Source organism: Legionella maioricensis (assembly GCF_023618015.1).
Classification (GTDB): domain Bacteria; phylum Pseudomonadota; class Gammaproteobacteria; order Legionellales; family Legionellaceae; genus Legionella; species Legionella maioricensis.
Genome location: NZ_JAJKBJ010000002.1, coordinates 230686 through 288356, shown reverse-complemented (window position 1 = coordinate 288356; position 57671 = coordinate 230686). Strand labels below are relative to the sequence as shown.

The following is a 57671-nucleotide window of genomic DNA, read 5'->3' as shown; positions in this document are numbered from 1 at the left end:
TCTTTTTCCTTATTGCGCAATTGTTTAGCCACGACATAGCCTGAAGTATCCTCCAGACCAATATCCATCAAAACCAAATCATATTTTCCAGGATCAAATAACTTTAAGGCTTTATCACCAGTTTCCGCTATATCAACATGACAATTTAAGCCAGTTAAAAGAGCCTTTTCTACATTTTGAGCCACCAGATTATCTTCTATCATTAAGATGCTGGGCAAACGTCCGTCTTTAAATAAATCGATGTTTTCTCTCTTTTCCTGAGGAACAGGCTCAAGACGTTTTTCCAATTTTTTAATGGCGCTCACATCCGTTAAAATCACCACCATACCGGCTACATTTCTATTTTCATCATACATAGGAACACGATTGGATCTAAAATACAGCGTGTCGCCCTGCTCATTAACTACTGGAAGTTCCTCCACATTATTACGAGCCTCTCCAGAGAAAATCACTTTCATATCGTCCAGCTTAAATGACTCGACGCGTTTTTCCGACCAGTGACCGAATTTCGTCATTTGTTGATAAGGAGTCCCTTTGAAATCGCGTAACTCTTGTATTCCTAATAAAGAAACGAAATTGTTATTACACCCCAGTAAATTGCAATCGACATCAATCCAATAAACGATATCAGGAAGGGCATTAATGATATCCATATAATGTTGATGGATCACATCAATATTCTCCGGACTCCCCTTTTCATGCTTCGAGGACATGATCAATCTCCATTTTTGGTTTTCATCAAAATTATAGTACATATTACGCCTCTTTGAGGGACGAAATCCGTAATCAGTACATCAATCTGAAGGCTGTTAATAAAAAGTTAATATATCTTTGTTAGAATTAAGTTATAAGCAAGACATCAGAGGGCAAAAAATATGGCTAATTTCACTTTGTTTGCTTATGGCACCGGGGAAAGTCATGAAAAAACCCACAATATAGTATCGCAATTTGCTAAAAGCTGTGTCAGTAAGAGTATTCATTTAAACGGTCCGGATTGGCTGGGGCGTAAGGTACAACCTAACGCTGAAGAAGGAGCCAGAGAAATCATCAAATGGCTCAAAGCGCAATCAGATGATAAAAACAGCATTAATATGACCGGATTTAGTCGCGGCTCAGTAACCTGTATTCGTATTGCTAATATATTACAAAGCAAAAAAGATGAGTTAGAGAAGAAAGAAAATCAAGACCCTGAATCTCTGAATACTGAAGATAAAAAACTATTAGTACGCTTAAAGCAGCTCGATTTAAATCTGTTTCTTATGGATCCTGTAGCAGGTCTAATGGATAAAAGCGTTAAGGAAAGCAGGGTAATTCCAGAGATAGTAACGAACTATGTAGCGGTGCTCCAAAAAGATGAGCGACGACGGGATTTTAAACCCCAAGATATGACCCGCATCATTGTTGCCAATCCCCAAAAAACCAACGTGACTCTGTTACCAATGTATGGGAATCATTCGGATACTACCAAAATTAAAAGTAAAGAGATGGATAGTGGCCCTATCTTAGCGTGGTATGCCCTACATCAATTTTTAACCCAGAATGGTACGAAATTCGCCGAAGATAAGATGCCTCAAATAGCATTCAGTGATTCTTACCTGGATGAAACAGGTAATAAAAGACCTTCTGTGGACTTACCACCAAATCCTAGTCCCAGAGAGCTCTTGAAGTTATTTACTGAGCATCACCAAAACCGACCGGCCTATCTGAAATCAGGCCTTGTTTCCAAATTAAATGATGGAATTCCAGCACCCAGAACGGAACGAACTTTAAATGACCATGCTGAATTTTATGTTAAAAATTCAGAATTTTTTGTTAATCAATTAGAGCGTGAACTGTTTAAAATAGCCTACCCTAAATCCTTTAACTATCTCTTTGAAAATAATATGAAGGATCGCCGCTTTCCTACTGATAGCGGCAGTGAAAAAGCAGAAGTGATCCAAGAATTAGAAGAGCTGCGAAAAACGGATCCGGTGTTATTCCGAAGCTTGGGCGTGCGTGGAGTCAAAGGGCTTGAAGGAGACATTTCTGTAGGGGATCCGCGAGGCTATAATTATTTGGAACCTTGTACCAGTATGCAACAAATATTTCCAGATCTGGTACCTGATTCGGTAAAAGAAAATGCGGCGCAAATGAATAAATTAGACGCTCTTGAAAAGGAAGTCTATCGAGTTACTTTTCAATATGAGCGAGAAAAATCAGAGCTTAATTTTGCTGATGATCGAAGTAAAACACATCGCACACAACAAATACGTAAAGAAATCAATTATCTGATCAAGCATGACACGAAATCCGTAGACCAGAAATACGAACTAATCCTTGATCAACTGGAACAACATCACCAGGAATTAATCCTAAGTAATAGTCCATCTGAATTAACCCATATGTTAGGCAAAGTATTAGCCGAGCACGGTCGCGTCTATGAGGTTCAACAATCTGTAACTAATGCTGTAATGGTAGATCTAATCCACAGCACGCTCTCTTTGGCCAAGGAAACAGTTCGTCTGGTAGGTAATCTGGGATATGTTGGAGGATATACTTTATATGCAGTTGGGTCGGCCCTGGAAGCTATTGGGAAACGAACTAATGAATTAATTGGAGACATTGGCTATAACCCGTTAAAACTGCTAGGGGCAATAGGTGCAACCCTGCTTGAAGGAGTTGGTTTTATGATCAAAAATAGTTTTGGTTTAAAACCTTTAACCCAGTTGTTAACAGAGGGGATAAAAGAACTCAGGGATGCACTAACTCAAGCAATTAACACCACTACTATTAAAAAAATAGATCCAAAGACTATTGAAAATTTAGAAGGGGTGCTCGCAGATCCCTCTGCGCCATTAATTCATCCACATGATGCAACGGTGGAATCAACGAATACCCTTCCTCAACCAACTACCGGTTATAGAGCTCAAATGCAACACCTGAGAGAAGAAGAAGACCAAGCACCGAGCCTGGATTCTGGTACTGGCCTGAGTATTCTTACTCAGTAATCAATATTTACTAATAAATCCCAGGCTTCTACTCATGGGTAAAAACCTGGGCTGATGTTCAAAGAAGCCCATAGAATAATTTTTTATTCACGTAATAATCACTGCTATCTTCATGATTTAATTCAATTTATAGGGGGGTCTTTCTTAATTGGGATCAAATAAGGCTATTGATGACTTCAAACTCGGTCTTAATCCAGTTAACATAGATTCCTGAATCTCTTTCCAGAATAACTATGCGAACAATAAGCTTTCTTGATACTTTAATAACCGAAGTGGATAGCGCTCTTCGCACCCTGGTTCCGCCGCTCAAAAGAATACCGGTGCGCCACTCGCCAGCACATGAACTTGCGGACTATCCGCTTTCTTCATCGGCTAAAAAGCACATTGCCGGATTAATGAGAGTCAATCATGCCGGGGAAGTATGCGCTCAGGCGCTCTATCAAGGACAAGCATTAACGGCACAGTTAAGCCATGTTAAACAGCAAATGGCACAAGCGGCAGCAGAAGAAATAGATCACCTGGCCTGGTGCGAGGAACGTTTAGCTGAGTTAGGCAGTAAACCGAGCGTGTTAAACCCCATTTGGTATAGTGGCTCGCTGATATTGGGAGCACTGGCTGGTTTAGCAGGAGACAAGATCAGTCTGGGCTTTGTTGCCGAAACAGAACGCCAGGTGACCGCTCATTTGCAACGTCATTTACAGGGCATACCTGTTGACGATAAAAAAACCAAAGCCATTCTCGAAAGGATGCAAGAGGATGAAGAGCATCATGCGGCTTTAGCCATAAAAGCAGGAGCCGCAGAGCTTCCTCACCTCATAAAGCAATTAATGAATGTAGTATCGAAATTAATGACCAAGAGCAGTTATCATTTATAACCAGGAAGGTTAAAATTGGACAACAACACCCTGTTCATCCTTTGTGTTATTTTCGTAGCCTTCATTTTTGAATTCATCAATGGATTTCATGACGCAGCCAATTCCATAGCAACTATTGTAACTACTGGAGTTTTAACGCCTAGGCAAGCCGTATTATGGGCAGCCTTTTTTAATTTTATTGCTTTTCTCATTTTTAATTTAATGGTTGCAAAAACCATTGGCAGTGGTCTTATTGATACCAGTCTCGTCGACGCTCAATTAATCCTGGCAGCTCTGATCGGCGCCATATTCTGGAATTTGGTTACCTGGTATTATGGATTACCCTCAAGCTCTTCTCATGCATTGATTGGAGGCCTGGCGGGAGCAGCCATAGCGAAAGGAGGCTTTTCATCACTGAAACTGACGGGCTTTGCCAAAGTCGCTATTGGGATTGTTTTATCACCGACCATTGGATTACTGGTTGGCTTACTGTTTACCTTTTTGTTAAGCAAATTGCTCAAGCGCTATAGCGAAGAGCATCTGAATAGGCTATTTAAAGGTTTACAACTCGCCTCTTCAGCATTACTTAGCCTAACTCATGGGGGAAATGATGCTCAAAAAACCATGGGAATCATTGCTGTCCTGCTTTTTTCTGCGTCATGGTTAGATGGCGAGTTTTATGTGCCTTTTTGGGTAGTTATTTCGTGTCATGCCGTGATCAGTCTTGGTACCTTGGCAGGAGGCTGGCGCATCGTCAAAACGCTGGGAATCAAAATAACCAAATTAAATACCTTAAAAGGTTGTGCCGCTGAAACAGGAGCAGCCCTTACTATTTTTGTCGCTACGGACTGGGGGATACCTGTTTCAACAACCCATACAGTAACTGGGGCTGTTGCTGGAGTGGGTTTGTTCAGTGGTCTTGACGGCGCTCATTGGCTCATTCTAAGAAAAATATTCCTTTCCTGGCTGCTTACCATTCCTGCATCAGCAATGGTTGCTGCGGCGATAATCCTGTTTTTGAATAGGGGCTGTTGACCTTTCACTTTTAAAAGCCCGTCACCGATAAATATAGGCTGGGTGCAGAGTAGAAATTATTTTTTCACCCCAGACTCTCTTTCCAAGACGCTATTCTTTTGGCTATAAGCAAAATAAATAACAAAACCCACGAGCATCCAAATCACAAAGCGGACCATAGTAATCCAGGGTAAATTAATAATTAAATAGAAGCAGCTGATTATTCCCAGAATGGGCACATAAGGCATGCCTGGCGTTTTAAATGGGCGGTGCATCTCAGGTTGAGTTCGACGTAAATATAAAACGCCAGAACACACTACAATAAAGGCAAAAAGAGTGCCTATATTAACTAACTCAGCCAAATCACTGATGGGAACCATTGCCGATAAGGAGGCCATCAAAAAGCCACAAAGTAAAATGATACGCACCGGAGTTTTGGTGGAATTATTAGTTTTAGCAAACACTTTGGGTAACAAACCATCTCGAGCCATTGCTAAAAACACCCGGGTTAGACCATAAAATAATACCAACATGACTGTAGTCAGTCCTGCTATAGCGCCCACGCCAACCAAGCCCGCTGCTACTCTATGCCCCAACACCAGCAGGGAGTGACTGATAGGGGATGAAACATTCAAAGTGGGATAGTACGCTATGGCGGTAAGTAATCCAGAAACTGTTATATATAAAATCGTACAAATCAGTAATGAACCAATGATTCCTCTGGGTAAATCACGTTGGGGATTAATTGCCTCTTCTGCTGCAGTAGAAACGGCATCAAAACCGATGTAAGCAAAAAATATTAACGAAGCACCTTTCATGACGCCGCCCCAACCAAAAGGCATAAATGAAGACCAGTTCTCCGCACGAACTTCTGTAGAAGCAATAGCGATGAAAATAAAAATCACCAGTAGCTTGATTAGAACCATGAGGTTATTAAAACGGGTACTGGACTTAACACCTGCGATCAATAATCCGGTCAAAGCAGCTATAATAGAAAATGCCAATAAATTTAAAACGCCACCATCTAATGGTCCATGTAAAAAAAGTTTAGGTATATTTATTTTCATGGAGAGCAGAAAATCATTAGCATAACCACTCCAGCCAACAGAGACTGCTGAAACAGATATGGAATATTCCAAGATCAAGTCCCAACCAACTATCCAGGCAATTAACTCACCGAACCCTGCATAAGCATAACCGTAGGCACTACCGCATCCGCCGATAGCGGCGGCAAGCTCTGCATAAGACAAGGCGGCAAAAGCACAGGCAATACCAGCAACCACATAAGAAAAGATTACTGCAGGCCCCGCATAGGTCGCAGCAACTATGCCAGTAAGAATGAAAATACCGGCACCTATGATGGCTCCTACGCCCAGGAAGGTCAGATCAAAAGCAGTCAGACATTGAGCTAAGTGAGATTCATTATCTAATGACCCAGCAATATCTTTTTTGCGAAACAAGTCCATGATAGTATGCTCTCAGGTTTGCGACTTTTATTTCAATACGTTTCATTAGCTATTTAAAATAAAAAGTCTGGTTAACATCCGTCTAACTAAAACCTTTCATGATTAAACTCTAGCATTAAATGACTGCCAGTAGAAACCCCGGAAAGGTTAAAATTTGAATGAAAAAATTAATTACCAGCTTACTCATGTGTATTTCCTTAAATGCTTTTACTGCAGAAGATCAAAGCAGCTGCAGTCATTGGCTCTCTTTGTTCAAACCCATGTGTCAACGTCTTCATCAAGTATGGACTGAAGGAAATACCGACCTTTATTTGTCCGGCTATGCATGGCACAACAGATATATTTACTCGCGGGAAAAAATCAAAACCTATAATGAAAATGCCTGGGGGGGAGGTCTTGGTAAAAGTTTATTTGATGAAAAAGGCAATTGGCATGCACTCTATGCCATTGCTTTTCTTGATTCTCATAGCCACGTAGAGCCCGCGGTAGGATATGCTTATTCAAAAATGTTTCAAATTACCAAAGACCTTAAAGCAGGGATAGGATATTCAGTGCTGGTCACCTCACGAGTTGATATTAATCATAACATTCCTTTCCCCGGAGCCGTTCCATGGGCTTCCGTATTTTTTAAAAAAGTGTCCATAGGTGCTGCTTATATCCCGGGTAATTCAAGAAATGGAAACGTGTTGTACATCGTCAGTAAGTATACTTTTTAAATTACCAACTTCTGTAAACCAGTTGCCATGGCCTAAATCCTTTTGCCAGTTATCGCAATAATGTGCTATGTTTTCTAAAGGGATTAATATTCAGGACGTTAAAATGCAATCATTTGTGGAGCAGGCTCAAACGTATGCCGAGTATCATCAAAATGTAATCACTCGCTATACCCATTTGGCGGGGGTGCCCATCATTATACTCTCTGTAATGATTTTGTTAGGTTTTATTAAAATCATTATGCCCGGAGTTTTTGAAGTCAGTCTTGCCTGCCTGGTTACCCTGGCGGCTCTAATTTATTATTATCGCCTGAATTGGCAACTAGCCCTGGCACTCACCCCCATTTTGCTCATTTTATTATGGTTTTCCACTTTGTTCAGTCGTCATGGCCCCACTAAACTTGGGCTATGGGCATTTATCATTACATTTATCGTGGGGTGGGGTTTCCAGCTTTATGGTCATTTTATAGAAGGCAAAAAACCAGCCTTTATGACCAATTTATCTCAGGCACTTATCGCACCGCTCTTCCTGACTGCAGAGCTTTTTTTCATGGCCGGTTTCATGAAGCCATTAAAAGAGCAAATTTATGGCCCTGGGGTAGAAGAAGTTAAACCATAAATGAGATTGCCATGTCGAAGTCTGGTCTCCCTCTCCAGGCTTCGAGACAGCGCTCGGGCGCTTCCTCGGCTCGAACAGAACATGATTCATATTCCGAACGGGGGTTAACTTAATGACAGTAACCTACCCTATTCAACGTATAGATTAGTGGTCAAGTAGACAAGCCTTCTTGCTCGCCCTGCAGCCACTGGATTGCGTCAACGATCAACTGAATATTCGATTGTTTCAACTCTTCAAGCTCAGTAGAACAGAGTGTAAACGTCCCTTTGATCAGGACATAGGCACAGGCCATTGACGTCAATAGATTGATGTTTTGCAAATCTGGTGGCTTGATATTATTTTGCAGTACACGATGAAACGCTTGAGAATGTAAGTCGGCACCTCCCGCTGAGTCAGAAAGATAGATCTCGGATAAGAGGGGTGAAATGATTTTTTTATGCTGAGTTTCTAAAGTCGTATCTATAAGCTCTAACGCATAACTTTTCTCATCCTCAGTTGCTTTTTCCAGACCATTCCTGGCTTTAACCATGATGTCCTTATCGTAATAAAGGGATAAAGCCAACAAAAGCCTTTCCGTCGAAAGCTGAACTTTTCGCTTTAACACATCCCGCAATAATGCCGTAAGCTCCAGATCCGGGGTGCATAATAAATATTGATATTGCTCATTAAGATATTTTGCCTCACGAAGAATTTCGTGAAACAATTTCTTTAGGAAATAGGGCTCGGTGGAGGGGGGAAAATGACTTAAAGCTTGTAGTGCAACCAGGCTTAATGAGTCGTCTTTCTTTAAAATGACTTCCTCTATGAATTCCTGAGCATTTTTATCTTTAATTTGACTGGCTATATGGATAGCTTTTATTTTAACCTCATGAGAATAGCTGTCGAAATTTTTGCGTATCATCGATAAAATAACTTGGTTTCCTTTAAAGAAATCATCGGAGATATTAGTTCCCATACCCAAAAAGGGCAAATTCTTAATCAACTCGTCATACAATGACTGCTCCCGGGTTTTCATTACCGCTTCAAATGCTGAACGTCTGACTAATTTACTGCTGTCTGCCGTTAATTTCTGAAGTAAATTATTTATTTTTTCATCGGCAAGTTCACCAATAATATAGGCGCTCTCAGCTCGTTTTTCTTTATCTGCTGAGCCAATCATCTCGTGGAGTTTTTCCATAGCTAATGCTTTAGTGGCAGAGTCTTCGCTATGTTTAAACAGAATAATCAGTGCAGCACTGCTAAGGGGTAAAAAATCATCATTCACCAAAAGGCGAATAAACTTCTCTGATTTTTCATAATCAAGGTGGGCAGCAGTAACCAACGCTTTTACCTTGAGTGCGCCTTGGTTCTTTTGTTGTAGTAAGGCAATAATCTCGGCGAAGTAACTGACTAAACTATATTGTTTTATTTTATCCAGGGCATAGCCACTAACCGCTAAATCCGCTGATTTCATAACCAGACCAAGCACCGGATAAAGTTCGGATGAATCAATACGCTCAATAGCAGTCAATGCATAAATAACTTCATCAGGATATTGACTGGATAAGCAATTTTTTAAGAGCAAGAGATCTTCTTTGGTTGGATAGGGCAAATTACTGCCATCAAAATATCGGCTCGCGATGGCTTTGATTAAAGCCTTTATATAATCCGACTCAAGAGTCCATAAAATAAAGAGGGTAATGATAAAACAAAGGAGTGCAAAAGCCGTTAAAAACGCAATTGACACGCCAATTAGGCTAACCATTAGGATCAATAAAATACTTATTAAGGCGGTGGCAACTCCAACAACAATCACCTCGCTTTTAGATTGTAAAAACGAACGCACCCTTGGCGGAAACGGTTGCAACAATAATAAATTGCTCATATGGGTTAGAGAGGCTCTGATGCTGTCTTCAGCTAATTTCAAACCAACAATCAACCAAAAGACAATACCAAAAAAAGACGGCATGGCATTAAGGATTAAAATGGGTAGCGTTAATATAATGCCAAGAACCGGTAAGACAAATAACGTCGCCACTAAGCCAAAACGCCTCAATAACCAATTATATAAAAAGATGCTGCAAAACAAATCAGCTCCGTCAACGAGTCCGAAAAAAACGCCTAAAAAGGCCGCCAAAGTTGCTTCAGAAGGATATTTCGCCTCGGAAGCCGTATTAAACAATAAAGCAATGACATAGACCGAAAAGATGCCCAAGAAGATCAGACTGAATATTTTTAAAACATATTTATCCTGTAATAAAGTGCTCATTTTTATTTTTTCAATAGGCTCATCCACGACCACCGTAACCATTTCTTGAATGGGCTCAGAAGCCGTTGCATTACGTAACAATGCAGCGATGACGATAATTAAAAGAAAGCTGCATACACCAAGGCAAACAATAAGGTATCTAAGTCCAACTAAGCTAAGTAATAAAGGAGAGAGTAAACCAGCAACTACACCGCCTATACTTTGACATCCTTTTATAAGCCCAAAGGAGTTTTTCGCTTGTTGCAAGCTAAAAATTCGATTCAATACGGACCAAACAGCCAGCCCTAATAAATCAAAAGCCAAAATAGCCCAAATGAGAAGGGCCACAATAATTAAATTATTACCAATACCAATCAGTGCCGTACCCAAGAAGATCCATATGATGCCAATAGTCATGGTGAGACCAATAATGAGTTTGTTAAACGAAAGGCGGTATTCAAAAAACGTATAAACGACACCAAAAACAACGGTTAATCCTGCAACGGCAAGATAAATCTTTGGTAAAGTAGCGCTGCCATAATGAGTCAAAAACAAAGCAATAGGAAACGAACTAAAATAGCATTGCAAGGCTCCAGCGATAAATACCATTAGGGCCGACCATAATAACTTGCTTTGATCGGCATGCTTTATGCCCAGGTTCCGCAGAAATTTGTTATAAATTTTATTAAGCAACATATCCGTCCTTAATTAAGCTACTTAGTTTATCCCTGCAGTAACCCCTGAACCTGGATTGACATAGATTGCGTTCTTTTACAAAGCGCCTGGATGATTCCTTTAGAAATTCCCTCATCAAAACTCATCAACTCGTATAGTGCCGCGCTACTGATTGTTAATAATAAGCAGTCGGTTATTGCCGAGACTGAAGTCACGGGAGGATCTTTTGTCAATGCGGATAACTCACCAAAAATTTCACGTTCTGCCAATTCAGTGATCAGCCGCACGCCATCATGGACTTTCACTCGTCCTGAAACCACAATATACATGGTCGAATTGACGCCCCCTTTCTCCAACAGAAGCTCACCGGCATTAACTCTCTTTTCCTTGACAATAGAAGTCACGATATGAAGTAATAAATCGTCTGGTGTTTGTTTAAATAAGGTGACTGTTTTAAGCAATAATAATTTTTCCAAGGCTATCACGTTAAAACTCCTTTAAGGCCTCGCATCCAGCATTTACATAAAAGTATAGTAGAGACTTTATTTTGTAGTCATACAAAAAACCATTTTATTGTTACTTATTCCGCCTAAACTGAGTAACGTGGGCTAATATTGCACCTCCCCCCAAAGACAGTCGCACCAAAAGATAATTTATTTTCTGCTTTATTAAAGATCTTATAGTATAATTACAATACATATACGTACAAGGATGGGTTTATGAAAACTATAATTATCACTGTCTTCGTGTTGTTACCGGTTGTATTTCTTACTGGTTGCACCGCCAAAACCTACTATGGTCCTAACTACAGTAAGACTTATGTTTATTCAGGGACCGACGATTTATACTCCAAACGGGTAGATTATTTAGGTTATGGATTAGGCGGCCAAGGCCTTGGCGGTTATGGAATGGGGGGGTATGGACTTGTGGGTTATGGGGGCGAAGCGCCAGGCATGTAAAACAAACCAATTAGTCCTTGGAATTATCTGTAATCTTCTTAAACATGGCGTACCTATAGAAGAGATAAATCAGCACGTAGGTTGGGTCATTTTGACCCAACAAAAGTCTAATTCTCTTCCTACTCAATGGTCGATCATTGAGCACTTTGGCCCAATTGTGTATAATGCCGCTACAATCACTATAAAGAGCACTCCATGCCATCTAAAAGCGAAATTTTAAACGAAAACTCCGTATTAGACGAGAAGTTATTCAAAGATTCCCCCAAAACTGAAGACACGACATCACACATTATTTCATTTTTATCCGAAAAAGCGATTGAACAAAATAAGCTGCAAAAAGCACTAAGTTTATTTGCTTTCAATAAGAACTGTTATCACGCCAATCAGCCACAACGTATTAAGGATGCATTTGTCCGTTATGTGTCTAAAAACAATCAGAAGGCCGTACAAGAGATGCTGAATACGCATCCAGAATTCAAGATACACCAATTATTGGGGTACATTGCTTCGGGCAATCAGGATGAAGCAGAGCAGATGCTGAAAGAACATCCTGAATTACTGTTGCAAAGTGGCTCAGTCATTGACCCCTCGGGCCGTCACTTTAAAAACATCCGGCCTTTTGAACTGCTCTTATGGACCATGGATGTCCGCTATATGGCAAACATGGTGCTTCATTGCATTCCCCAAGATAAAAAAGGGGATGAAATCAGAATAGAATTACTAAAGCAATATAAAACAGTGATAGAGGATTTTGACGTGGAAAAGAAAACAGGAGGTGTGCATTTCACGCTTAATGGTGAGAAACACCATGAGAAGCACTTTGATTTTAAGCCACTCATTAACGCACTCGATACCTATGCCAAAAACTATGATGACTGGACTGTTAAGGAGCGAAGGGCGCATTGGTGTAAGGTTATCGGAAAAGAACAGCGCATGCTGCCGATGAACGTGCGACAGCATTATTGTGACCCTGATGAGTCATTTTACCCTACACCAACATTTGATAAACAGGAACTTAAAAGAGGCTTAAAACTCCATACTTTCGCTAAAGATGAAGATGATATTTGGAATTCTGGGTTAATTGGGCTCGGGGAAGATTTTGGCATCACCCGATGCGACGGCGTGGGCGGTGCGTGGGAAGTGATGGGCGGCGGTGGGCGGCCGCTGGCGACAATCGATTTGGCTGCCATTAGCGCCCTATGTAAAATGAGAACCATAGACTTGGGGTTGCTCAAAAAGCAACTGGAACAGCTAATTCAGAAATCGGAAGAAATTCACTTGGTTATTCGGCACCACTAATTGAATACAAATATCAACCACCAAAATTTATTGGGAATCAAGTGTGATGTTTTTTTAGCTTTTCAGGCTCTGACTTTTTAAATTTTTTTCGTCACAACACCAGTGCCAGAGCTCTAGGCCTGAAAAGACGATTACTCTCCTGCAAATTGTGGCATCACAATTTTAAAGCAATAATGAATTTTATGATTGCGTTTAAAATCCTGATCGATGGTTTGGCTGGTGATATCAACTATCGCATATTTCTCTGCAAGCTGTGGATCCATTTTAAACTGGCGAAAATTGGTAGAAAAATACAAAACCCCATCTGGATTTAACAGGCGCATGGCAGAATTCACTAAAGCGGCGTGATCTCTTTGAATATCCAAAGTATCCGTCATGCGTTTTGAATTAGAAAAACTGGGGGGATCTAAAAAAATAACATCAAATCTGTCTCTGGTTATTTTCATCCATTCGCGGCAGTCAAACTGCACAAATTGGTGCTTGGCTAAGGCAATATGATTTAATCTGAAATTGTCTTCTGCCCAACGCAAATAGGTATTGGAAAGATCCACGTTCGTGGTTAATGCCCCAGCTAATGCAGCATGTACACTGGCACTTGCCGTATAACAAAAACAATTGAGAAACCGAGTCCCAGGCTTTAATTCGGCAAAACGCAAACGCAAAGGGCGATGGTCTAAAAATAAGCCGGTATCCAAATAATCATATAAATTCACTTTTAATTTGGCCTGACCTTCGGAGACGATCATCGTATGATGCGACTGAGCCATTTTTTGATATTGCTCAGTCCCCTTTTGCTGCTTACGCTGTTTAACCACTAATTTATCCGTAGCTATCCCTAACGCCCGCGGAACAACTTGCATCACCTCCAGACTACGCTTCTCCGCCTTATGAACAGGGATACTGGATGGGGCTGCATATTCTTGCAACACCGCATAATCATTGTAAAGATCAATAGCATAGGCATATTCGGGCAAATCGGCATCATAAACTCGATAGCAGGAAATGTGATTTTTTTTCGCCCATTTCTGCAAATGGTGATAATTTTTTTCCAATCGGTTAAACAACATTTGCGCGTTTGCGGACAGGGTGCTTCCCATAGCTCCTTTTAATTCATTCTCAGCAGAGACTGCGAAACAATATAATTTGCACTCTAAAGGACCATTATACAAAGTATATTGTTTCCCTGCACGAAGTCCTATTGCCTTGGCAAGCACGGGATTGGAAGTCAGAACAGCAGCCTGCCAACCTTGATAATGGCTGTGCAGGGCAATCCCTAGCTGTTGATAAACAGGAACCAATCCAGTCGCGTCACCCAAGCGTTCACCATAGGGAGGATTACAGACCAGCAAACCTTTATTCGCTGGAGGTTGAATCTCTTTCACTGGGACTGCATCAAATGCAACCAATGGTAAAACACCCGCACGCTCCGCATTGGAACGTGCTATGGCTATGGCTTTATTGTCAGCATCGGTTCCTAACAATTTTACCGAAAGCGGTTTGACTTGCTGTAAGGCTTGGGTACGTAATTTTTCCCACAAGGTACTCTGATGTTGTGCCCAATATTGCAACGATTGATCGTGACGCAATAAACCTGGGGCAATATGAGCGGCCATCATCGCGGCTTCAATAACCAAGGTACCTGCGCCACAAAATGGATCTTGTAGGCCATACCCTTTAGCGGCCAATTCAGGCCATTTAGCACGTACTAATAAAGCGGCAGCCACGTTTTCTTTCAAAGGAGCCATCCCCGCTTTGCTCCGATACCCCCTCTGATGCAAGCTATACCCAGTCACATCAAAACTCACCGTTAAAACGTCATTTTTTAAGTGAGCATGTATACGAATTTGAGGTTTTTCTTTATCAACAGAAGGCCGAGATCCATTAAGTCGGCGGAAATGATCCACGATGCCATCTTTCACTACCTGAGCACCATACATGGTATTGCGTATTTGCTCAGAAGCACCATGAAATTCAATGGCTATGGTTTTATCATGAGTAAAAACGGTCTGCCAGTGAAATTCTGTACATAATTGATGCACCGCTTGTTCATTGGCGGTATTACCACTAAATAAAATCAGTTGAACTCGGTTGGCTATTCTGGACCACAGGCAAAGCTGATAAATCACCAATAAACTGGCTTCCCCATAAACTCCTTGAGGGCTCACGCGGGTCACGATCAATCCCAAAGCTTTGACCTCTTCTTCCAGTAAATACTCCAAGCCTTTGGGACAACTTATAAACAGTGAATAATTCATTTTATGGCGGACCTTAAATAACGAAAAAGCGCTTTTGCAGCACCTGAATTTTTTTCTTTTAGTCGATCATCCACTGCTTTTTTAATCAACTGCCTTAATTGCTGTACATCTTCTGGCTGATGGATATCAATAAATTCGGTCAGAGCCTCTTTTCCATCTTGAATTAGCTTATCGCGCCAGAGCTCCACCTCATGAAAATTGGCAGTAACCGCGCTATCCTCCTCCAGAATTTGTTCATAAGCGGCAAGAATTGCTTCATAATCAGCAGATCGCATCAACTTCCCGATTAATTGAGCCTGACGCCTTTTCGCCCCATGACTTTTAATTGATTTGGCATCAATGATCGCTTTACGCAAGTTATCGGTAAGAGGCAGAGAATCCAGTTTGGTCAAACTGAGATCAATGAAGGCCACGCCCATTTTTTGTAAGGTATCGGCTTCTCTTTTCTTTTGTGATTTACTGACTGGTTCTTCCATAGTATGCACGGTTATAAAAATTGTTCTGAATTATACTATAGATGTCTAAAGCCTGATACTACAGGCTTCAGAGAAGTGAAATGATAATGAATGTATTTTATAAAATAGAAGTAAAGGCCTCCAGACCGGCGGCGTCTAAGGCTTCGCGAGCTTTTTGTGCAATATAGTAATGAACCTTGTCGGTAGGATGAACATGATCCCAAAACACATATCCATCACAATTCAGCGGCTCTGCTTTATCTTTTAGCGGTATTAATTGATAAAGATAACTGGTAGCTGCTGCCTCTCTTAACTCAGGATTATTTTTAATCATTTCCCAGCGTAGTAGATCAAACTGTGGAGCTTGTTCTTTTAAGAAAGCAAATAGGGATTGATCATCCGGTTGATATTTAAGCAACCAGCCAGAGTAACTTCCCATATAACATGGATCGACCACGTTTGAAAAACCATAATCCTGCGCATGATCTATTGCACCATTGAAAAAGGAATAAAGATCAAAATAAACAAAAAGAGCCTCAGGATGTTTTAACTTCAGTGCTTTAATTTTAGCGGCTAATTTACGATTGTGAATTAGGGTCAGTTCAGTAAGCAGGGGCTGAAGGTGAGTATCCTCAGCCTGCGGCAGCAATCCAAGATCAGGGATATTGGGAATAAAAAATTTATTTCCTCCATAACTGATCAGACGCTCAACAGCCTCGCCAATGGCATTAACGACCGAGCTGGTAATCTCTTCGATATTCGTTGGCCCATTTAAATAATTATTAGCCCCTATCCAAATCGTATATAAACTGGTTTCCTTCTTGTCATAAGTATTCCAGTACAGATAATCATTTAATTCAATGGCGAGGGTAAAAGGCAGATTTTGTTTATACGATAAAACAGCACCGGCGCCTCCTACCGCATAATTTTGAAATCCTTCCGAATAACCCTGGGGATAATAAGAATTATAAAGTTGTTCAATCCAGAGAAGACCATTGGAAAAACGTCCTTGAAAATAAGGCGGGGAGATAGGAAATTTATACCACATATAACGATATAAATTACCCGTATCTGACAGACTGTCACCAAAAATAACCATGGTGTCAAAACGCTTGTTTGCTGCAAAACAAAAAACTGAAAACAATAATCCTAAAATCACACACATCATTTTTTTCATAAGTCTATCCTTGACTAATGTTTTAAAATTTTGACTTTTATTCAGCTGCAGCAAGCCCTCCAGACGCTCGAATCGGTTCCCTCACCGGTCGTGCTTTTAAATACGTATGACCAATAGCAAATAAATTATAAATTAAGATAAACAATAAAAGTAAATGGAGCCAGGTGATGGTTAACTGAGTAAAAACAGGAATGGTAATCAGTACGCCCAGACAGCCAGAAAGGCTTAAGATCATTGTTTTCTTTAAGGGAATTTTATCTTTCTGTAAAAATACCAGGGTAGTCAGCGGCTGTTGCATGGCTCCTGCAGTAGTCATGATCGGAAAAGCCACTACAGGTGAAACGTTCATTAAAAATAACACGCCTTGGACCATAACAAATAAACCGACGCCGACAGAAGTTAACGCCCCACAAATAACCAACGCAAAAAAGCCAATGATTAACTTCCAAGAATGAAGTTCTGTCAGCTCACCACCGACGGGTAATAAGCGAAATTGATGTGATATCAAAAGAACAATAATTAAGGCAAAGGAACAGATCATGGCCAATCGAATGGCTTGTTTACTAAGCTGACTTACTACAAAACCACCTAACAACCCACCGACACAAGTTCCTGCAACCAAAGTTAAAAGAGTGGTTAAATCGACATCAACCAAATGCATAAAAAATAACGACTCTATCGTTCCAGGAATTACTTGTGCTCCATTATTTACCGCAGGTAACTCATCATCGCGAAAAGTACCTAACAATTTGGCCAAAGCCACATTGACTGCGAAACTACCCACCCCTAAAGTATCGGCAATAAAAGCGACGACACCGCTAGCTACTAATTTGATACATTGGATGGAGGATAACGGCTCAGAAGGCTGTCGAGACAGCTTTAAAACCATCACCGCAACGCAGAATAAACTCAATATTAGTATGCCAAGAGTAATTAAAAAGATGGTCATTCTGTTCCCAATATTAAATTAAAAGTTCAATGCAACTGAACTGTCTGTAAGGATTCTTTCTTGCAGATTTTAATCCCCGCCAAAATCCAAGAACGAAAAATGTTCAAAACAGTATATACTAGTTTTTTTGTTCGGCAAACATCATTTAGAGTAAAAAAAATCCTTAGTGCATCAAGTGAATACAAAATGAACGCGCTTCACTTTTGCGAGGAAAAAGCTGTTCCATCGGCGCTATGCTTTTGCCGGGAAACAGCTTTTTTCAGATTAGACCGAACAACTTGAAGTATCAATACCCACCTGACCAAAAACATTTTTAACCAGACCAGTATCTATAGTTAAATCCTTAGCTGCGTAAATCACACCGCAGGCACCTGATTTAAAATCAGTACCGGGAGTCCAGTATTTAGTGTTGGCAATAATCATGGCGTGGTAAGCCGTTTTAATGCCGACATTTTTAGACAGCAAATAAAATGCTTTATTAAAGACACCACTAGCCGTATGCACTATAAAGCTTTGTCTTTCCTGAGGGTCGGGGATATTGGCATTTGCAAAAGCCAATAATTCATCATAACTAATGGCACAGTAGCCGCCGTTACTCTGGGCTATTTGCTTATCCAGACAGTCTGCTGAACTCCCATCAGATGAAGGAAAGTCCATAAAACGCAAGGCTTTACCAAATGAATCACGAACAATAGTCTCACCTATGCCCCAAGTCACAGCGTCAGGTTGTAAATAAGCTTTACTATACAATAAAGGTGTTTTCTCCAAAAGATAAGCTCGAGAAGCCTGGCCTGCCATATCGGACATGGACTCATTAAGCGCGCCAGATTGATCATGATACTCCAGTCCCGAATGCTGCTCGGTAAATCCATGGGTCACTTCATGGCCTGCGACATCCAAAGAAACTAGCGGATAAAACTCTTTACCATCGCCAAAAGACATGGATTGACCATCCCAAAAGGCATTATCATAACTTTGGCCAAAATGAACGCGCATGACCAGTTTCATTGCTGAACCGTCCGCTTGTTGCAATGCATTCAACCCATACCAATCTCGATACATGTCGACAATAGTGTGACCAAAATAATAGGCATCGTTGCTGGGCGAAAAAGCACCATTGATATTTTCTGCCACATTGTTATTACACGGATATTGAAAAGGGGTAACCTTAAGATTGCTCCAATCCCAGGCTGACCCAACATTCACCAGCTTCACCTTGGGATTATCCATCACACACTGACCGCCATTCTGAGTCACATCCAGAGCAGGAAGTCCATCTTTACCATACCAGTATTGATGCACTTTCTCATTGCCGCCAGGACCATGATCCAAATAAGTTTTAATATTATTCCATTGTTGCACTACAACACCTGTCTGGGCATCTATGACAAAGAAAGGCCATACGGGTTTATTATCCCCTTGCACGCTTTTGAATGAAACCAAATAGACCAGTCTTAATTCTTCATCTTGACCGGGTCGAATTTGTAATTCACTCGTCTCTTGCTGCGTTTCCGCCGCAGAATTAACGCTAAAATAAGATTTTTTGGCTAAATCAATGGCTTGTTGCGCTTTAAGTGCTGGCTGGGTATTGATTTGAACATCATCCAACAAATGTCCATTAACCAGATTACTTTGAGCATGAATACCTTGATTTATTCCTTTAGTAATCATAATTTGAGCACCGACTACCGGGATGCCTTTATATAGCTGTTGATAACGAATAATGGTCTTATTATCTTCTTGGGTTTGATTCACTTGTTGTAAAGAATTAGTTTCTGCTGCTGGAGCCCCTGTGGCACGGGCTGCTTTTTTGGGAGCTTGTCCTAAATGAAATTGATTTAAACTGTCTAAAGGAGCTTGATATAAGTCAACTGCATGAGCAGCTAAAAGGGTTGGTGAAATGAAAGCCAGAGAAAAAAAGATGCTTTTTTTTAGCATAGAGACCCCTATCTATTTGCACAATGCGCACCATGATGACACAAAAAAGACCATGATGCAATTTTTTTATTCAATCGCGAGTGGGGTGGTTGGCTTCTAAAAGGTCTTTTTTGAGTTCACCTTTAACTTGTTTCGGCCAGGAGGCATAAGATGGATTGATAGGAAATGAAGCTTAAAACCGGCCACTACGAAAATCGTCTAAAGCTTGCATTACTTCTTCTTGTGTGTTCATTACAAAAGGACCATAACGGGCAATTGGTTCATGCAGTTTCGCGGCAGCGATCAGTAAACAATGACTCTCCTCCTCTCCCTTTATAGTGAGTAGATCTCCAGGAGTAAGTGCTGCCAATAACTGTTGTTTCACCTTCTGCTCTCCAACGCATACCTCACCAGAGACCACAAACAATATCGCCTGATAATCACGGAGAATATGTTGCTGAATGCTAGCACCAGCAGGTAAACGGATATCCAAAAATAAAGGCTTGGTAGCAATATCAGTAATAGGAGATCTGGTACCTTGATCTGTCCTGCCGGCAATTACTTTGATTACGGCCCCAGAATCTTTAGTTTCAAGGGGCAATTGTTCGCTGGCCAGCTCCTGGTAACGTGGCTCTGCCATTTTTTTTGCGGCAGGTAAATTCAGCCACATCTGCACTCCCTGCAGTCGACCGCTGGAGGCAGAAGGCATTTCGGAATGGATGATCCCTTTTCCAGCGGTCATCCACTGAACATCTCCACCTCGAATGGCGCCCTTATGTCCTTGATTATCCTCATGGGTAATAGTCCCATGCAGCAAATAGGTAACGGTCTCAAAACCACGATGGGGATGAGGCGGAAAACCTGCCATGTAATCCAAGGCATCACTACTATCAAAATAGTCGAAGAGTAAAATCGGTTCAAATTCATTGGTCCTGTCGACCCCTATATAACGATGTAATTTAACCCCTGCCCCTTCCCTCATTAACCTACCGTCAATTAATCGCCCAACATCAATTTCTTCCATACACATCTCTATTACCCTTATTATTAATAGCATAGTTCAAAAACTCATCCTTTCCTATGGCTGGCTGAATGACAAAGAGGGCTTGTTGAGCATAATAAAAAGTCGCGATAAGAATTAGATATGCTAAAATAAACACCGATATCCAAGAGGTGACTATGAGATCGATTATAAAATTCCTGTTATCAACCTTTATTTTTATGGCTTCAGCCTCTTTTAGCCAGACTGAGATTTTATTTAATGATACTCATGGTCAAAGTACCCCATTTTCCTCGCTTAAAGGAAAATGGGTGTTTATTAATTATTGGGCCGGTTGGTGTCAGACCTGTGTTGATGAAATCCCGGAGTTTAATCGCTTCTATCAAAGTCATCAAAAAGAGCAGGTCGCCTTGTTCGCAGTGAATTTCGACGCCTTACCTTTATTTGAGCAAAAAAACCTCATTAAAAGATATAACATCAGTTATCCCAATCTCTTAAAAGATCCTGCCAATGATTTGCACCTCGGTGATATTACCGGGGTACCAGTAACCTTTATCTTTAACCCCAAAGGCCAACTGGTCAAAACATTATATGGCGGACAAACCGCAAAGACGCTGGAGCAGGTCATTGCAGAAAATGCCGCAAAAACCAAGGTATCTTAGGCCGCCCATTAATTATTTTCGTGAGGGATTGGAGATTTAGTTCCATCTAATGGTTCAAGAGGCACAAGGAGCCATATAACAACGTAGATGACCAAAGCGGCGCCACCGGCCAGAAAAAAGAGAACAAATAAAATACGAATCCAAATGGGATCTATGTGAAAGTATTCGCCTAAGCCGCCACAAACTCCAGCAATTCTACTGTCTTGTCTGGAACGCCAAAATTTTTTGTATGGTTTAGAAGCCTTATTCATTGATTTCTCCAAAAGCGCGCGCTTTAATTTCAACACGCATCTCCCATGAAACTCTACTGGATCGGCTGGTCGAACGAGTTTCGCAAGAGGTCTATTCTAATTAGTGATAATGTCGCTTGTCCTCATATATTTTTTCGTAAGCCTCTTCAATAAGGGAGTTAATTGAATGGTACGAACGATCATAGGGAAGTGCCCCCATGGTGAACTCAATTGGATGATTGGTTTGCACAGATAATAATTTATTTTGAAGTCTTTTCATCACATTGGGAAGATAATCTTTGAACATTCCTGGACATAAAACGCAAAATTTATCTCCTCCTAATCGTGCAACCGCATCAGAACGACGAAAACTCTTTAATAATTGCTGAGAAAATATTTTTAAGACCTTATCCCCTTCATCATGTCCGTAATGATCATTAGTTAACTTAAGCTTGTTGATATCAAAATACAGTAATAAAAGGTTTTTATCGAATTGTTTACAGCGTTTGATTATTTGTTTTCCAGCCAACAGAAACCCCTGCCTGTTGGGTAAACCAGTCAACTCATCGGTAATAGAGAGACGAGCATCAAATTCTGCTTCAACTGTTGCGGCTAATTCTTTAACGATATCCAAATCAGCGTCAGTAAATTTTTGGACTTTATGGTCAATTAAGCATAAAGTTCCAATATTAAATCGCCCTTTACTTTTTAAAGGACAACCTAAATAAAATCGAATTTCAGGATTACCGAGGACCAAGGGATTATCTTTAAAGCGGACATCCTTTAAGGTATCCTTCACGATCATAATGTCCTCTTCGAGAATGACATGAGCACCAAAAGAGATTTCTCTTGGTGTTTCTTCAAATTGCAAGCCGTATTTGGACTTAAACCACTCTCGTTCTTCATCAACAAAAGAAACCGAAGCAATGGGTACATTAAATAAATTCTGAGCAACACGCGTGATGCAATCAAATCGTTCTTCGGATTTTGTATCGAGAATATTCAGACTGTGAAGTGCCTTTAATCGCTGAATTTCATTCTTTGGTTTTTGAGGCTTAATCATTGGAACTCCATAAATTATTATGTTTAACTTCCGAAGTTACTAATAAAATTATAGCACTTAAGAGCACTAATTGATGGTCGATTGGAGCTTATAAGGCACAATAAGTGCAACTTTTAATCGACACGACTCTCGTTCGCAACGCGCTAAACCTCAGGGCATTCACCAACCCCCTTGCCCACGGAGGCCTGAGACCAATAAATCGATTTTTATCCCATAGCCCAATCTGGCTCTTGCATGAAAAGGAAGCTCTCTTTTGCTATTATAAAATGGATACATTTCTATCTTGTTTAACAGGAGCCATGCCTTGCTACTGAAATAATGTTCAGCCCCTCGTTTCCCCATTATTATTGTTATAACGGATTAGTAATAAACAAAAGGAAGTTCATGATGTCAAAGTCTAAAATGCCCGTGGTCTTTATTGGACATGGAAGCCCGATGAATGCAATTGAAGATAATCCCTTTACTCAAATGCTGGTGAGGTTAGGAAAAGAACTTCCCAGACCCAAGGCAATTCTTTGCATTTCTGCTCATTGGCTCACCGCCAGAACATGGCTTAGCCATACACCAGCGCCTAAAACCATTCACGATTTTCATCATTTTCCGCAACAGTTATTTGAGGTTCAATATCAGGCACCGGGCGATCCTGGCCTGGCGGAGCAGATCAAAGCATCCATTCAAAAACCGCGACTTATTCTTGATGATAATTGGGGGTTGGATCATGGCGCCTGGTCGGTACTTAAGCACATGTATCCCAAAGCAGATATACCCATTATAGAACTCAGTATTGATATGTCTGAACCGGCAGAATTTCATTTTGCATTAGGCAAAAGCCTTAAAGACTTGAGAAATCAAGGTGTACTCATTATAGGCAGCGGCAATATAGTGCACAACCTTAAGGAAATAATTTGGGACAATCAAAATGCTAAGCCTTATTTATGGGCTACTGAATTCGATAAGCAAGTAAAGCAATGCATTCTGCAAAGAGACTTTACCGCGCTTATGGGTGAGTTACTTTATACTTCAGCAGGACGATTGAGCGTTCCCACAGCAGATCACTATTATCCGCTTCTTTATGTTTTAGGCGCATCAGATAACCAAGACTCGCTACGATTTGAATATGAAGAAATTCAAAATGGTTCAATTTCCATGCGTACCCTGAGTCTGGGTTTTGATGTTTAACTATAAGTAGCGACCGATGGAAATGGTTTGATTTCGCGGTAAATGAAAAAACTCAATATCCAGCGCTGAATTACGGAGCAAAAAGCTAAATAATCTTTTTTGCCAATTCAATAATTTGGGATAATTTTTCTTACCACGAGAAATATGGATTATTTCTACCAAAAAAGTAGACTTACTCACATCAAGAGAAAAAGGAAATATGTTGTTTTTGACCCCCGCATCCAAAGTTCGCGGGACATGAATCGTCTGCATAAAGCCATAATGCAGGCTCAAATGATAATAACCTTCGGTCAGCGATTCCAATTTGTAGCGGTTTTTTTCGGTAATATAAGGGAAATCCTCAACAATAACCTTCACCACCAAGGTCGCTTTAGGCAGAAGATGATTTAATTTAACATAATTAAAGAAACTGCCCCCACTGTTGTCATAAGGATCCGTTACAAAAATCATCGTTAAATCCTCGATGCAATTTAATTTAGAGCGATCTAATTGTTTGATAACTTCAGAAAGAGGCATTTTATTCTTGTAAAAATAGGAGTGAATTAACTCCATTCCTTTTTGCCAGGTGATCATGAGGATACTAATGGCTGCAGCAAACGCTAATGGAATCCAGGCGCCATCATAAATTTTAGGAATATTGGCACCAAGAAACATAAAATCAATGAATATCAATGGGAAAAAAATCAAACCAATTTTTATATAGGACCATTTCCATAATTGACGTGCTACACAAAGGACTAAGAGGGCAACAATAAGCATGACCAGGTTAACGGCCATTCCATAAGCTCCCGCCAATGCATTGGAACTTTGAAATACAACTACCAATAAAAGAGTACCCACAGCAAGAAATAGATTGACCATAGGCACATAGACTTGTCCAGTTTCCTCTTTAGAGGTATGGATTATCGCTAAACGAGGGCAAATGTCGAGCAAAATGGCTTGCCTGGTCAAAGAAAAACTCGCTGAAATGACCGCCTGTGACGCAATGATAGTAGCCAGGGTTGCAATAACTATCAAAGGATAAAAAAACCACGAAGGCGCAAGAGAGTAGAATACGTTTGAAATAGCTTCTGGATGACTTAATAAATTAGCACCTTGTCCAAAGTAATTGAGCAATAGCGCAGGGAGAACAACGGCAAACCATCCGATACGAATCGGTTTTTTGCCAAAATGACCTAAATCGGCATACATTGCCTCTGCACCGGTAATGACTAAAAAAACACCGCCCAAAAGAAAATAAGCATGCCAACCGCCCTCATAAAGAAACATCAGCGCATAATAGGGATTAGCCGCTTTTAAAACCATGGGATTTTCCACAATGGCTCTAATGCCAAGAATGGCAATGATAAAAAACCAACTCAGAAGAATGGGGCCGAAAAAGAAGCTAATAACCGTCGTGCCAAAACGCTGACAAAGAAAGAGAACTAAAAGAATGACGAACGATGCAGGCATAATCAGGTAAGAAAAATCGGGCGAAACAATTTTTAGACCCTCAATGGCACTGATAACAGAGATCGCCGGAGTAATCATCCCATCACCAAGAAGCAATCCAGCGCCAATTACCCCCATTAAAAAAAGAGCGCGCGGGAATTTTTTGCTTTTCCGTTTAAGGAGGTACAATAAAGCTAATATCCCTCCCTCACCGGCGTTATCTGCGCGTAAAAAAACAGTCACATATCCCGTTGAAATCACTAAAACAAGTGCCCATAAAACTAATGATAAAACGCCATAGATATGGTCAGGAGTATTATCTACCTTGGTTAAAACCTGATGAAGCGCATAGAGAGGACTGGTGCCCAGATCACCATAAACAATGCCAAGAGCACCTAACGATAAAGCGACTGTTCTCTTATTGCTATCTTGCATCTCTACTATCCATGAATAATTTCTGTTCGATAACCCATTAATGATTTAATAGTTCAGTGCAAATGATTCCTTCATCATGCAAACAAACGCTGTTTTTGTGCGTTAGTAATTCTAATCTTTAACACCCAATCGCCCTCTTCACTAATCGACTCATTTAATACAGAGCCCAATTGATATAATTGAGCGCGCAGTTTGGCTTGGGTGGGCTTAACCACTATATCTTCAATGAGCACTATTCCGTGCAATTGAGTAGCAATCGCTTCTTTTAAAAGATCCAGACCTAAACCCGATGCAGCAGAGATCCATACTTTGCAAAAGCCTTCCGTATAATCAATCTTTGGCTGCCAGCCTTCTTGCAAATCAATTTTATTAAAAACCTGAATTACCGGAATGTCATTCACCGCTAATTCGTCCAATACTTTTTGTACGGCAAAAACAGTATCTCGCCAATGGGGATCAGAGATGTCAATGACATGCAATAATAAATCCGCTTGTTGGGTTTCTTCCAAGGTAGCGCGAAACGCTTCTACTAAATGATGGGGTAAGTCGCGAATGAATCCCACTGTATCGGCTAAAATTACCGAAGAGGATCCAGGTAAATCCAATTTCCTCATGGTGGGATCTAAAGTTGCAAATAATTGATTGGCAACATAAATACTTTCACCAGTCAGTGCGTTAAATAAGGTCGACTTTCCTGCATTGGTATATCCCACCAAAGAGACAGTAAACAGATCCGCCTTACGCCGAGACTGACGATTTTGCTCTCGACTGCAACGTACTTTTTCCAGGCGCTTATTAATGGATCTGATGCGTTCGCGTAATAAACGTCGGTCGGTTTCTAATTGAGTCTCACCAGGACCGCGCAAACCGATACCTCCTTTTTGGCGTTCCAAATGAGTCCAACCACGAATAAGTCTTGTGGATAAATGTTGCAATTGAGCCAGCTCAACCTGGAGCTTCCCTTCAAAGGTACGTGCCCGCTGAGCAAAAATATCCAGAATTAAACCGCTGCGGTCAACTACTCGACATTCAAACAAGCGCTCCAGATTGCGCTCTTGTGAAGGGGATAACTCATGATTAACCAAAACCAACTCCGCATCCAGTGCTTTAACCAGTTGGCCAATTTCTTCTGCCTTACCTTTGCCTACATAATATTTGGCATCGGGGGTAGCGCGAGTACCTAAAACGCAATCCAGTATCTCTGCACTTGCTGAAAGGGCCAACTCTTTAAATTCAGCCAAAGCCTCATCAGCATCAATGCCTGGTACTGCCAATTGCACCAATATAGCTCGCTCACCACCCTGCGGACGTTCAAACACTATCCTATTCCCCAAAAAAAGAAAGTCGCTTAGTCTGCCACAGTTCCATCATCCTCACCAGTTGCCGCTTCATCCATAGGAATCTTCACCATACGAGAAGGAACAACAGTGGATATGGCATGCTTATACACCATTTGAGTAATGGAGTTCTTTAGCATCACCACATATTGATCAAAGGAATCCACTACGCCATGCAATTTAATCCCATTGACTAAAAAAACGGAGACCGGTACTTTTTCTTTGCGTAGTTCATTTAAGAAAGGGTCTTGTAGTAAGTGATTCTTAGACATTGCCTACTCCTTGTTGTTATTGTAATTATTTAAGGCAAAAACGGGCATCTAACTACTTATTCGACATCCCTCAGAAAAACTTTAGTATAATTTCATGACAGGTTAATTTGAATCCGTTAATATAGTTCTCGCTACAATATTGAACAAACCTAATATCCATTCAATATCAGCTGCAGCTGAGCTTATAAGGAGATTTAAATGACCTTCACCTGCGAACAAATAAAGCAATTAGAAAAACCCTACCAAGACCTTGGTAGCAGTGATGCATTAGCAGAGCACCGCGATGAGTTAAACAAATTATCTCCTAAAGAGATGCAAGACTTAGCTTCACGTATGATATTGGCCTGCCCACAGGAGGAGCTGGACAGTTTTGGTGAGGCCATTCACTCATTAGCAAGTACAACTGAAGAGCCATCGTTCCACGCTGTGATTTCTCAAGCCCATGCGGTAAAAAAACATATCCTTAGGTTATTAGATCCCACTCATAAAAGTCCACATGACTTATTAATGGATGAGGAAGCAAGTGAAGAATTGTTCATTCCTTTTAAGGCCCTGGCGCTAAAAATATTAGAGAATAATGAGTCGGCTATTGCAGGAAGATTGGCTCTGGCAACTCCTGCAAAAAGTCGCAGTCAACTATCTCATCATCTTAATAACACGTTCAACGGTAGTGAACTTGCAGCAAAAACTGCAGCTGCCTTTACGGTATGTCGGGATATAGAACGATTTTTATTGGGCGTTAAGCCAGAGGAATTTTTTACCAGTCCCGAATTTAATGTCGATTTATGCCTTGAGTTTTCCATGCTTTTCGCCCCACTTTTAAAGGGTCATGAACAAGCCATTGGCGAGAAACTATCCCTATTAGAACCCAAAGTTCGCCATGGAATAGGCCGCAAACTGGAAATGATGTGCCCTAACGCTCACGATAAGCAAAGCCCATTTAGACTCATTGCTGCAGCTATGACCTCGAAAGAAATGGAACACCAACAAGAAACGCCGGTTCAAACTGAAAAACCCATTGAAATAATACCCAATACAAGTAATCCCAATGGAATGTTTAACTCTCAATTAAGAGCAAGAAAAGCGTCTACAGACATCCCCAAGAGTGCCCCCGAATATGAGTATGAATCTGGATCTGAATCGGGGTCTGATGAAGAACAGGAGTCCAGGCTTTCATCCTGCTGCGGTTGATTTAGTGGTTAATGCCTCTATTTTGCGACTTTACTGATGGTTTATTGACAATTTATCGGCAAAGGCCTACATACCGAGACTTGTTGGTATTGTTGCATCAATCAAATTTGTGTACCCTCCTCCGTCCCGCGGCTTGTCCGCGGGACGGAGGTATACTGGAATTGATTGGTGCAACCACTCTGTACCAGTCGTGGGACGTTAAAAAAGCCAATTCCTAATTTTTGGATTAAAATGGTACCCCTTTTAATTTCACGCTCATCGAAATTAATACTGGTACAATACGGTTTTTTTTTGATAACATAGACGGATTTTTAGTCTAACCTTCAGTAAACTAAAAAAGTAGGGCAGTTCGGTATAATACCGAGCTTAAGCGAAAAAGATCTTAAAGTAATTTATCAATGGGAACGCTAATGAAGCAAAACAAGTTAAAAGTGGCACTGGTTCAACAACAATGGTATGAAAACGCAAAAGAACATCAAGATAATTTAGCCGCAGGAATAAGTTCTGCTGCCCAACAGGGAGCACAACTTGTCTGTTTGCAAGAACTAACCCTAAGTCCTTATTTTTGTACCCGCTCTGATGTAGATGGTAAACCCTATATGGAAGACATCTATTCCGGACCAACAGCCCAATTTGTTGGACAAATGGCGAAAGCAAATAACGTTTGTATCACCACGTCACTTTTTGAAAATGCAGGCTATAACACCGCTGTAGCGTTTAATCCCCAAGGTGAGTTAATTGCCGTCACCCGCAAACAACACATCCCCAGTGGCGAAAAATACCACGAAGACTTTTATTTTAAACCCGGTGATTCTGATTATCCCGTCCACTCCATAGCAGGGCATCGATTAGGCTTGCCTACTTGTTATGATCAATGGTTTCCGGAATTATCACGAATTTATGGGTTAAAAGGCGCTGAAATTTTAGTTTATCCTACCGCTATAGGGGGTGAGCCAACAGCTCCAGGATTTGACAGTCAACCCATGTGGCAAAAAGTAATGGTCGCCCAAGGTATTATGAGCAATACCTTCATCATTGCCGTGAATCGAATTGGTTGTGAGGATGATTTGCAATTTTATGGCAGTAGTTTTATTAGCACACCCATGGGTGAAATTTTAGCCCAAGCACCACGTAATGAACCAGCGGTATTAGTAGCTGAATTGGATTTTGACCAACGCGCCTTATGGGGACGTTTATTCCCCTTTGCCCAACAGCGTGAACCTGAGACTTATCACGAATTAATCCGGTCTCGTTGACCCCCTTTTGGAATTTTATAGAATGAATAGCAAAGAACTGGCCGATGAAAATTTGTATAACATTGAAAACTGGGGTGAGGGATATTTCAGCATCAATCCACGGGGAAATATTGAAATAAGCAAGAAACCAGGAAAAAAAGGGGTAGAGCTACAAGCTATTGTCGATGCAGCCCATAGAGCAGGGTTACATTTGCCCCTTTTAATTCGCTGCAGTGACATTTTACATGATCGAGTACATCGAATTTACCAAGCATTTACCCAAGCTCGCGAAGAAACCGACTACGCAGGAACCTATAAGCTGGTTTATCCTATTAAGGTAAACCAGGAGCAAAGCGTCGTTAGAGAGTTACTGAAATCTCCTGAGAACAGTATAGGATTGGAAGCAGGAAGTAAACCAGAGCTCATGGCCGTCATTGGGATGCTGGGCGACCAACACAGCACTATAGTCTGCAATGGGTATAAAGACAGCAGTTATATCCGAACGGCATTAATAGCCCAGCAAATGGGACATACCGTTTTTATTGTTATTGAAAAGAAATCAGAGTTGGACATCATTTTAAATGAATCGGCGCGCCTGCAGATAAAGCCCTCTCTTGGCGTTCGCATCCGTTTAGTAAGCAAAAGTGCCGGTAAGTGGGAAAATACCGGTGGAGTTAAATCCAAATTTGGTTTAAATGCAAAACAAGTATTGGAATTGGTTGCCCAATTAAAAGCCAATAATATGCTTGATTGCCTTCAGTTAATGCACTGCCACTTAGGTTCACAAATAGCCAACATCCATGATATTCGTCACTGCATGCAAGAAGTGGCGCGTTATTATGTAGAGCTACGTCAATTAAACGCACCAATAGATACTATTGACGTTGGCGGCGGACTTAGCGTCGATTATGAAGGCACTCGCTCTAATAAAGGCTGCTCGATGAATTACAGCCTTAGCGAGTATGCAACTCATATTCTGTTAGCGCTAAAACATTTATGCCAGGATGCAGAAGTACCCGAACCCAATCTGATCTCTGAATCAGGTAGAGCCTTGACGGCACATCATGCCGTATTGATCTCCAATATTACGGATATCGAAATAATTGATAAAGCTCCCGTACTTCCAGATATTGAAAAAGAAGACTCGCATGTGATTCAAGACATCTATGATACCTATCAGGCTATCACCGACAGTTCAGCCACCGAAATATACAACTATGCCGAGCACTCTCTTAACGAAGCACATTCATTGTTTAAACATGGCGTAATCAGCTTACAAGAAAAAGCTAAGGTTGAGGCGTTTTATACTAATATCTGCATGGAATTAAAAGAACGATTAGACGAGGAAAATCCTACTGAACAATCCTTGCTATTAATGATTAATGAAAGTATGGCAGCTAAAATCTTTTGTAATATCTCTTTTTTCCAATCCATTCCTGATGCTTGGGCTATAGGACAGATTTTTCCCGTAGCGCCCATTTCCCAATTAACTGAACCGCCAACCATGCACAGTATTTTACAGGATTTAACCTGTGATTCGGATGGAACTATTAAATTATATCCAGGGAGTTCCTGTGTGACCTCCACGTTAATGCTACCGCCCTATGATATGAATAATCCTTATTCAATAGGCTTTTTCCTCGTTGGGGCGTACCAGGAAATATTAGGTAATTTGCATAATTTATTTGGAGATACTAATTCTTTAGACGTAAAACTTTCTGATGACGGACAGTTTGAAATTAATGATTTAGTCAGTGGCGATACCGTAACTAATGTATTGAATTTGGCCCATTTTGATACCAAAAAACTAATTCAATCTTATGAAAAACAATTACTGCAAACTGAGTTATCTAAAGAAACCATGCTTTCCTATCTCAATGAATTAAGAAGTATTTTTTCTCAATTAACCTATCTTGATGGACATAGACCGTAATGACGAATACAACACCAAAACAATCCGGATTTGCCATGCCAGCAGAGTGGCATCCTCACGAACGATGCTGGATGGCTTGGCCTTGCCACCCAGCCACCTGGTCTAAAGTGGGTTTGGAAAGAGCGCGAATAGCTTATGCTCGAGTGGCTCAAGCCATAGCCCAATTTGAACCCGTCACTCTCTTGGTTAATCCTGGAGATGAAGAGTCGGCCAAACAATATTGTGGAAAAAATATTGATCTGATTACCTTGCCTATCAATGATTCATGGACCCGAGATACGGGCCCCACTTTTTTATTGAATCAAGACCAACAATTAGGAGGAGTTGACTGGATCCACAACGCCTGGGGCGGAAATTATCCCGACTGTGCTCTGGACAATCAAATTGCTTCTGCAGTCCTGAAACTAACGCAGGCTCATTACTTCCATGCATCATTAGTTATGGAAGGAGGTTCCTTTCATGTTGATGGTGAAGGCACTATATTAACCAGCAGAGAATGTTTGCTCAATGTCAACCGCAATCCCAATTTATCGCAACAGGTGATAGAACAGTATCTGTATGATTATCTGGGAGGGGAACATATTATTTGGCTAAATCAAGGCCTATTAGGTGATGAAACGGACGGTCATATTGATGAGATTGCCTGTTTTATTGCTCCAGGCAAAGTACTATGTCTTATAACTAAAGATCAGCAAGATCCCAATTATTCCAGATTACAGGAAAATTTTGAAATCCTTAAGTCCGCTAAAGATGCCAAAGGACGGCCGCTGGAAGTCTACACGGTTGAACAACCCCCTGCCACCTATCTTGATGGAGAAAGGCTCACTTTGTCTTATATTAATTTTTATCTGGCCAATAAGGGTATTGTGATGCCTGCTTTTGGTTATGAATCCTATGATAAAGCGGCTTATCAATTGTTTACTCAATTATTTCCCGGCTATCAAATAATGCAAATTGATGCTTTGGATGTATTTGCCGGAGGCGGAGGCATTCATTGCATTACGCAACAACAACCGGTAAGCAAATAGATTAGATGTTGGCTGAAAGTTCATAGTACCAAGCGAATACGTCATCCAGAGCGAAGCGAAGGATCTCCAAAATGTGGCTCATGCCTATTTCAGGAGATCCCTCGTCGCGAACTCCTCGGGATGACGGAGCGCGGCTTAAGTCCATGGCAGAGGAACTAAAGAAGCATTTACGCCGTCTTGAAGCCCCAACGCCAAGACCAGAAAGGCTGCGAAACAACGCTAAAACTTCATCAGCTCGAATGGCTCAAGGATAGATACGACTAAAATGCCTGCTCGTTACAGTGATAAATTGAAAGTAAGCCGCCCTCAACTTATTCCCAACTTTATATAGAGATGCAGGTATTTTCTTGTAAATGAACTGCTTTTTCTCAGCAATGGAAGAAAATACCCTCTATTCTTTGAGAAATCTCTTACACGTCTCTCCTCTCTCCACGCAATGACTCTGTGAACGAACCGTATATACTTAGAATACAAAGGATGACAGGGATTATCTCTGACAGGATGTCAAAAAAGGACCAGTACAATGGATGTACTCGCTGCAAGGACGCAGCACTTTTAGTAATCGGTTATCCTCCTTATATCTTTCAGTAAAACTTACTTCCATAAGCCCCTGTTTAAGCAGTCACGGTTAAATAAAGGTAACTGTTCACGGGATATGTACTTTATTAAAATAACATCCCCCAATAGGCGTTGCGAACGAAGTGACGCAATCCAGTAAAGAATTCTACGAAACATCGTTCTGGATTGCTTCGCCAAGGCTCGCAGCGACGGAATTTACATGCCGAGAACAGTTGCAAATAAAGTGCCGTGCAAAGGGTGAAAAGAAATTGCAAACTCATATTATTCGATATGGGACTATCAAACTATCTGAGTTTGCATGAGCATCTTAATAAACCGCACTACTTGCTTGCAATGAATTACGCTCAATCTCTAAACTAGCTGCTGCAGCCTCAACAGCCTCCAGGGATAAAGAAGGAGCTGGTTTAAATAAAGCGTGAGGATTTGCTGTAAAGACCGAAATAACCATATTGGCTATTGCTTTCAAAAGATTAGTGAGATAGTCACCCCAGCCTAAATCTCTGCTCAATACGGTCCTGGCATCGTTTATAGCGCCTTCGCAGGACCTTTTAAATTCGATCTCGGCATTTCTTATATTAATACCTGATACCAGAGCGGCACTATATAGTGCTGTAGCAGTCTCTAAGGCGGATAGTAAAGCATTTGCTTCTTCAACGGCTGCGGGAAAATGGTGTTGATTTACTTCGCCAATATTATTTTTAAGAGTACCCAAAGCCTCATCTATTTTGCCTATTATTTTTTGTGCTGAACGCAACTGCGCTTCTTGGCGTAATTGCTCCTCTTTACGCAACAGTGTTTCTTTAGACAATAGTGCTTCTTTACTTAATTGTTCTTCTTCAGGCAATAGTGCTTCTTTGCTTAATTGTTCTTCTTCAGGCAATGATGCTTCTTTGCTTAATTGCTCTTCTTCAGGGAACGGTGCTTCTTTTTTGTCTAATTGTACGGACGGAACTTCTTTCTGTTGAATGAGAAAGAGTTCTGGGTAAGTGTCCCAGGCAAATGCTCCTGGATCTTCATTTTTTTCAATAAGCTGACTTTTTGTATAGTTAAGAACTCGTGCAGCCCCTACCATTTGATAACAATCACCACCATCATCATCAAGAATGAATAGTAAGTTGGGTTTTTCCTCTTGTGAGTTTAGATGCTGGTAAACATCATTGTACTTATACCCTGTATCCATGATGTTAAATTGAGCTATCTCCAGCTCAGTAAAGCCTTGATAACGTAACATAGCTTCAATGTAATCACGTCGATTTCTGGTAACGATACTGACTCTAACATTAGAGCTTTTTAATACCTGGTGAAAAAATGCCACAGCTTTTGGACTCATTAGCAATTGAACATCTTCCTGATTGTGATCGAAATGCTCATCATACTTTCCAAATTTTGCTTCAAATAAAGACTGAACCTCTTCCGGCGTTTTCATAGGAGTATTTTTGTAATCTTGCGCCACTCCTTCCTTGTCCCCCACCAATAAAGATTGAAAAAATGGTGAAAATACTGCTCTTTTACCTACAGCCGCTGTTATCGTGCCATCAAAATCAGTATAGATATGAACAAGAGGTACTAATTCTTGCTTTTTAGCTTTTATTAACTGCAAAATCTCTTGATCTAATTTCTCTAATAATTCTTTATCTTCTGGCAAACCAGAATGAAATGAATAAATCTTATTTTTTTCATCTTGCTCTAGAATCTTCTGGAATTCACTATAATCGTTACACTGACGCAATGAACTAAGAATTATTTCTCTGGCTTGTTTCGCTAGTCTTGACGTTATGCCAGATATCAGCTCATTAATCTCTTTATCTAATGCGACACACTCTAGTTCCGTATCCTCATGAAATGAGTAGCTCATGTTATCTTTCAGTTGTTCAAAAATCTGATCAAACTCACTATAGGAATTACATTCACGCAATAAGCTAATGACTTCTAATCTCGCATTTTTCCCCAACAACGCTCTTTTAATAGGTATCAGATCTTCAATGTTCTTATCTAATTGGTCGATAGCAGTTCTTTGGTCTATATTCAAACCTGGATAGAGAGTATAGGCAGAACCAGTCTGTTTATATAAATCATGCTTCTCCAAAAATTGCTTAAAACTCTTATAGGACGCACAACTGTTCAATGACTTAAACATTTGGTTTCTTACATTTTTAGCCTGGCTAAACGCTTGTTGAATATCACTTTTTTTTCTTGTCATAGTTAGTTCTCTAAAATTAAATATACTCTTTGGTTCACAAAATTTGAATTAATTGTCATCAATTTAATCACAAATTATGATATTTAAACACTTGCTCGTCAATACATGTTGTAAAATATAATCACTCAAAATTTAGTCCATAGCACTAAAGTCTTTGGTGCGAAAGTATCTAGGAAGAGAGTGGTTGGTTAAGAACAGTGCGCTGGGGGCCACTAAAAATTACTTTTTATACCGGGAAAGCCTTAATTAGCAGTTTGTCATTTTATCCCTTTCAGTTATTATATAAAATGCAAGTTGCTTAATTTTATAGTGCTTTGCTTAAGATATTATTAAGTGTCTTCAACTTAATTAAAGCTCTTTGAAGAGTGATCGATAAACAGTCAAACCTAATAGTGTAAAATAATGGCCCTTAGTGATAATAATAAATATTGCTCCTCTCCCAATGAGATATATCATCTACTTCAAGGTGATTCTTAATTCCAATTTAATCCATACAGGTGCATTTGTGTTTTTTAAAAAAGATAAAACGCATCTTGAAAGAAAGCTCGATATGGGCGCTTTTGGTCCTGTCCCAAAAGACGTAACGCTATACCTCCTTCTTTTTCTTGATGCTCGCTCTCTCGCTAAATTAGGAATGACTAATTCCGACTTTTATGAAATGATTCATATCCTGCCCAAGCCAATACGGTTCAAGATCTGCAACCAGGAATTCGAGGGCACTTTTGCCCAGTTCCTTGATGCCAATGCAAACTATACACAACAGAAGCAGGCCCGAAATAAAGAGATAGAAGAAATAAAGGTCAAAAGACAAGCCCTTCAGGAGCAAAAAGAAACCCTAATAGAACTCTCTGCACCATCCAACAGTAAATACCTTTCCTGTATTACTGATGAAGAAAAAATTGCTACGGGCTGTTGTTGTGTGTTTGGGATAGTTGGTGGAATTCTGATCTCTTGCTTTCTTCCAGTCTCTTGTCTGATGAGTACATCTTTAGGTGTCGTAGTTGGCGACAGCCCATTAGCAATCAGTCGAACAGCAAAATGTATTTGTGGAGTATGCCTTGCGTGTAAAGAGGAAAATCTCGATAAAAGAGAAAATGCTCTGGATTCTAATTATCCACTTCAATGGAGTATCTGACCATATAATCATTAAAATGACTTGCCGTCATAATGTAAGATAAAGCCCGCTGGACTATTCCAATTACGGGCTTCATTTTTCAACAGACCTTTATATGTCTATATTTTCCGCATCTAAGGCATTGGACTCAATAAACTCCCTTCTAGGCTCTACATTGTCTCCCATTAGAGTAGTAAATATTGCATCAGCAGCAACAGCATCTTCAATGGTTACTTGCAACATTCTCCTTACTGCAGGATCCATGGTAGTTTCCCATAACTGCTCAGGATTCATTTCACCAAGACCTTTATAACGTTGAATGGCTTGTCCTTTTTTAGCTTCATCCATTAGCCAATCTAATGCTTGTTCAAAGTTTTCAACCGGCAGGACTTTATCAGCCCGTTTGATGTATGCGCCTTCTTCGACAAGACTTGCCAATTTAGAACCCAAACCAACCATTTCTTTATAATCCTTAGAATAAAAAAACTCTGCACTCATAGGAATATAGTTATCCATTCCATGTTGAGTGACTATTATTCGCGGAATAAATAAATTGCTGTCAGGAAGTTCCTGCACGTCGACTCTATATTGTTCCGTTTTACTGCCCACTTGTTGCAAACTTAAATGCAATTGCTTACACCAACTGGTAATTTTTTCTTCTTGATTAAAATCATCGTTCTGTAATACGGGGAGATAGGCAACTCGCTTCAAAATATCAAGGGGATATCTTCGTTTGTAGCGTTTAATAATTTTCTCAACTCGTCTAAATTGCTGCACTAATTCTTCTAACGCCATCGCGGTAATTGCCGGTGCATCCTGAGCAGGATAAAACGCTGCACCGTCTAATGCACTTTGGGTTAAGTAGTCAAATAAGGCTTCATCATCTTTAACATATTGTTCTTGTTTTCCACGTTTGACTTTATATAGTGGCGGTTGAGCGATATAAATATAGCCTCTTTCTACCAGTTCAGGTGTCTGTCTGTAGAAAAAGGTTAATAGTAACGTTCTAATATGTGAACCGTCGACGTCAGCGTCGGTCATGATGATGATGCGGTGGTAACGTACTTTGTCGGGATCATATTCATCAGGACCAATGCCACAACCTAAAGCAGTAATAAGAGTAGCGACCTCCTGAGAGGAGAGCATTTTATCAAACCGCGCTTTTTCAACGTTCAATATCTTGCCCTTGAGCGGTAAAATGGCCTGGAACTTGCGGTCTCGGCCTTGTTTTGCTGAACCGCCTGCCGAATCACCCTCAACTAAATACAGTTCAGATAAAGCGGGATCTTTTTCTTGGCAATCTGCTAACTTTCCTGGCAAACCAGCGATATCCAGAGCGCCTTTTCTTCGCGTCATTTCTCGAGCGCGACGGGCTGCCTCTCTTGCTCTTGCTGCATCAATAATTTTGGCTACAATCGCTTTGGCTGCAGCGGGATTTTCCATTAGAAAATCATTGAATTTTTCTGCAACACTGGATTCAACTGCTGATTTTACTTCGGAAGATACCAGTTTATCTTTTGTTTGAGAGGAAAACTTTGGATCAGGTACTTTAACAGACAGAACGGCCGTTAATCCTTCGCGTGCATCATCTCCAGTCGGAGATACTTTCGCTTTCTTGGCATAACCTTCATTTTCTATGTAATTATTCAAAGTCCTGGTTAATGCCGCCCTGAACCCTGCCATATGCGTTCCGCCATCACGTTGCGGTATATTATTGGTAAAGCAAAAGATGGTTTCCTGGTAAGAATCGTTCCACTGCATGGACAACTCGACTACAATCCCCTCCTTTTCAGCATTCATCGAGAATACAAGAGGGAAAATTGGAGTCTTGTTTTTATTTAAATGCTCTACAAACGCTTTAATCCCCCCTTCGTAATGAAAGGTATCCTGACGTTGAGTACGCTCATCATATAAATGAATGCACACCCCTGAATTAAGATAGGATAATTCTCTTAGACGCTTAGCTAATATGTCGTAATGAAATTCGATGTTGGTGAACGTTTCAGCACTTGGTTTAAACCAGATTTGAGTACCAGTATTTGTCGCATCACCCGTTTCTGCTATAGGAGCATCAGGAACGCCATGACGATAATGTTGCTCATGTATCTTTCCATGGCGACGTACTAATAAATGCAGTTCTTCAGATAAGGCATTAACCACAGAAACACCTACTCCATGAAGACCACCAGATACTTTATAGGAGTTATCATCGAATTTACCGCCAGCATGCAAGATAGTCATAATTACTTCTGCAGCAGAACGGCCTTCTTCTTTATGAATATCAACTGGAATTCCGCGGCCATCGTCTTTAACGGTAATAGACTCATCGGTATGGATGGTTACAAATATTTCTTTGCAATGACCCGCTAAAGCTTCGTCAATAGAGTTATCAACGACTTCAAATACCATATGATGAAGCCCTGTTCCATCATCGGTATCTCCTATATACATACCTGGTCTTTTTCTTACTGCATCTAAACCCTTTAGGACTTTAATATTATTTGAATCATAACTGGCGTCAACGCTCATTAGGGACCTCTTTTACCATATTGTGGCATTTTCAAATGCCGTCATTATAGCACCATTTGCACAGGGTTTATATCTTCCTGAGGAACTTTGCTCTTTCTGTATTGAACTTAAAATAAATCCCTTCTGTCGTTAGTTCCATCTCAACAAACTCGCGGGACTGAAGCTTGAAATATAAATTCTATGCCAGAGTTTTCTCATCCCCCTTCAGCTGCCGTGACTATAAAAAACATCCTTTGCTCTATGTTTAACCTAAAACACCAAGTATCGAGCGTTTTTATATTTATTTGACTCTGACTTTTAGCTTATTTATATTTATTTCTGCTCCCCAACCGCTCATTCATGAGAGCCGTTTAACACTGGAGGTTGGATAATATCCATGATTTGTTCCACGTGAAACATTTCTCGCGAATATATAGGTATCTACCGAATCAAATATAATAGTTCGGAGATTGTGACATAAGCTAAAGTCATCAAGTAAACTATTTTTCCTGTTATAAAATAGCATGCACTATATACCGTGCGTACGGGGGGAGCGATTACGCAGACTAGAAGCCTCTACACCAATACAAGAAAAGCTGAGAACTGCGATAATACGTCTTAGCTTGACGAAGATATCCCAACGGTATCTTGCTCTATCGTTGGCACGAGGATCACCTTAGGGCTGAAGAAGAGTAGATTTCCAGGATTTGTTTCACGTGAAACATTATTCAGGGGTATTAGCTACAATAGATCCATTGTGAATAGCATAAGATGACACGTGTTCATTGGGCAACTGAGCGATAAAATCCATCTTATTAACCGAAGTGATAACATATTGCCCTGGTTGACTAGCCAGATAATCAAGTAGTTTATGTTGATGATCATCATCCAATTCAGAGACTAAATCATCAAATAAATACAAGCATTGTTGATTCAGTAATTCGCCCTGCGCCAATTTTAAGGCAATCAAAATAATTTTTTGCTGTCCTCGCGACAATACTTGTTTTGCCTTAATGTCATTACTTTCTATAAAGATATCAGCTTGGTGTGCCCCATACTGTGTATACAACTTTTGGTTATCGCTATTAAAATGTTCCGCAAGAACCTGCTCTAATGACTTTCCTGTTTTCTTTTTATCCCAGCCTTTAAAATAGTCAATACTGCAAACACTGTCAGTCAATTGCTGAAGAACGTGATAAAATCTATTTTTCCACAACTCAAAATAGTCCTGCCGCAATTCATCGAGTTGATTGGCTAGGCAGCTTAACTGTTGATCCCAGGGAATAAAGTAGGCGTAGGGGGCATGTTTTTTTAGTAAGGCATTACGGTGCTTGAGTACTTTTTTATATTCTTTCCACAAAGCGAGATAATTAGGTTTCACGTGAAACAATCCCCAATCCAGCACACTTCGACGCACTGAAGGGCCTGCATCTATAATCTGGAAGATGTCAGAATAAAAAATTTGACACGGTAATGCATAAGCCAGTTGACTCGTAGTGGTGCAAAACTGGTTATTTAATTTGATTTGAGTAGGCTCGCAACAAGACTTCTGAATACTGACGGTATCGTGATTTGCAGCGCGAGCAAACACAGTTAGTGCGGATTGACCGTGAGTTATAATAGGAGAAATTTCGCGAGAACGAAAAGAATGTCCGCAGCTCAGCAGATAAAGGGCTTCAAGGATAGAGGTTTTACCACTACCATTAGGCCCAATAATAAAAGTAAATCTGGAGTTAAGAACTAAATGTGCGGAGGAAATATTACGCAAATGATGAATTTTAAAATCCGTTAAAATCATATTTTCATAGGCATGATAATGTATTGATAAGAATCATTTTGTAAGGATTCAATTAAAATACTGCTGTCTGTGTTCGACATAGACAGGCGAATCTGCCCTTCTCCCAAGTGAGTTAAAACATCAAGTAAATAGGTTGCATTCAATCCTATTTTTAATTCATCACCCTGTGTTTCAGCAACTAAAGATTCCACAGCCTCTTCCTGTTCATTATTATGCGCAATCAGTGTTAACTGAGCGGGTTGCAAATGAAGCATGACCGCCTTAGATTTTTCATGAGCCAAAATAACAATACGAGCTAAAGAACGTTTCAAAGCGGCACAATCTATAATGATGTGTTTATCTTGCTCTCTAGGTATGGCCTTGTTGTAAGGAGGAAAACGAGCTTCGATTAACTTAGATAAGAAAACAAACTGACTCGCAATTAATTTCACATGTGATTTGCCAGCAGCAAGCAAAACATGTTCATCATTAATACAATTTAAGAGTCGCAACAACTCCTGTACCCCTTTTTTAGGGAGTAAGAGCTTGCTATGACTAACATTAGAACAAGAGTAGCGACTAATAGCCATTCTGTGCCCATCAGTAGCAACAGCTGAAATGAGATTAGGTTCAAACTCTAGAAATAAACCATTGAGAAAAACCCGGACATCCTGTTGCGACATTGCAAAGTGGGTGGACTGCAGTAATTGTAATAGCACCAAACGAGGAATAGTTAACTCAACATCATTACACTCATCTTCACTGGATGGATAGTTTTCAGCAGGCAAAGTTGTCAATTTAAAAGAACTACGACCTTGTTTAATAGTTAAGATCCCGCTATCAAACACAATATTAGGGGTAGCATTCTCATCAAGGGAACGAATGATATCGATAAATTTTTTAGCTGGAACAGTAATAGTTTCCGCAGAATTATTTGACTGACAAACTACCTGAGCAGAAATTTCTATTTCTAAATCAGTAGCGGTAATAAATAATAATCCATCAGATAACTTCAACAAAAAATGAGATAATATGGCCAAGGATTGTTTTTTATCTACAGCCCCTGCAACGGTTAGTAAAGGAGTCAGCAGATCTTCCTTCTTTATAGCAAACTCAAACAAGATAGACTCCTTATCAAGAAGATAAAATTCTCATTAAATTTTTATAATCTTCGGCAAAATCACTGTCATCCTGTACCAATTCCTTAACCTTTCTGCAGGCATGAATAACAGTAGTGTGATCTCGGCCACCAAAATGATCGCCAATTTCAGGTAAACTATGATTGGTTAACTCTTTACTTAAAGCCATCGCCATTTGTCGCGGCCTTGCAATAGAACGACTACGACGTTTAGAAAGTAAATCCGCCACTTTAACTTTGTAATACTCTGCAACAGTTTTTTGAATATTTTCTATAGTGACTAATTTATCTTGTAAAGCAAGAAGATCACGCAAAGCTTCATGAACAAATTCAATAGTAATTGGCTTACCCGTAAAGTGGGCATTAGCAATAACACGACGTAAAGCACCTTCGAGCTCCCTCACATTAGAACGGATACGCTTAGCAATAAAGAAAGCGACCTCATAAGGCAATTCAATATTAGATTGTTCTGCTTTACTAATTAATATAGCAACGCGTGTTTCCAATTCAGGAGGCTCTACCGCAACGGTTAATCCCCAACCAAACCGGGACTTAAGTCGTTCTTCCATTCCCTCAATTTCTTTAGGATAGCGATCACTGGTTAAAATAATCTGTTGCTGCCCTTCTAACAAAGCATTAAACGTATGAAAAAACTCTTCTTGAGATCGATCTTTACCAGCAAAAAATTGAATATCATCAATGAGTAACGCATTCAAAGAGCGATAAAAACGTTTAAACTCATTAATGGAGTTCGTTTGCAACGCTTTAACCATATCGGCAACGAAACGCTCTGAATGTAAATACAATACCTTAGCTTCAGGGTTATTCTTGAGAATATTATTACCAATAGCATGCATCAGGTGAGTTTTGCCTAAACCTACACCGCCATAGATAAATAAAGGATTATAAGCATCGCCTGGACGCTCTGCTACTTGCATCGAAGCAGCACGAGCTAACTGGTTAGAATTTCCTTCAACAAAACTGTCAAAAACGAATTTTTTATTCAGGTGACTGCTTTTATAATCTACAGCCTTTTTAGACACCACTTTTGCCGCAGCACCTTCAGGGGTAGAAGTAGAAGAAGTATCAATAGGGGCTACAGCCGGCTCAATAGACTTACTACCAATTTCAATGGAAACTGATTTGATATCGTCACCACAAAATTGATTAATTAATTCTTCAATACGTGTAAAAAAATGTTTTTTTACCCAATCGACAACGAAGCGATTTGGGGCAAGCAAAACTAACCGCTGCTCCTCAGTATGAGCTTGTAAAGGTCGCAACCAGGTGTTGAATTGCTGAGCAGAATATTCATCTTGCAATAAACCTAAACATTTTTGCCAAACAGTTGTTGACACAACATAACTCCTCACTAAATAAGGGTGGTAAAAAGAATGTTAAAACTAATTATCCACGGCTATAAATATTGCCACTGAAAGTACCTACACAGCAAGATAATTAAAAAGAATAAATTTAAGGATCAAAAAATTGATATAAAACTTATAAAATTAAAACAGAATGTATATTAATAAACGTATTAATGTAGTGAATTATACCCAGCCTGAAATAAAAGGCAAAGTTATCCACAAAAAAAAATAAAATAAATAAGTTAATTTGCTGCTAATAGCAATAAAAAGACACTCCAACTAATGACAATAATAAATGCATGGTGAATAAAATTACTTATGGATAAATACCCAATAACTCATAGGATAAGATGGATATAACCATGGGGTAGAGATTAAGAGTAAGGATATAAACAAATAAACTACAAGGTAAACGTCAACTTATAAACACTATAAAATATTAATTAACTACTTGATAATAATCACAAAATTTAAATTATCAACAGATATTAGCCTGCATAATAATAAAAGTATCTTTTTAAAATATATATATTTTTAATATTATTAAGGGCACACAAACAAGAAGAAATAACCCCACTCAACCACGAGCAAAACTCGGTCAATTACTCTCTTCAAGCAAATTACTCATTTCTTAAAAACAAGGAATGATTCTTATTTACTAAAATTATCAAGAACAACTCCTGTCAAATGAAGCAAAAGATGTGAATAAGAAGATGTTTTATACCCTATATATATAGTGTATAAATTGGATAGGTATAATTAGTATTGCAGTTACACACAGACTAAATAATAAAAATACAGGAGTTTTATACAACATAAAAACACAGTAACTAATTGATTAAATTACAAAATATTAAACTATCAACAGAAAAATCAAAGCTTATAATAAACACAAAATAAATAATTTAATAAATTAATTATTATTAGCGAAACGAACAAAGGCAAAACTTACTCAAAAAATAATCAACTTTCTAAATTGACAGTACAACGAAAGTTCTCTATCATTGCCAGCCTCATAAATATATAAACAGGTTCATCATGAAACGCACCTTTCAACCAAGTAATCTAAAACGCAAACGCGATCATGGTTTTCGTGAACGTATGGCTACTCGAGCTGGCAGATTAGTTATTAAACGTCGTCGTGCTAAAGGCCGTAAGCGTTTATCAGCTTAAGTGTTTGCTTTTAAAAAAACACAACGTTTATTAAAAAAAGTCGATTATGACCATGTGTTTGAGCAAGCAAAAAAAATTATAACCAATGAATTTATTATTCTGTATCGCGAAAATGATTTAGGTTATGCTCGTCTTGGGCTGGCGTTATCAAAAAAAATGATAGCTAAAGCCCATGACAGGAATCGTATTAAACGACTGCTAAGGGAAAGTTTTCGCCAGACGCGATTACCTGCAGTAGATGTGATTTTTTTGGCCAGGCAAGGTGTTGCGAAACAAACGAGTTCAGGCATCAATACCAAGTTGAGCAAAACATGGGAAAAATTAACATCCTAATACAAAAAATAGTATGCTTGCCCATAAGATTATATCAATATTTGATTAGCCCTTTGATTAAACCATGCTGTCGCTTTTACCCTAGTTGTTCACAGTATGCTATTAGTGCTATTAAACAACATGGTGTAGCCAAAGGGATATGGATGGCCTGTAAAAGATTATTACGTTGCCATCCGTGGTCGCGTGGTGGTTATGATCCCGTACTCCCTAACGATGAGAAGCTTTGATGGATATAAGACGTATTATATTATATATGGCGCTTGCGCTGGTTGGTTTATCTCTTTGGAACGCTTGGCAAATTGATTATCCCGCCAAACCACCTATAGCAGAAGAAGCAAACAATCCGGTAAATGCCGATGGACATTTGTTACCTCAAGTCGCCCCTGTCGACACGAAACAAACTAATTTAACTCCTTCTACTGAGCAATCGGTAATTAATTCAACAACCCCCTCCCAATTAATTCAGGTCAAAACTGATGTTTTGGATGTCAATATCGACTTAAAGCAAGGTGATATTGTTTCAGGGGCATTGCTCGATTATCCTTTAAGTGTAGAAGATAAAAATAAACCTTTTCCCCTTTTACAAAATCAGCCTAACGAACGTTATGTGGCTAATAGCAGTATTTTTGTATCTACTGGGCAGACGGTTCAGTCTCTTGATTTTGGATTTACCACGAAACAGCATTCCTATGAATTAAATCCAGAGCAAAATCAATTAATAGTAACGCTTGATGGTAAAACTGAAGATGGATTGGCTGTTAAAAAGGAATTTATCTTTACTAAAGGCAGTTATTTAATCCAGGTGAATTATAAAATTGTAAATAACAGTACCCAGGAATGGAAAGGTTATTTAAATACGCAGTTATTACGTAGTTCTCCTAAAGAAGACAAGTCATCTATTTTTCATGTTGGTTCATATACCGGTGCTTCATTTTCAAATCCTGGTAAACACCGATATCAAAAAGTCAGTTTTAGTGATATGGGCAAAACTAATTTGGACGTTGACGCTAAAGGTGGCTGGATAGCCATGCAGCAACACTATTTCTTAAGTGCATGGATTCCCAATTCAGACAGTGATAATAAATTTTATACTCGTGCAGTTAATGGCGATTATACTATTGGTGCCGTAAGCCACCCCATTTCTATTAAACCTGACGAGCAAAAAGAGGTAAGTTCCAAACTTTATGTAGGTCCGGAAATTACCAGTGTACTGAAAAGTATAGCGCCATCTTTAGATTTAACTGTTGATTACGGAATTTTATGGTTCGTCTCTTCTTTATTGTTTTCATTAATGAAGGCCATTTATAATTTTGTAGGTAACTGGGGTTGGTCTATTGTTTTAGTTACCGTTTTGATCAAGCTGGCCTTTTATCGATTATCAGCGACAAGTTATAAATCCATGGCTGGCATGAGAAAGCTGCAACCTAAATTGCAAGCATTGCGTGAACGTTATGGAGATGACAAGGCAAAAATCAGTCAGGCAACCATGGAACTATATAAGCAGGAAAAGGTTAATCCTTTGGGTGGTTGCTTGCCGATATTGATTCAAATCCCAGTATTTATTGCCTTGTATTGGGTTTTATTAGAAAGTGTTGAATTAAGACAAGCTCCATTTATTTTCTGGATTAAGGACTTAGCATCTCCAGATCCTTATCATGTGCTCCCTCTTATTATGGGTGCGACCATGCTTATTCAGCAAAAACTGAACCCTGCACCGCCGGATCCAATGCAAGCCAAAGTAATGATGTTTTTACCAATATTATTTACTGGATTGTTCTGGAATTTCCCATCAGGTCTAGTATTGTATTGGATAGTGAATAATACATTGTCTATATTGCAACAATGGTATATCACAAGAAAGTATTCTGATGAAAAAACCACTAAAAAAATTACAGCTACTGCAAAATAAATGTCAACAGATACTATAGTAGCCATAGCGACCCCGCCTGGAAGAGGTGGGGTAGGCATCATCCGATTGTCAGGCCCCAAAGCTTATTCTATTGCCCTCCAACTAAATGGTAATAAAACACTGCAACCCCGCTTAGCCAGTTATTGTTCCTTTTATAAAGGTGACAAGGAATTGGTTGATCAAGGGCTAATGCTTTATTTTAAGGCGCCAAATTCTTTTACTGGCGAAGATGTTATTGAAATTCAAGCGCATGGTTCACCAGTAGTTCTTGATATACTGACCAAAGAATCAGTGGTATTAGGTGCTCGACTGGCAAGGCCTGGTGAGTTTTCCGAACGGGCCTTTCTTAACGACAAAATAGATCTAACTCAAGCCGAGGCAATTGCTGATTTAATTCAGGCCAGCTCACAAACTGCTGCACGTATGGCTTTTCGCACCTTACAAGGTGATTTTTCAAAAAAAATTAATCAGTTAAACGAAGAGCTCATTTATTTACGCTTATATGTCGAAGCGGCAATTGATTTTCCTGAGGAGGAAATCGATTTCTTAAATGACGGTAAAGTAGCTCGTTTACTCCAGTCCATCCTCGACAATCTCGAAATAATCCGTAGTGAGGCAAATCAGGGAGTCATTTTGCGTGAAGGCTTATCTTTAGTCATTGCAGGAAGACCGAATGCTGGCAAATCAACTCTAATCAATTGTCTGGCCGGCAAAGATGTGGCTATAGTAACGGAGGTCGCTGGTACTACCCGTGATGTAATGCGTGAGCATATTTTGCTAGACGAAATTCCGGTTCATATCATTGACACTGCTGGACTTCGAGATAGTGATGACTTGGTGGAAAAAGAAGGCATCAAACGAGCCTGGCAAGAATTAAAGCAAGCAGATTGTGTTTTGCTGGTAGTCGATGTGAATAATCCAGAAGAACATCAATTGGTAACCGATGAATTACGTTCGGTGCTACCAAGAAATATTCCTATTATTAGTGTATTCAATAAAATTGATACTTTAGGATCTTCTCCTCAGGTAAATGATCTGGCTGTATCTTTGTCAGCAAAATCAGGGGAAGGAATAGATGGCCTTAAAAAAATTATCAAACAAGTAGTAGGATACCAACCCAATGAAGGACATTTTTTAGCGCGCAGACGCCATCTTAATGCTTTAGATGAAGCTAAAGAATTATTACTCACCGGACAACGTCAATTAGCAGAGCATCGCGCGGGTGAATTACTAGCTGAAGATTTGCGTTTGGCACATCAGGTTTTATGCGAAATAACGGGTGAATTTACTTCTGATGATTTATTAGGGAAAATTTTTTCCAGTTTTTGCATTGGTAAGTAGTTACCTCCTCACACGTCATCCAGAGCGAAGCGAAAGATCTCCCTATGACGAAGACTCAAGTCATAGCAAGGAAATCCTTCATTGTGCTCGGGATGACCGTTCATAAATAAATCAAAAAAAGAGTGAAAACTCATGTTGTGCTCTCAAAATCAATGTGTAAAAAAACAATACAAAAAGGCTTGTCAAATGCAAACCCAAGTGGTAACGTATTAGAAGTAAAACTTCCTGTATATTTTTTGTGAGTTGTGATTATGGTTTATTCGAGTCAAAATGCAGCTTTTCGGAGAGACAAACACCAGTTTTTTTCTCAATTTCCTTCCGTAGGTAATCTGGACACTCAGATCAATACAATTGACAAACGAGTTCAGAATATTGGATATACCTTTTTGCTACAAAATCAAAATGCACTCGAAACCGAATTCACTCAAATGTTTGCTATCTTGCAACAGCAAGATGATGAAAACAAAGAGATCTTTTGGCTTTATTGTTACTATTGCGCCTCCCTTTTAGAAGCATTTTACACGGCGTATTCTCAACCCGGTAACGCAAATAAATACAAAAAAATTAAACAGCAAATAAAAAATCATTTAAATCATGATAAAGAAAATAGCGAAGTTGAGAAGAGCTTTATTCAATCACTGCAGGATTCTTTCCTGGAAGGGTTTCGTAATTTAGTGAGCTCACCTTTTCATGTATCTCAAATTAGAGATTATGTGGCCTACTCCAATCTTTGCCGTATTTATTGGACTTTTTGTCGATTGACCTTAACACAAGGGTTCTCTGTAGCACGAGATCTTAAACTGATTGATAAACTGGATGCGCTTTTAGGAACCCATACTGATGTAGATAAGATCATTGGAACTCTTCAGGCCCCTACCTTCATCATTAATTATTTTAGTGTTGGATTTTTCCTGATGCGTTTTATGATTGATGGTGGGATGCTGCTAAAACATACCTTTTGTCCTACAGAGTTAGAAGAAGGGGCTAATAATAGTTGTGAAGTTAACCAATTAGATGATCTGCCAGGCGCCGCTAGTATAGAGGCTTATAGAAATAGCTATATCATGGTTCCGGATGAAGACGGTACAGGAGTAGAACTTTATTATATCCCTAAAAGTGGAAAAGCAGAGAGACTGACCTTAAAAGACAAAAATAAATTAAAAGGGGATTTATTAGCTAAGTTAAATGAGAATCCCTCGATTCGCTTGAGCGCAGAAGAAGTAAGAAAAATAATTACCGCCCAAACGGATCATGTTCCAGAGGCAACCACGCGCCTTGATCGTTTTAAGCATGAGCTTTATAAAAGGCATTGTAATTTTGCAAATGACTTGGTCTGGGCTACAGTTAATTTTTTAACTAATTTTAACCAGCTTGTCCACATTTCCGGTCCTGTTGCGGGCTATCTTACCTCTGCATTTTTAGTTTTTGACGTGGGGATGGCTTTATACAAATGCAATTTGGCGAAACAGGAATATTTAACTAAAAAAGCTCAATATATAGAAGAACGGGATGAATATAATAATCCTGAACGTTTTAAAAAAATGAGCGATGAGCAAAGACGGATTCATATTGAGATGCTCGATCAGCAACTAATGGCTCTGGAAATTAATTGGCGGACTAAGGAAGCAACGTTTTATTTTGTTGCAGCAGCAGCCGCTTTATTGATGTTAGGATTTACTGCTTCTATGTTAGTTAGTCCAGCTGTGATGGTTGTGGGTTGTTATTTTGTTTGTACGATAGCAGTTGCCATGTATCTTTCAGCTGGAGCTTATTCTAAGTATCAGGAAAAAAGCCTGTATCTGGAACAAGCCCAATTGACTGGTAAAAATCTTCCTGTGGCTCAGAAGGAATTTGAAGCGGCGCGAAATGACTTTATTTTTACCATGATCAAAAATACAGTAATGCCTTTGGTTTTGATTACAACTTTTGCTGTCTGTTGGCCTGCAGCCGTGGTTTTAACTGCGATGTATGTAGGCTATGAGTTGTATCACGCTTATGATCAACATTCTGAAAGTAAGGCTATAAAGCAACTTGCTTTAGCCGGCCCTCAGGAAGAGAGAGAGGATGCTCACTTATTGCCAAGTCCTGCATTCTAGTTTCAGAAGCATTGACCCTTTCTTTTAGAGAGGGTCAAAAGTGTTCTATCTTTCCGGATACATGGAATTAATGGCCGCAATGTCTCTTTCACTTAAGTGATTTCTTTGTCCTATCTCTATTCCCTCAACCACAGGAGTAATGGTTTTTTTGCCATTTTTAGAAAAAGCATAGGGGCCATAATGCATAATGGATTGATAATCGTAATCACCATAATCTTTGCCATCAGTTAAATGCTGGTTAAAGTTGTACTTATGATCTTCCTCAATATTTTCCCAGGCAATACGGACATAATAGTCCCTGTCAGCTCTCGACTGTTCATGCCACATACCTAAAGCATGACCTATTTCATGTACTGTATTCATAGTCGTGCAGCGCGGCGATAAATCAATAATTTGTTTGCCACCTTGTCGCCCAACAAATGAGGCACAGATGGTACCCTCAGCCCGAATAAAAGAAACATAATCGCGATATTCCGGGCGATTTTTTGTGGTTAATTCAACAAACTCTATTTTGCTGTTTTTGCGCCAATGTTCCATAGCCTGGTAAATAGAAAATTTATTCGCAAAGGGTAAATCTTCTGCAATTTCATAAGGTACTATCCCGCCAGGCCAACGCGACCCTCCAAGCATGGGAGTAATAACCGCGCCTTGCCGGTTTAGAGTAGCAATTTTACCCAGAATAATATCGCCCTCTGCAATGGCATACCCATCAATTTGCTCATAAATCACTGTTTGACTTCCCATGGTCGGATTAGTCATAGTGACCTGCCCTAAAGCTCCAGCATTTAAGGGGGACAAAAATAAAGCGGAGCAAACGAAACTAATAGTTTTTAAACGGTGTTTCATTGTAATCTCCAAATCAAGAATAAATTATGAACAGTGTATTAGACAGTGTATAAAAAAGAGCATTAAATTTCTATGGTAAAATTAAACTCAAAGTGAAAAATACTTCACTGATTTTAAAAAAAAACTTCCTACAATGATGCAGTTTGCATCGCCCGCTAGATTAGTATAGGCCTCAAAACTATGATTTACATGCATTGCACTTCAAGACACTAATTCGTATTATAAAAGAAGTACTTAGAATTAATGAATTCGTCAGTACATGGAGTTGTAATGAAAATCCCCTCTTAGGAAAAGCTCTCATGCATAAAGACCGCGAGTTGGCTGCAAATTCATTAAGTATAGGTGAATCTATTATCATGGGTGTGGCCGGTGCAGCCCCTGCTTTTAGTATTTCTGCTGCGGTCGTAGCACTTGTTGCTTCAATTCATACCATGGCTCCAGCCAGTGTATTGTATTGTGGGATCATTATGTTTGGCATTACCCTGTCTTTTATCCATTTAAATAAACTAAAAGTTAACGCGGGCGCTTCTTATGCTTGGGTAAGTGCGATTTTTGGTCGTCATCTTGGTTTTTTTGCCGGCTGGGCGCTTTTGGTCTCTTCGGCTGTTTTTATGGTTTCGGGATCGATTCCTGCGGCAACCGCCACTTTGCTGCTGATTGCGCCTCAAGAGTTAGATAGCCTGGTGGTGATTACGTCTGTTGCTGCGCTTTGGCTTACTTTAATTTCCGCCATTGCTTTTAAAGGAATTAAACCAGCCAGTTATCTTCAAGTGTTGATGACCGGTATTGAAGTGATTATTTTAGTAGCGATCATTGTTGGTGGGATAATTCAATTTGCAAAGCAACCCGCCCATCAATTCTCTTTTTCCTGGTTTTCTATAACAGGTTTTACTCCTACTACCTTTGCGACAGGTGCTTTGACCGCCGTTTTTTTGTACTGGGGTTGGGATGTTACCCTTAATTTAAATGAAGAAACAAAAAATGCAGTGCACGCTCCTGGTTGGGGTGCTTTTTGGTCGGTGATTCTCATTATTCTGCTGTTTGAGGCCTTTATTGTTACAGCACTTCTGGTTCTCAGTGATCAAGAGATACTAAAGTCAGAAACTAACGTTATTTTTGCTATTGCTAATAAAATTTTTCCCAAGCCATGGAGTTATTTGGCTGTTCTCAGTGTTGTTTTAAGCTCTATAGGTACTTTGGAAACAACCATTCTTCAATTTACCAGAACTTTATTTGCCCAGGGCCGAGATGAGGTAATGCACCCGAGGTATGCCTTATTGCATCAAACCAAAAACTCCCCTTGGGTAGCTACCCTGGTGATTTGGGGTTTTGGGATGATTTTTTTATTTTTGTCCTCGTATTCCCCTACCGTTCATATTCTTATGAAAGATTCAGTGGATGCCATAGGATTCCAGGTGGCTTTTTATTACAGCCTGACTGGTTTCGCCTGTGCTTGGTATTATCGTCTTCTTTGGAAGAGTACGGCGGAGCTATTAGGTTATATTATTTGGCCTACCTTGAGTTCTTGCTTTTTGATATTTATTGCTCTTTACAGTATCCCAACATTTGATTGGGTGACCAATCTGGTCGGATTAGGCGGGATTCTCATCGGCATTGTGCCCTTTGCCTTGAATGAACGAAGGCTAAAGGCAAAAAGTCGTAAATAACAGCGGTTGTTGACCATTGGTTTTCTGACGAGCCGTGAACAAGTCTCCGTACATAGGGCCTCTAAAGATAAAAACCTATTTTCGCACCCTATTACTTTAAGGCTCTATGTATTTATATTTACAATCGTCTTAAGTCATGAACAGTATTAAGCTCCCTTTAATTTCAGTGCCGTTTCATAAAGTTCGTTCTTGTTGGTTTTAGTTAGTTTACAGGCTATGGAGACGGCTTGTTTCAGGGGCAGTTCTTTTAGTAGCACGGTAAGTAACTCCTCATTGGAGTGCTTCTCTTCTGCGTCCGGGCGCGGAGGAATAATTAAAACAAACTCGCCTTTGGTATGGCCTGATTCTGCCAATAACCAGTTTTTTACTTCAGGCACTGTTCCAGAAATAAAGCGCTCGAAAGTTTTTGTCAGTTCTTTGGCTAAAACAAGTTCGCATCCTGGACCGTAGGTCTCTTCCAAATCATTCAGGCATTCAATAATGCGATGAGTGGACTCATAAAAAATTAAGGTATGTGGCTCTGATCTTAGCGTCTCCAGCTTGTTTTTACGGGCATTTTGTTTTGCCGGTAGAAAACCTAAAAATAAAAAAGAATCACAAGGAACTCCTGCAGCGCTCAGCGCTGTAATTAAAGCGCAAGGTCCAGGAACAGGTACCACTGGAATTTCATGTTCTCGAGCAAGTTTTACCAATGGGAAGCCCGGGTCGCTAATTAACGGGGTTCCCGCATCGCTGATTAGTGCTATTGATTTTCCTGCCAAGAGCTGTTCTATGAAGTTTTTACTTTTATCCCCTTCATTATGAGCATGAAAAGCGCTTAAATTATTTTTTATTCCTAAAGAAGTTAATAATTGAATGGAGTGGCGAGTATCTTCCGCCAGAATTAAATCCACCGACTTTAATATATTCAAGGCTCTTAAAGTAATATCGTCACGATTCCCTATTGGGGTTGCAACTATATAGAGAGTTCCTATGCCTGTTGCTAGTGAGTTTGTCATAGTTTATCCTCTTGCGTTATTGCGTATTTGGCGTCTTAACATGTTTATAAAATTATATAAAATCCGCGTATTATTTTTACTTGCATCGACTTTTATACTTTGTCAGTGTACTAAGGCGGTCAACTCACCAGAGCCGGTAGTGGTTGTTAGCAAGAAAAAAATTGTAAGTCCCTACTCCTTGCCTACTGCTTCTTATTTAGCTATGGCTGGAAAGCAAGAGGGCAATCAAAAACAGAATCTGTTACTGCTCGCCGCTGGTCGTTTAATCTCTGAAGGGCAATGGCGCCAAGGCTCCGCTATATTAGCACAGACTAACGATTTAACTCCCGCCCAAACAAATGAAAAAAATCTATTATTGGCAAAAATTGATGTAATGCGTGATAGACCGAAGGTGGCTTTAGCTAAATTGGCAAGTATTCATGAAAGTGACAGCCTTTCAGTATATCATCAAATACAATTTCATGAGTTGTTAGCCCAATCTTACCGCGCTATCGGCAACTCTGCTGAATCCGTGTCGGAACGAATAAAACTGGAACCTCTGCTTGTTGATAATGAAAGTCAGATGAATAACCGGCGTACTCTCTGGTTAACTTTGATTAATTTGCCGGAAGCTGAACTTGAGACTATGGCTGGGCAAGCTGCAAATCAATCTGAATTACAAGGCTGGTTACAATTAGCGGTGATTTCGCGAAAACATCGCAATAACCCTAAATCGTTGCTGATAGCTTTAGAACAATGGCAATCTCATTTTAGTCATCATCCGGCAAATCATATTTTGCCTAATCCATTGGATAGTATGGCTAATAAAATGTTGGCCCAGCCAAAACAAGTGGCGCTTTTATTGCCGTTGAGTGGTCCTTTGTCTGGTCCCGGTAATGCAATCCGCGAAGGCTTTATGGCGGGCAATAACAAGGCGAGTTCAGCAACCCAGGTAAAAATGTATGATACGAACAAAGGGGATGTCGCCACGCTTTATCAGCAAGCCATAAGCGAAGGAGCGGATTACGTTGTTGGTCCTTTAACTAAAAGTCAGGTGGCAACCGTTGCTGCCATGAATCATCCTGTTCCTACTTTATTGTTAAATGATTCTGAGGTAAGCGCTCAGGAAAACTCCTATTCCTTTGGCCTTTCTCCTGCTAATGAGGCAATTCAGGTCGCTGTTAGAGCGAGAAATAAGGGCTATACAAGAGCGTTGATCATTGCACCTAAAAATGATTGGGGTAGTGAGGTCACTAAAGTATTTACTAATCAATGGCAAGCGAATGGTGGCCAGGTGGTAGATACTTTTTCATATGGCCCTAACGAAGATTTGAATAAAAGAATGCGCGATTTTTTACATATCACCGAAAGTCAGACTCGAGAAAAACAGTTAAAACAATTATTAGGTTATAACTTACAATCCTCAACGAGCCGCAGGCAGGATTTTGATATGATCTTTTTACTGGCCTATCCTTCCAAAGCCAGGCAGATCATGCCTTTATTAAAATATTATTATGCTGGGGATGTACCGGTATATGCTACTTCCAGTGTTTATGGTGGCAGTGCAAATGCCTTAAAGGATAAAGATTTGGACGGGATTATTTTTTGTGATATTCCATGGGTGTTTGCTCATCAGATGGGAAGCAGAAACTGGCCAGAACAGCTTAATAGTTATAACCGGTTGTATGCATTAGGTATGGACAGTTACGCCTTAGCAACTCAGTTGAATCAATTAATATTATTTCCAGCAGATGGCTCCAGAGATACTACGGGGACCCTGTATCTAAAGCCTTCGCAGCAAGTAGCTCGAGTGTTGGAATGGGGGCAGTTTAGGCAGGGATTGGCACATTCTCTGGGTGAAACGGCCTAGATCGCCGTTTAACCTCCATGGCTTTAGCCCGCAAAAAGAGATTTTATAAGGGTAAACTCTAGAGGACGAAAGGAATTGATTACTCAACAAACAGGACGTTCTGCCGAAGAAAAGGCTTTAAAATATCTAACGGATAAAGGGCTTAAATTAGAGACGCGCAATTATAGCTGCCGCTTAGGTGAAATAGATTTAATCATGCGCGATAGAGGTTATTTGGTTTTTATAGAGGTTCGCTCGCGTACGAGCATGAGCTTTGGCGGCGGAATGGCAAGTATTACCTATGCTAAAAGACAAAAGATAATAAAAACCACATCACACTATATGATGAAAAATCAATTGCAGGATAAATTTCCACTGCGTTTCGACGTGGTAAGTATTGATGGGGTGTCAGGAACTATCACCTGGGTAAAAGATGCTTTTGGAGCAAACTATTGAAGGACACTGGCCCTTTGAGCGTTGCCATTAATAATTGTGGGTTGGGCCCTTGGCCCAACAAAGAGTTAAGCGAGGATGCACTGTTTGGGTTGAGATCCGTTAGGCTAAGGATTTTTGTTGTTTAACTACAAACAAGTTGCATGAAAAGGTGTCATCCCCACGTAGGCGGGGATCTATTATTGCATTAGCATGGTATTAAAACAGGAATGGATTCCCGCCTGCTTGGGAAGGACAATTATCAAATTGTCTTAGCTTGACGCCTGTGGGGCGGGTCAAGATTAAATAAAGAGTATTAACAATAAGGTTTATCAAATGGTTCAAATGGAAGAAAGGGTACGCTATCTTTTTGGGGTTAATATTGAAACAAAAATTGCAGTCGCTGATGCGTTGTCAGATTCTATAGCCAAAGCGGGACAGAGATTAGTTAATTGTTTGCTTAGCGATGGTAAAATACTGATTTGCGGTAACGGGGGATCTGGTGCTAATTGCATGCATTTTGCCAGCTCCATGCTCAATCATTTTGAGGTGGAAAGACCTTCATTACCGGTTTTTAATTTAAGTACCGATGTAACAAGCTTAGGTTCTTTTGCTAATGAAAATCATTATGGCCAAGTGTTTGCGCGACAAATTCAAGCTTTAGGACAAGAACAAGACGTGTTACTTCTGTTAACTACTTCAGGTAATTCAGACAGTATGTTGAATGCATTGCATGCAGCAAATGAGCGCGGTATGGATACTATTGCATTAAGTGGACGCGACGGAGGTGTGCTCGCTAATCATTTAGGGCCAGAGGATATCGAGTTGCGGGTTGCCTCAGACAGCGCTGCTCGAATAAGAGAGTTGCACTTGTTCATATTACATTGTTTTTGTGATTTAATTGATCAGTCCTTGTTTGGTCAAGTTTTGGGATAAAAAATGAACATTCATTCTAAATTAAAATCTATAGCAGTTGTATTACTAAGTACTTTATTAACCAGTTGTGTTGTTGCTGTTGTTGCAGGAGCTGCTGCAGGAATGGTATATGATCGGCGTAGTGTCACCACTCTGGAAGCGGACGCACGAATATTTCATGTGGCGCATACATCCATTGTAACCGATCCGCAATTTAGAGATTCACGAATTTTAGTTACCAGTTTTAATCGCGTGGTGCTGCTTGTTGGTCAAACGCCCACTGCCTCCTTACGCGTGTTAGCTGAGAAAAAAGCTCAGAGTGCTCCTGGGGTAAAAAGAGTTTATGACGAAGTCACTGTCAATAATCCCTTACCGATGACTCAACGCACTAAAGACAGTTGGATAACCAGTCAGGTTAGAAGCAATATGTTAACCAAAAAAGGACTTGAGTCTGGTTCCATACGCGTAGTAACAGAAAATGGAGTAGTCTATTTAATGGGGATTGTTTCTCCAGAGCAAGCAACATTATCTGTTGATGTAGCACGACGGGTTAAAGGTGTGAATAAAGTCGTTAAAATCTTCCAGTACATTCGCTAAAATGCAAAAACAAGGACGTTTTATAGTACCCATTCTTATTTTGGCGGGCTGCTTGTCTGGCTGTCTTGGCACCCTATGGACTGGCGCTTCTGCCGTTTATGACCGACATGATACGTACAAAAAATTAAATGACTATCATTTACAGGTGGAAATCAATAATGTGCTAGCCGTCAACAGGACTTTTAATAACAAGGACTGTGTTATTGATATTGCTGCCTTCAATGGCGATATATTACTTGCGGGCCATGTGCCTTCAGCAGAGCTGTTTGATGAGTTGCGTCATCGGCTGAG

The 57671-nt window shown here is 40.0% G+C and carries 50 protein-coding genes (2 of these 50 only partly in view); 28 read left to right on the top strand and 22 right to left on the bottom strand.

The window, feature by feature from the left end; translation table 11 throughout:
- Positions 1 to 713 carry the 5' portion of an ATP-binding response regulator gene (locus tag LOX96_RS03530; RefSeq protein WP_250422319.1) on the bottom strand. It extends 187 nt beyond the left edge of the window, so only the first 713 of its 900 coding nucleotides appear in the window; the start codon lies at positions 711 to 713; the stop codon falls past the left edge of the window.
- A gap of 162 nt (positions 714 to 875) precedes the next feature.
- On the opposite strand from LOX96_RS03530, the gene LOX96_RS03525 reads away from it, so the two are divergent.
- The 3 genes from LOX96_RS03525 (at position 876) to LOX96_RS03515 (ending at position 4876) form a co-directional block, all read left to right on the top strand.
- Complete coding sequence (locus tag LOX96_RS03525) at positions 876 to 2987, top strand: DUF5621 domain-containing protein (RefSeq protein WP_250422317.1); 2112 nt, start codon at positions 876 to 878, stop codon at positions 2985 to 2987.
- Positions 2988 to 3220: 233 nt separating this feature from the next.
- Positions 3221 to 3862, top strand: coding sequence for a 2-polyprenyl-3-methyl-6-methoxy-1,4-benzoquinone monooxygenase (coq7, locus tag LOX96_RS03520; protein WP_250422316.1), 642 nt, complete (start codon positions 3221 to 3223; stop codon positions 3860 to 3862).
- A 15-nt stretch (positions 3863 to 3877) separates the two neighbouring features.
- Positions 3878 to 4876 (top strand): inorganic phosphate transporter, encoded by a 999-nt coding sequence (locus LOX96_RS03515; RefSeq protein WP_250422314.1) that lies wholly within the window; start codon positions 3878 to 3880, stop codon positions 4874 to 4876.
- 56 nt (positions 4877 to 4932) lie between these two features.
- Here LOX96_RS03515 and LOX96_RS03510 read toward each other — a convergent pair whose 3' ends face one another.
- The gene (locus tag LOX96_RS03510) at positions 4933 to 6321 is read right to left on the bottom strand and encodes an amino acid permease (protein WP_250422312.1); all 1389 of its coding nucleotides are present in this window, start codon (positions 6319 to 6321) and stop codon (positions 4933 to 4935) included.
- 158 nt (positions 6322 to 6479) lie between these two features.
- On the opposite strand from LOX96_RS03510, the gene pagP reads away from it, so the two are divergent.
- The gene (gene pagP, locus LOX96_RS03505; RefSeq protein ID WP_250422311.1) at positions 6480 to 7037 is read left to right on the top strand and encodes a lipid IV(A) palmitoyltransferase PagP; all 558 of its coding nucleotides are present in this window, start codon (positions 6480 to 6482) and stop codon (positions 7035 to 7037) included.
- Between the two features lie 103 nt (positions 7038 to 7140).
- Positions 7141 to 7653, top strand: coding sequence for an Mpo1 family 2-hydroxy fatty acid dioxygenase (locus LOX96_RS03500; RefSeq protein ID WP_250422309.1), 513 nt, complete (start codon positions 7141 to 7143; stop codon positions 7651 to 7653).
- 151 nt (positions 7654 to 7804) lie between these two features.
- On the opposite strand, the gene LOX96_RS03495 is transcribed toward LOX96_RS03500, so the two are convergent.
- Together LOX96_RS03495 and LOX96_RS03490 are read right to left on the bottom strand one after the other, a co-directional pair.
- A complete protein-coding gene (locus LOX96_RS03495) occupies positions 7805 to 10576 on the bottom strand; it encodes an MFS transporter (protein WP_250422307.1) in 2772 nt (923 codons plus the stop codon).
- A gap of 26 nt (positions 10577 to 10602) precedes the next feature.
- Positions 10603 to 11040 carry a Crp/Fnr family transcriptional regulator gene (locus tag LOX96_RS03490; protein WP_250422305.1) on the bottom strand — a complete coding sequence of 146 codons (438 nt, stop codon included), beginning with the start codon at positions 11038 to 11040 and terminating at the stop codon, positions 10603 to 10605.
- 234 nt (positions 11041 to 11274) lie between these two features.
- Between LOX96_RS03490 and LOX96_RS03485 the strand changes: the two genes are divergently transcribed.
- The 3 genes from LOX96_RS03485 to LOX96_RS03475 are packed head-to-tail and all read left to right on the top strand — an operon-like array spanning position 11275 to position 12813.
- A complete protein-coding gene (locus LOX96_RS03485) occupies positions 11275 to 11514 on the top strand; it encodes a hypothetical protein (protein ID WP_250422303.1) in 240 nt (79 codons plus the stop codon).
- Positions 11474 to 11734: a hypothetical protein gene (locus LOX96_RS03480; RefSeq protein ID WP_250422300.1), complete on the top strand. Its 261-nt coding sequence runs from the start codon at positions 11474 to 11476 to the stop codon at positions 11732 to 11734. Before LOX96_RS03485 ends, LOX96_RS03480 begins: the two co-directional genes overlap by 41 nt.
- Positions 11710 to 12813 carry a hypothetical protein gene (locus tag LOX96_RS03475; RefSeq protein ID WP_250422297.1) on the top strand — a complete coding sequence of 368 codons (1104 nt, stop codon included), beginning with the start codon at positions 11710 to 11712 and terminating at the stop codon, positions 12811 to 12813. The genes LOX96_RS03480 and LOX96_RS03475 overlap by 25 nt, the downstream gene beginning before the upstream one ends.
- A gap of 131 nt (positions 12814 to 12944) precedes the next feature.
- Here LOX96_RS03475 and rlmKL read toward each other — a convergent pair whose 3' ends face one another.
- The 6 genes from rlmKL to LOX96_RS03445 form a co-directional block, all read right to left on the bottom strand.
- Entirely contained in the window at positions 12945 to 15068 is a 2124-nt protein-coding gene (rlmKL, locus tag LOX96_RS03470) for a bifunctional 23S rRNA (guanine(2069)-N(7))-methyltransferase RlmK/23S rRNA (guanine(2445)-N(2))-methyltransferase RlmL (protein ID WP_250422295.1), read from the bottom strand.
- The gene (gene yjgA / locus LOX96_RS03465; RefSeq protein WP_250422293.1) at positions 15065 to 15544 is read right to left on the bottom strand and encodes a ribosome biogenesis factor YjgA; all 480 of its coding nucleotides are present in this window, start codon (positions 15542 to 15544) and stop codon (positions 15065 to 15067) included. Before yjgA ends, rlmKL begins: the two co-directional genes overlap by 4 nt.
- A 97-nt stretch (positions 15545 to 15641) precedes the next feature.
- Positions 15642 to 16700 (bottom strand): SGNH/GDSL hydrolase family protein, encoded by a 1059-nt coding sequence (locus LOX96_RS03460; protein ID WP_250422291.1) that lies wholly within the window; start codon positions 16698 to 16700, stop codon positions 15642 to 15644.
- A 37-nt stretch (positions 16701 to 16737) separates the two neighbouring features.
- On the bottom strand, positions 16738 to 17649 hold the full coding sequence (locus LOX96_RS03455) for a sulfite exporter TauE/SafE family protein (RefSeq protein WP_250422289.1): 912 nt from the start codon (positions 17647 to 17649) through the stop codon (positions 16738 to 16740).
- A gap of 264 nt (positions 17650 to 17913) precedes the next feature.
- Positions 17914 to 19587 carry a M4 family metallopeptidase gene (locus tag LOX96_RS03450; RefSeq protein WP_250422287.1) on the bottom strand — a complete coding sequence of 558 codons (1674 nt, stop codon included), beginning with the start codon at positions 19585 to 19587 and terminating at the stop codon, positions 17914 to 17916.
- 172 nt (positions 19588 to 19759) lie between these two features.
- Positions 19760 to 20590 (bottom strand): pirin family protein, encoded by an 831-nt coding sequence (locus LOX96_RS03445; protein ID WP_250422285.1) that lies wholly within the window; start codon positions 20588 to 20590, stop codon positions 19760 to 19762.
- 167 nt (positions 20591 to 20757) lie between these two features.
- Between LOX96_RS03445 and LOX96_RS03440 the strand changes: the two genes are divergently transcribed.
- A complete protein-coding gene (locus LOX96_RS03440) occupies positions 20758 to 21228 on the top strand; it encodes a TlpA disulfide reductase family protein (RefSeq protein ID WP_250422341.1) in 471 nt (156 codons plus the stop codon).
- 8 nt (positions 21229 to 21236) lie between these two features.
- Here the strand turns inward: LOX96_RS03440 and LOX96_RS03435 are convergent, their stop codons facing one another.
- Positions 21237 to 21479: a PspC domain-containing protein gene (locus tag LOX96_RS03435; RefSeq protein ID WP_250422282.1), complete on the bottom strand. Its 243-nt coding sequence runs from the start codon at positions 21477 to 21479 to the stop codon at positions 21237 to 21239.
- 100 nt (positions 21480 to 21579) lie between these two features.
- Positions 21580 to 22521, bottom strand: coding sequence for a sensor domain-containing diguanylate cyclase (locus tag LOX96_RS03430; RefSeq protein WP_250422280.1), 942 nt, complete (start codon positions 22519 to 22521; stop codon positions 21580 to 21582).
- 387 nt (positions 22522 to 22908) lie between these two features.
- Here LOX96_RS03430 and ygiD point away from each other — a divergent pair, with 387 nt between their 5' ends.
- On the top strand, positions 22909 to 23700 hold the full coding sequence (gene ygiD / locus LOX96_RS03425; protein ID WP_250456349.1) for a 4,5-DOPA-extradiol-dioxygenase: 792 nt from the start codon (positions 22909 to 22911) through the stop codon (positions 23698 to 23700).
- On the opposite strand, the gene LOX96_RS03420 is transcribed toward ygiD, so the two are convergent.
- From LOX96_RS03420 to hfq, 3 genes are all read right to left on the bottom strand, one after another.
- Positions 23701 to 25566, bottom strand: coding sequence for a potassium transporter Kup (locus tag LOX96_RS03420; protein WP_250422276.1), 1866 nt, complete (start codon positions 25564 to 25566; stop codon positions 23701 to 23703).
- Positions 25567 to 25640: 74 nt separating this feature from the next.
- Complete coding sequence (gene hflX / locus LOX96_RS03415) at positions 25641 to 26885, bottom strand: ribosome rescue GTPase HflX (RefSeq protein WP_250422274.1); 1245 nt, start codon at positions 26883 to 26885, stop codon at positions 25641 to 25643.
- Between the two features lie 29 nt (positions 26886 to 26914).
- Complete coding sequence (gene hfq / locus LOX96_RS03410; protein ID WP_250422272.1) at positions 26915 to 27175, bottom strand: RNA chaperone Hfq; 261 nt, start codon at positions 27173 to 27175, stop codon at positions 26915 to 26917.
- 198 nt (positions 27176 to 27373) lie between these two features.
- Between hfq and LOX96_RS03405 the strand changes: the two genes are divergently transcribed.
- The 5 genes from LOX96_RS03405 to LOX96_RS03385 all read left to right on the top strand — a co-directional run bounded on the left by LOX96_RS03405 (position 27374) and on the right by LOX96_RS03385 (position 32816).
- The gene (locus LOX96_RS03405; protein WP_250422270.1) at positions 27374 to 28366 is read left to right on the top strand and encodes a lpg0008 family Dot/Icm T4SS effector; all 993 of its coding nucleotides are present in this window, start codon (positions 27374 to 27376) and stop codon (positions 28364 to 28366) included.
- Between the two features lie 410 nt (positions 28367 to 28776).
- The gene (locus LOX96_RS03400) at positions 28777 to 29622 is read left to right on the top strand and encodes a carbon-nitrogen hydrolase (RefSeq protein WP_250422268.1); all 846 of its coding nucleotides are present in this window, start codon (positions 28777 to 28779) and stop codon (positions 29620 to 29622) included.
- Positions 29623 to 29644: 22 nt separating this feature from the next.
- Positions 29645 to 31534 carry a biosynthetic arginine decarboxylase gene (gene speA, locus LOX96_RS03395; protein WP_250422266.1) on the top strand — a complete coding sequence of 630 codons (1890 nt, stop codon included), beginning with the start codon at positions 29645 to 29647 and terminating at the stop codon, positions 31532 to 31534.
- Positions 31534 to 32562, top strand: coding sequence for an agmatine deiminase family protein (locus LOX96_RS03390; protein WP_250422263.1), 1029 nt, complete (start codon positions 31534 to 31536; stop codon positions 32560 to 32562). The genes speA and LOX96_RS03390 overlap by 1 nt, the downstream gene beginning before the upstream one ends.
- 71 nt (positions 32563 to 32633) lie before the next feature.
- On the top strand, positions 32634 to 32816 hold the full coding sequence (locus LOX96_RS03385) for a hypothetical protein (RefSeq protein WP_250422261.1): 183 nt from the start codon (positions 32634 to 32636) through the stop codon (positions 32814 to 32816).
- A gap of 632 nt (positions 32817 to 33448) precedes the next feature.
- Here LOX96_RS03385 and LOX96_RS03380 read toward each other — a convergent pair.
- The gene (locus tag LOX96_RS03380; protein ID WP_250422258.1) at positions 33449 to 35341 is read right to left on the bottom strand and encodes a hypothetical protein; all 1893 of its coding nucleotides are present in this window, start codon (positions 35339 to 35341) and stop codon (positions 33449 to 33451) included.
- A 505-nt stretch (positions 35342 to 35846) separates the two neighbouring features.
- On the opposite strand from LOX96_RS03380, the gene LOX96_RS03375 reads away from it, so the two are divergent.
- On the top strand, positions 35847 to 36476 hold the full coding sequence (locus tag LOX96_RS03375) for a hypothetical protein (protein WP_250422255.1): 630 nt from the start codon (positions 35847 to 35849) through the stop codon (positions 36474 to 36476).
- 90 nt (positions 36477 to 36566) lie between these two features.
- On the opposite strand, the gene gyrB is transcribed toward LOX96_RS03375, so the two are convergent.
- The 4 genes from gyrB to dnaA all read right to left on the bottom strand — a co-directional run bounded on the left by gyrB (position 36567) and on the right by dnaA (position 43236).
- Entirely contained in the window at positions 36567 to 38984 is a 2418-nt protein-coding gene (gene gyrB, locus LOX96_RS03370; RefSeq protein WP_250422253.1) for a DNA topoisomerase (ATP-hydrolyzing) subunit B, read from the bottom strand.
- Between the two features lie 703 nt (positions 38985 to 39687).
- Positions 39688 to 40761 (bottom strand): DNA replication/repair protein RecF, encoded by a 1074-nt coding sequence (gene recF, locus LOX96_RS03365; RefSeq protein WP_250422251.1) that lies wholly within the window; start codon positions 40759 to 40761, stop codon positions 39688 to 39690.
- Entirely contained in the window at positions 40758 to 41861 is a 1104-nt protein-coding gene (dnaN, locus tag LOX96_RS03360) for a DNA polymerase III subunit beta (RefSeq protein ID WP_250422248.1), read from the bottom strand. The genes recF and dnaN overlap by 4 nt, the downstream gene beginning before the upstream one ends.
- 13 nt (positions 41862 to 41874) lie before the next feature.
- Complete coding sequence (gene dnaA, locus LOX96_RS03355; RefSeq protein ID WP_250422246.1) at positions 41875 to 43236, bottom strand: chromosomal replication initiator protein DnaA; 1362 nt, start codon at positions 43234 to 43236, stop codon at positions 41875 to 41877.
- 1047 nt (positions 43237 to 44283) lie between these two features.
- Here dnaA and rpmH point away from each other — a divergent pair.
- From rpmH to LOX96_RS03325, 6 genes are all read left to right on the top strand, one after another.
- On the top strand, positions 44284 to 44418 hold the full coding sequence (gene rpmH, locus LOX96_RS03350; protein ID WP_006869475.1) for a 50S ribosomal protein L34: 135 nt from the start codon (positions 44284 to 44286) through the stop codon (positions 44416 to 44418).
- Positions 44419 to 44751, top strand: coding sequence for a ribonuclease P protein component (gene rnpA / locus LOX96_RS03345; protein ID WP_250422244.1), 333 nt, complete (start codon positions 44419 to 44421; stop codon positions 44749 to 44751).
- The gene (gene yidD / locus LOX96_RS03340; protein ID WP_250422243.1) at positions 44730 to 44978 is read left to right on the top strand and encodes a membrane protein insertion efficiency factor YidD; all 249 of its coding nucleotides are present in this window, start codon (positions 44730 to 44732) and stop codon (positions 44976 to 44978) included. The genes rnpA and yidD overlap by 22 nt, the downstream gene beginning before the upstream one ends.
- Complete coding sequence (gene yidC / locus LOX96_RS03335) at positions 44978 to 46660, top strand: membrane protein insertase YidC (protein WP_250422241.1); 1683 nt, start codon at positions 44978 to 44980, stop codon at positions 46658 to 46660. The genes yidD and yidC overlap by 1 nt, the downstream gene beginning before the upstream one ends.
- Positions 46661 to 48001: a tRNA uridine-5-carboxymethylaminomethyl(34) synthesis GTPase MnmE gene (gene mnmE, locus LOX96_RS03330; protein WP_250422240.1), complete on the top strand. Its 1341-nt coding sequence runs from the start codon at positions 46661 to 46663 to the stop codon at positions 47999 to 48001. It begins immediately after the preceding gene.
- Between the two features lie 251 nt (positions 48002 to 48252).
- Complete coding sequence (locus tag LOX96_RS03325; protein WP_250422239.1) at positions 48253 to 50097, top strand: hypothetical protein; 1845 nt, start codon at positions 48253 to 48255, stop codon at positions 50095 to 50097.
- Positions 50098 to 50142: 45 nt separating this feature from the next.
- On the opposite strand, the gene legP is transcribed toward LOX96_RS03325, so the two are convergent.
- A complete protein-coding gene (gene legP, locus LOX96_RS03320; protein WP_284498289.1) occupies positions 50143 to 50943 on the bottom strand; it encodes a Dot/Icm T4SS effector Zinc-dependent metalloprotease LegP in 801 nt (266 codons plus the stop codon).
- A 299-nt stretch (positions 50944 to 51242) separates the two neighbouring features.
- On the opposite strand from legP, the gene LOX96_RS03315 reads away from it, so the two are divergent.
- The gene (locus tag LOX96_RS03315) at positions 51243 to 52610 is read left to right on the top strand and encodes an APC family permease (RefSeq protein ID WP_250422238.1); all 1368 of its coding nucleotides are present in this window, start codon (positions 51243 to 51245) and stop codon (positions 52608 to 52610) included.
- A 146-nt stretch (positions 52611 to 52756) separates the two neighbouring features.
- Here LOX96_RS03315 and rsmI read toward each other — a convergent pair whose 3' ends face one another.
- Entirely contained in the window at positions 52757 to 53608 is an 852-nt protein-coding gene (gene rsmI, locus LOX96_RS03310; RefSeq protein ID WP_250422237.1) for a 16S rRNA (cytidine(1402)-2'-O)-methyltransferase, read from the bottom strand.
- Between the two features lie 40 nt (positions 53609 to 53648).
- On the opposite strand from rsmI, the gene LOX96_RS03305 reads away from it, so the two are divergent.
- The 5 genes from LOX96_RS03305 to LOX96_RS03285 form a co-directional block, all read left to right on the top strand.
- The gene (locus LOX96_RS03305) at positions 53649 to 55457 is read left to right on the top strand and encodes a penicillin-binding protein activator (protein ID WP_250456348.1); all 1809 of its coding nucleotides are present in this window, start codon (positions 53649 to 53651) and stop codon (positions 55455 to 55457) included.
- 78 nt (positions 55458 to 55535) lie between these two features.
- Positions 55536 to 55892 (top strand): YraN family protein, encoded by a 357-nt coding sequence (locus LOX96_RS03300; protein WP_250422339.1) that lies wholly within the window; start codon positions 55536 to 55538, stop codon positions 55890 to 55892.
- A gap of 312 nt (positions 55893 to 56204) precedes the next feature.
- Positions 56205 to 56804, top strand: a complete 600-nt coding sequence (locus LOX96_RS03295) for a D-sedoheptulose-7-phosphate isomerase (protein WP_250422235.1) — start codon at positions 56205 to 56207, stop codon at positions 56802 to 56804.
- A 3-nt stretch (positions 56805 to 56807) separates the two neighbouring features.
- Positions 56808 to 57380 (top strand): BON domain-containing protein, encoded by a 573-nt coding sequence (locus tag LOX96_RS03290; RefSeq protein ID WP_250422234.1) that lies wholly within the window; start codon positions 56808 to 56810, stop codon positions 57378 to 57380.
- 1 nt (position 57381) lies between these two features.
- Positions 57382 to 57671: the 5' portion of a BON domain-containing protein gene (locus tag LOX96_RS03285; RefSeq protein WP_250422233.1), read on the top strand. Its footprint extends 286 nt past the window's final position; 290 of the gene's 576 nt are visible here — the first part of the coding sequence; its start codon is at positions 57382 to 57384; its stop codon lies beyond the right edge, outside the window.

Bases quoted from the DNA above. Each gene is read 5' to 3' on its own strand.
- recF (WP_250422251.1), bottom strand. From the start codon at position 40,761: ATGATTTTAACGGATTTTAAAATTCATCATTTGCGTAATATTTCCTCC.
- legP (WP_284498289.1), bottom strand. From the start codon at position 50,943: ATGAAACACCGTTTAAAAACTATTAGTTTCGTTTGCTCCGCTTTATTT.
- LOX96_RS03315 (WP_250422238.1), top strand. From the start codon at position 51,243: ATGCATAAAGACCGCGAGTTGGCTGCAAATTCATTAAGTATAGGTGAA.
- LOX96_RS03475 (WP_250422297.1), top strand. From the start codon at position 11,710: ATGCCATCTAAAAGCGAAATTTTAAACGAAAACTCCGTATTAGACGAG.
- LOX96_RS03485 (WP_250422303.1), top strand. From the start codon at position 11,275: ATGAAAACTATAATTATCACTGTCTTCGTGTTGTTACCGGTTGTATTT.
- LOX96_RS03460 (WP_250422291.1), bottom strand. From the start codon at position 16,700: ATGAAAAAAATGATGTGTGTGATTTTAGGATTATTGTTTTCAGTTTTT.
- LOX96_RS03510 (WP_250422312.1), bottom strand. From the start codon at position 6,321: ATGGACTTGTTTCGCAAAAAAGATATTGCTGGGTCATTAGATAATGAA.
- LOX96_RS03420 (WP_250422276.1), bottom strand. From the start codon at position 25,566: ATGCAAGATAGCAATAAGAGAACAGTCGCTTTATCGTTAGGTGCTCTT.
- hfq (WP_250422272.1), bottom strand. From the start codon at position 27,175: ATGTCTAAGAATCACTTACTACAAGACCCTTTCTTAAATGAACTACGC.
- LOX96_RS03380 (WP_250422258.1), bottom strand. From the start codon at position 35,341: ATGACAAGAAAAAAAAGTGATATTCAACAAGCGTTTAGCCAGGCTAAA.
- ygiD (WP_250456349.1), top strand. From the start codon at position 22,909: ATGTCAAAGTCTAAAATGCCCGTGGTCTTTATTGGACATGGAAGCCCG.
- mnmE (WP_250422240.1), top strand. From the start codon at position 46,661: ATGTCAACAGATACTATAGTAGCCATAGCGACCCCGCCTGGAAGAGGT.
- yidC (WP_250422241.1), top strand. From the start codon at position 44,978: ATGGATATAAGACGTATTATATTATATATGGCGCTTGCGCTGGTTGGT.
- yidD (WP_250422243.1), top strand. From the start codon at position 44,730: ATGGGAAAAATTAACATCCTAATACAAAAAATAGTATGCTTGCCCATA.
- LOX96_RS03305 (WP_250456348.1), top strand. From the start codon at position 53,649: ATGTTTATAAAATTATATAAAATCCGCGTATTATTTTTACTTGCATCG.
- LOX96_RS03435 (WP_250422282.1), bottom strand. From the start codon at position 21,479: ATGAATAAGGCTTCTAAACCATACAAAAAATTTTGGCGTTCCAGACAA.
- LOX96_RS03295 (WP_250422235.1), top strand. From the start codon at position 56,205: ATGGTTCAAATGGAAGAAAGGGTACGCTATCTTTTTGGGGTTAATATT.
- rlmKL (WP_250422295.1), bottom strand. From the start codon at position 15,068: ATGAATTATTCACTGTTTATAAGTTGTCCCAAAGGCTTGGAGTATTTA.
- yjgA (WP_250422293.1), bottom strand. From the start codon at position 15,544: ATGGAAGAACCAGTCAGTAAATCACAAAAGAAAAGAGAAGCCGATACC.
- LOX96_RS03400 (WP_250422268.1), top strand. From the start codon at position 28,777: ATGAAGCAAAACAAGTTAAAAGTGGCACTGGTTCAACAACAATGGTAT.
- LOX96_RS03525 (WP_250422317.1), top strand. From the start codon at position 876: ATGGCTAATTTCACTTTGTTTGCTTATGGCACCGGGGAAAGTCATGAA.
- LOX96_RS03455 (WP_250422289.1), bottom strand. From the start codon at position 17,649: ATGACCATCTTTTTAATTACTCTTGGCATACTAATATTGAGTTTATTC.
- LOX96_RS03390 (WP_250422263.1), top strand. From the start codon at position 31,534: ATGACGAATACAACACCAAAACAATCCGGATTTGCCATGCCAGCAGAG.
- LOX96_RS03480 (WP_250422300.1), top strand. From the start codon at position 11,474: ATGGACTTGTGGGTTATGGGGGCGAAGCGCCAGGCATGTAAAACAAAC.
- LOX96_RS03450 (WP_250422287.1), bottom strand. From the start codon at position 19,587: ATGCTAAAAAAAAGCATCTTTTTTTCTCTGGCTTTCATTTCACCAACC.
- rpmH (WP_006869475.1), top strand. From the start codon at position 44,284: ATGAAACGCACCTTTCAACCAAGTAATCTAAAACGCAAACGCGATCAT.
- LOX96_RS03500 (WP_250422309.1), top strand. From the start codon at position 7,141: ATGCAATCATTTGTGGAGCAGGCTCAAACGTATGCCGAGTATCATCAA.
- LOX96_RS03405 (WP_250422270.1), top strand. From the start codon at position 27,374: ATGACCTTCACCTGCGAACAAATAAAGCAATTAGAAAAACCCTACCAA.
- LOX96_RS03430 (WP_250422280.1), bottom strand. From the start codon at position 22,521: ATGATTAAGCCTCAAAAACCAAAGAATGAAATTCAGCGATTAAAGGCA.
- speA (WP_250422266.1), top strand. From the start codon at position 29,645: ATGAATAGCAAAGAACTGGCCGATGAAAATTTGTATAACATTGAAAAC.
- coq7 (WP_250422316.1), top strand. From the start codon at position 3,221: ATGCGAACAATAAGCTTTCTTGATACTTTAATAACCGAAGTGGATAGC.
- gyrB (WP_250422253.1), bottom strand. From the start codon at position 38,984: ATGAGCGTTGACGCCAGTTATGATTCAAATAATATTAAAGTCCTAAAG.
- LOX96_RS03290 (WP_250422234.1), top strand. From the start codon at position 56,808: ATGAACATTCATTCTAAATTAAAATCTATAGCAGTTGTATTACTAAGT.
- LOX96_RS03385 (WP_250422261.1), top strand. From the start codon at position 32,634: ATGTGGCTCATGCCTATTTCAGGAGATCCCTCGTCGCGAACTCCTCGG.
- LOX96_RS03495 (WP_250422307.1), bottom strand. From the start codon at position 10,576: ATGTTGCTTAATAAAATTTATAACAAATTTCTGCGGAACCTGGGCATA.
- LOX96_RS03445 (WP_250422285.1), bottom strand. From the start codon at position 20,590: ATGGAAGAAATTGATGTTGGGCGATTAATTGACGGTAGGTTAATGAGG.
- pagP (WP_250422311.1), top strand. From the start codon at position 6,480: ATGAAAAAATTAATTACCAGCTTACTCATGTGTATTTCCTTAAATGCT.
- rsmI (WP_250422237.1), bottom strand. From the start codon at position 53,608: ATGACAAACTCACTAGCAACAGGCATAGGAACTCTCTATATAGTTGCA.
- LOX96_RS03325 (WP_250422239.1), top strand. From the start codon at position 48,253: ATGGTTTATTCGAGTCAAAATGCAGCTTTTCGGAGAGACAAACACCAG.